At 60.6% G+C, this 54133-nt stretch carries 67 protein-coding genes and 1 pseudogene (2 of these 68 only partly in view); 52 read left to right on the forward strand and 16 right to left on the reverse strand.

Annotation, left to right across the window (positions count from 1 at the left end):
* Together F7R26_RS39415 and F7R26_RS39420 are read left to right on the forward strand one after the other, a co-directional pair.
* Window positions 1–393, forward strand: the final stretch of a protein-coding gene (locus tag F7R26_RS39415) for a DNA-binding protein (RefSeq protein ID WP_004635320.1). 546 nt of this gene lie to the left of the window's left edge; the window shows 393 of its 939 coding nt (coding positions 547–939); the start codon falls outside the window, past its left edge; it ends in the stop codon at window positions 391–393.
* Window positions 394–422: 29 nt separating this feature from the next.
* Complete coding sequence (locus tag F7R26_RS39420; RefSeq protein ID WP_241754863.1) at window positions 423–1160, forward strand: site-specific integrase; 738 nt, start codon at window positions 423–425, stop codon at window positions 1158–1160.
* Here the strand turns inward: F7R26_RS39420 and F7R26_RS39425 are convergent.
* From F7R26_RS39425 to F7R26_RS39435, 3 genes are all read right to left on the reverse strand, one after another.
* Window positions 1151–1594, reverse strand: coding sequence for a calcium-binding protein (locus tag F7R26_RS39425; RefSeq protein ID WP_223277442.1), 444 nt, complete (start codon window positions 1592–1594; stop codon window positions 1151–1153). The genes F7R26_RS39420 and F7R26_RS39425 overlap by 10 nt on opposite strands.
* Window positions 1595–1729: 135 nt before the next feature.
* Window positions 1730–5056 carry a DEAD/DEAH box helicase gene (locus F7R26_RS39430; protein WP_008646539.1) on the reverse strand — a complete coding sequence of 1109 codons (3327 nt, stop codon included), beginning with the start codon at window positions 5054–5056 and terminating at the stop codon, window positions 1730–1732.
* A gap of 39 nt (window positions 5057–5095) precedes the next feature.
* Window positions 5096–6271 (reverse strand): tyrosine-type recombinase/integrase, encoded by a 1176-nt coding sequence (locus F7R26_RS39435; RefSeq protein WP_008646544.1) that lies wholly within the window; start codon window positions 6269–6271, stop codon window positions 5096–5098.
* A gap of 175 nt (window positions 6272–6446) precedes the next feature.
* Here F7R26_RS39435 and F7R26_RS39440 point away from each other — a divergent pair.
* Window positions 6447–6857: pseudogene (locus F7R26_RS39440) on the forward strand (DNA-binding protein); the annotation flags it as partial.
* A gap of 26 nt (window positions 6858–6883) precedes the next feature.
* Here the strand turns inward: F7R26_RS39440 and F7R26_RS39445 are convergent.
* From F7R26_RS39445 to merT, 8 genes are all read right to left on the reverse strand, one after another.
* Window positions 6884–9850 carry a Tn3 family transposase gene (locus tag F7R26_RS39445; RefSeq protein ID WP_001138070.1) on the reverse strand — a complete coding sequence of 989 codons (2967 nt, stop codon included), beginning with the start codon at window positions 9848–9850 and terminating at the stop codon, window positions 6884–6886.
* Between the two features lie 2 nt (window positions 9851–9852).
* Window positions 9853–10422 carry a recombinase family protein gene (locus F7R26_RS39450; protein ID WP_027982055.1) on the reverse strand — a complete coding sequence of 190 codons (570 nt, stop codon included), beginning with the start codon at window positions 10420–10422 and terminating at the stop codon, window positions 9853–9855.
* Window positions 10328–11329 carry a DUF3330 domain-containing protein gene (locus F7R26_RS39455; RefSeq protein ID WP_008652068.1) on the reverse strand — a complete coding sequence of 334 codons (1002 nt, stop codon included), beginning with the start codon at window positions 11327–11329 and terminating at the stop codon, window positions 10328–10330. Before F7R26_RS39455 ends, F7R26_RS39450 begins: the two co-directional genes overlap by 95 nt.
* On the reverse strand, window positions 11326–11562 hold the full coding sequence (merE, locus tag F7R26_RS39460) for a broad-spectrum mercury transporter MerE (RefSeq protein ID WP_003132004.1): 237 nt from the start codon (window positions 11560–11562) through the stop codon (window positions 11326–11328). The genes F7R26_RS39455 and merE overlap by 4 nt, the downstream gene beginning before the upstream one ends.
* Window positions 11559–11924, reverse strand: coding sequence for a mercury resistance co-regulator MerD (gene merD, locus F7R26_RS39465; protein ID WP_000995360.1), 366 nt, complete (start codon window positions 11922–11924; stop codon window positions 11559–11561). The genes merE and merD overlap by 4 nt, the downstream gene beginning before the upstream one ends.
* A 17-nt stretch (window positions 11925–11941) precedes the next feature.
* Window positions 11942–13627: a mercury(II) reductase gene (gene merA / locus F7R26_RS39470; RefSeq protein ID WP_011514825.1), complete on the reverse strand. Its 1686-nt coding sequence runs from the start codon at window positions 13625–13627 to the stop codon at window positions 11942–11944.
* A gap of 71 nt (window positions 13628–13698) precedes the next feature.
* Window positions 13699–13974 (reverse strand): mercury resistance system periplasmic binding protein MerP, encoded by a 276-nt coding sequence (gene merP / locus F7R26_RS39475; protein WP_003131987.1) that lies wholly within the window; start codon window positions 13972–13974, stop codon window positions 13699–13701.
* A gap of 12 nt (window positions 13975–13986) precedes the next feature.
* A complete protein-coding gene (merT, locus tag F7R26_RS39480) occupies window positions 13987–14337 on the reverse strand; it encodes a mercuric ion transporter MerT (protein WP_006224622.1) in 351 nt (116 codons plus the stop codon).
* A 71-nt stretch (window positions 14338–14408) separates the two neighbouring features.
* Between merT and F7R26_RS39485 the strand changes: the two genes are divergently transcribed.
* Window positions 14409–14843: a mercury resistance transcriptional regulator MerR gene (locus tag F7R26_RS39485; protein WP_003131969.1), complete on the forward strand. Its 435-nt coding sequence runs from the start codon at window positions 14409–14411 to the stop codon at window positions 14841–14843.
* Window positions 14844–14886: 43 nt separating this feature from the next.
* On the forward strand, window positions 14887–16140 hold the full coding sequence (locus F7R26_RS39490) for an acyltransferase family protein (protein ID WP_170301897.1): 1254 nt from the start codon (window positions 14887–14889) through the stop codon (window positions 16138–16140).
* A gap of 164 nt (window positions 16141–16304) precedes the next feature.
* Here F7R26_RS39490 and F7R26_RS39495 read toward each other — a convergent pair whose 3' ends face one another.
* On the reverse strand, window positions 16305–16661 hold the full coding sequence (locus F7R26_RS39495; protein WP_150986896.1) for a hypothetical protein: 357 nt from the start codon (window positions 16659–16661) through the stop codon (window positions 16305–16307).
* Window positions 16662–16853: 192 nt separating this feature from the next.
* Here F7R26_RS39495 and F7R26_RS39500 point away from each other — a divergent pair, with 192 nt between their 5' ends.
* Window positions 16854–18020, forward strand: coding sequence for a PIN domain-containing protein (locus F7R26_RS39500; RefSeq protein WP_150986897.1), 1167 nt, complete (start codon window positions 16854–16856; stop codon window positions 18018–18020).
* Between the two features lie 122 nt (window positions 18021–18142).
* Here the strand turns inward: F7R26_RS39500 and F7R26_RS39505 are convergent, their stop codons facing one another.
* On the reverse strand, window positions 18143–18775 hold the full coding sequence (locus F7R26_RS39505; RefSeq protein ID WP_150986898.1) for an ATP-dependent DNA ligase: 633 nt from the start codon (window positions 18773–18775) through the stop codon (window positions 18143–18145).
* A gap of 4 nt (window positions 18776–18779) precedes the next feature.
* Complete coding sequence (locus F7R26_RS39510; protein ID WP_150986899.1) at window positions 18780–19004, reverse strand: DUF2188 domain-containing protein; 225 nt, start codon at window positions 19002–19004, stop codon at window positions 18780–18782.
* Between the two features lie 402 nt (window positions 19005–19406).
* Here F7R26_RS39510 and F7R26_RS39515 point away from each other — a divergent pair, with 402 nt between their 5' ends.
* The 26 genes from F7R26_RS39515 to F7R26_RS39640 all read left to right on the forward strand — a co-directional run bounded on the left by F7R26_RS39515 (window position 19407) and on the right by F7R26_RS39640 (window position 35676).
* Window positions 19407–19640 carry a hypothetical protein gene (locus tag F7R26_RS39515; protein WP_150986900.1) on the forward strand — a complete coding sequence of 78 codons (234 nt, stop codon included), beginning with the start codon at window positions 19407–19409 and terminating at the stop codon, window positions 19638–19640.
* A gap of 329 nt (window positions 19641–19969) precedes the next feature.
* Window positions 19970–20995, forward strand: a complete 1026-nt coding sequence (locus F7R26_RS39520; RefSeq protein WP_150986902.1) for a nucleotidyl transferase AbiEii/AbiGii toxin family protein — start codon at window positions 19970–19972, stop codon at window positions 20993–20995.
* Between the two features lie 129 nt (window positions 20996–21124).
* A complete protein-coding gene (locus F7R26_RS39525; RefSeq protein ID WP_150986903.1) occupies window positions 21125–21316 on the forward strand; it encodes a hypothetical protein in 192 nt (63 codons plus the stop codon).
* Between the two features lie 19 nt (window positions 21317–21335).
* Window positions 21336–21593 carry a hypothetical protein gene (locus F7R26_RS39530; protein ID WP_150986904.1) on the forward strand — a complete coding sequence of 86 codons (258 nt, stop codon included), beginning with the start codon at window positions 21336–21338 and terminating at the stop codon, window positions 21591–21593.
* A 45-nt stretch (window positions 21594–21638) separates the two neighbouring features.
* Entirely contained in the window at window positions 21639–21881 is a 243-nt protein-coding gene (locus F7R26_RS39535) for a hypothetical protein (RefSeq protein ID WP_150986905.1), read from the forward strand.
* Window positions 21882–22067: 186 nt separating this feature from the next.
* The gene (locus F7R26_RS39540; protein WP_150986906.1) at window positions 22068–22352 is read left to right on the forward strand and encodes a hypothetical protein; all 285 of its coding nucleotides are present in this window, start codon (window positions 22068–22070) and stop codon (window positions 22350–22352) included.
* A 326-nt stretch (window positions 22353–22678) separates the two neighbouring features.
* Window positions 22679–22942 (forward strand): hypothetical protein, encoded by a 264-nt coding sequence (locus F7R26_RS39545; RefSeq protein ID WP_150986907.1) that lies wholly within the window; start codon window positions 22679–22681, stop codon window positions 22940–22942.
* A 130-nt stretch (window positions 22943–23072) separates the two neighbouring features.
* The gene (locus F7R26_RS39550) at window positions 23073–23375 is read left to right on the forward strand and encodes a hypothetical protein (RefSeq protein WP_150986908.1); all 303 of its coding nucleotides are present in this window, start codon (window positions 23073–23075) and stop codon (window positions 23373–23375) included.
* Between the two features lie 51 nt (window positions 23376–23426).
* The gene (locus tag F7R26_RS39555; RefSeq protein WP_150986909.1) at window positions 23427–23729 is read left to right on the forward strand and encodes a hypothetical protein; all 303 of its coding nucleotides are present in this window, start codon (window positions 23427–23429) and stop codon (window positions 23727–23729) included.
* Window positions 23730–23783: 54 nt separating this feature from the next.
* The gene (locus tag F7R26_RS39560) at window positions 23784–24023 is read left to right on the forward strand and encodes a hypothetical protein (protein WP_150986910.1); all 240 of its coding nucleotides are present in this window, start codon (window positions 23784–23786) and stop codon (window positions 24021–24023) included.
* Window positions 24024–24089: 66 nt separating this feature from the next.
* The gene (locus F7R26_RS39565; RefSeq protein WP_150986911.1) at window positions 24090–24314 is read left to right on the forward strand and encodes a hypothetical protein; all 225 of its coding nucleotides are present in this window, start codon (window positions 24090–24092) and stop codon (window positions 24312–24314) included.
* A gap of 147 nt (window positions 24315–24461) precedes the next feature.
* Window positions 24462–24623: a hypothetical protein gene (locus tag F7R26_RS39570; RefSeq protein WP_170301898.1), complete on the forward strand. Its 162-nt coding sequence runs from the start codon at window positions 24462–24464 to the stop codon at window positions 24621–24623.
* 144 nt (window positions 24624–24767) lie between these two features.
* Window positions 24768–24986 (forward strand): hypothetical protein, encoded by a 219-nt coding sequence (locus tag F7R26_RS39575; protein ID WP_150986912.1) that lies wholly within the window; start codon window positions 24768–24770, stop codon window positions 24984–24986.
* Window positions 24987–25046: 60 nt separating this feature from the next.
* A complete protein-coding gene (locus F7R26_RS39580) occupies window positions 25047–25310 on the forward strand; it encodes a hypothetical protein (RefSeq protein WP_150986913.1) in 264 nt (87 codons plus the stop codon).
* A gap of 160 nt (window positions 25311–25470) precedes the next feature.
* Window positions 25471–25662, forward strand: a complete 192-nt coding sequence (locus F7R26_RS39585; protein WP_150986914.1) for a hypothetical protein — start codon at window positions 25471–25473, stop codon at window positions 25660–25662.
* Window positions 25662–26848 (forward strand): IS3-like element ISRme13 family transposase gene (locus tag F7R26_RS39590; protein ID WP_085960481.1). Its coding sequence is split into 2 segments (ribosomal slippage): window positions 25662–25917 and window positions 25917–26848, totalling 1188 coding nucleotides; the frame shifts between segments, so codons are not numbered across the junction. The genes F7R26_RS39585 and F7R26_RS39590 overlap by 1 nt, the downstream gene beginning before the upstream one ends.
* Window positions 26849–26959: 111 nt before the next feature.
* The gene (locus F7R26_RS39595; protein ID WP_150986915.1) at window positions 26960–27412 is read left to right on the forward strand and encodes a hypothetical protein; all 453 of its coding nucleotides are present in this window, start codon (window positions 26960–26962) and stop codon (window positions 27410–27412) included.
* A 19-nt stretch (window positions 27413–27431) separates the two neighbouring features.
* A complete protein-coding gene (locus tag F7R26_RS39600) occupies window positions 27432–28028 on the forward strand; it encodes a hypothetical protein (protein WP_150986916.1) in 597 nt (198 codons plus the stop codon).
* Entirely contained in the window at window positions 28025–29008 is a 984-nt protein-coding gene (locus tag F7R26_RS39605; RefSeq protein WP_150986917.1) for a DUF4238 domain-containing protein, read from the forward strand. Before F7R26_RS39600 ends, F7R26_RS39605 begins: the two co-directional genes overlap by 4 nt.
* 42 nt (window positions 29009–29050) lie before the next feature.
* Window positions 29051–29293 carry a hypothetical protein gene (locus F7R26_RS39610; protein ID WP_150986918.1) on the forward strand — a complete coding sequence of 81 codons (243 nt, stop codon included), beginning with the start codon at window positions 29051–29053 and terminating at the stop codon, window positions 29291–29293.
* On the forward strand, window positions 29290–30003 hold the full coding sequence (locus F7R26_RS39615) for a DUF7673 family protein (protein ID WP_241754861.1): 714 nt from the start codon (window positions 29290–29292) through the stop codon (window positions 30001–30003). Before F7R26_RS39610 ends, F7R26_RS39615 begins: the two co-directional genes overlap by 4 nt.
* A gap of 67 nt (window positions 30004–30070) precedes the next feature.
* On the forward strand, window positions 30071–31786 hold the full coding sequence (locus F7R26_RS39620) for a phage integrase family protein (RefSeq protein ID WP_241754862.1): 1716 nt from the start codon (window positions 30071–30073) through the stop codon (window positions 31784–31786).
* A 156-nt stretch (window positions 31787–31942) separates the two neighbouring features.
* Entirely contained in the window at window positions 31943–32737 is a 795-nt protein-coding gene (locus F7R26_RS39625) for a DUF5677 domain-containing protein (RefSeq protein ID WP_150986919.1), read from the forward strand.
* Between the two features lie 484 nt (window positions 32738–33221).
* Window positions 33222–33548 carry a hypothetical protein gene (locus F7R26_RS39630; protein ID WP_150986920.1) on the forward strand — a complete coding sequence of 109 codons (327 nt, stop codon included), beginning with the start codon at window positions 33222–33224 and terminating at the stop codon, window positions 33546–33548.
* Window positions 33549–33795: 247 nt separating this feature from the next.
* Entirely contained in the window at window positions 33796–34863 is a 1068-nt protein-coding gene (locus F7R26_RS39635; RefSeq protein WP_150986921.1) for a hypothetical protein, read from the forward strand.
* A 144-nt stretch (window positions 34864–35007) separates the two neighbouring features.
* Entirely contained in the window at window positions 35008–35676 is a 669-nt protein-coding gene (locus F7R26_RS39640; RefSeq protein ID WP_150986922.1) for a hypothetical protein, read from the forward strand.
* 54 nt (window positions 35677–35730) lie between these two features.
* On the opposite strand, the gene traI is transcribed toward F7R26_RS39640, so the two are convergent.
* A complete protein-coding gene (traI, locus tag F7R26_RS39645) occupies window positions 35731–37890 on the reverse strand; it encodes a TraI/MobA(P) family conjugative relaxase (protein ID WP_150986923.1) in 2160 nt (719 codons plus the stop codon).
* Complete coding sequence (locus tag F7R26_RS39650; RefSeq protein ID WP_150986924.1) at window positions 37887–38204, reverse strand: plasmid mobilization protein; 318 nt, start codon at window positions 38202–38204, stop codon at window positions 37887–37889. Before F7R26_RS39650 ends, traI begins: the two co-directional genes overlap by 4 nt.
* 359 nt (window positions 38205–38563) lie before the next feature.
* On the opposite strand from F7R26_RS39650, the gene F7R26_RS39655 reads away from it, so the two are divergent.
* The 20 genes from F7R26_RS39655 to pilN form a co-directional block, all read left to right on the forward strand.
* The gene (locus tag F7R26_RS39655; protein ID WP_150986925.1) at window positions 38564–39430 is read left to right on the forward strand and encodes a hypothetical protein; all 867 of its coding nucleotides are present in this window, start codon (window positions 38564–38566) and stop codon (window positions 39428–39430) included.
* A gap of 23 nt (window positions 39431–39453) precedes the next feature.
* On the forward strand, window positions 39454–40320 hold the full coding sequence (locus F7R26_RS39660) for a SprT-like domain-containing protein (RefSeq protein ID WP_150986926.1): 867 nt from the start codon (window positions 39454–39456) through the stop codon (window positions 40318–40320).
* Window positions 40321–40572: 252 nt separating this feature from the next.
* Window positions 40573–41013, forward strand: a complete 441-nt coding sequence (locus F7R26_RS39665; RefSeq protein WP_150986927.1) for a hypothetical protein — start codon at window positions 40573–40575, stop codon at window positions 41011–41013.
* Window positions 41014–41342: 329 nt separating this feature from the next.
* The gene (locus F7R26_RS39670) at window positions 41343–43091 is read left to right on the forward strand and encodes a DUF6884 domain-containing protein (protein WP_150986928.1); all 1749 of its coding nucleotides are present in this window, start codon (window positions 41343–41345) and stop codon (window positions 43089–43091) included.
* A 60-nt stretch (window positions 43092–43151) separates the two neighbouring features.
* A complete protein-coding gene (locus tag F7R26_RS39675) occupies window positions 43152–43562 on the forward strand; it encodes a hypothetical protein (protein ID WP_150986929.1) in 411 nt (136 codons plus the stop codon).
* A gap of 66 nt (window positions 43563–43628) precedes the next feature.
* Window positions 43629–44225, forward strand: a complete 597-nt coding sequence (locus F7R26_RS39680; protein ID WP_150986930.1) for a thermonuclease family protein — start codon at window positions 43629–43631, stop codon at window positions 44223–44225.
* 3 nt (window positions 44226–44228) lie between these two features.
* Window positions 44229–44516 (forward strand): hypothetical protein, encoded by a 288-nt coding sequence (locus F7R26_RS39685; RefSeq protein WP_150986931.1) that lies wholly within the window; start codon window positions 44229–44231, stop codon window positions 44514–44516.
* Window positions 44517–44564: 48 nt separating this feature from the next.
* Window positions 44565–44702 carry a hypothetical protein gene (locus tag F7R26_RS39690; protein ID WP_170301899.1) on the forward strand — a complete coding sequence of 46 codons (138 nt, stop codon included), beginning with the start codon at window positions 44565–44567 and terminating at the stop codon, window positions 44700–44702.
* A gap of 68 nt (window positions 44703–44770) precedes the next feature.
* Window positions 44771–45097, forward strand: coding sequence for a hypothetical protein (locus tag F7R26_RS39695; protein ID WP_150986932.1), 327 nt, complete (start codon window positions 44771–44773; stop codon window positions 45095–45097).
* 24 nt (window positions 45098–45121) lie between these two features.
* Complete coding sequence (locus F7R26_RS39700; RefSeq protein ID WP_170301900.1) at window positions 45122–45322, forward strand: DUF3717 domain-containing protein; 201 nt, start codon at window positions 45122–45124, stop codon at window positions 45320–45322.
* Window positions 45323–45369: 47 nt separating this feature from the next.
* Window positions 45370–46131 (forward strand): P-loop NTPase family protein, encoded by a 762-nt coding sequence (locus F7R26_RS39705; protein WP_150986934.1) that lies wholly within the window; start codon window positions 45370–45372, stop codon window positions 46129–46131.
* A 30-nt stretch (window positions 46132–46161) separates the two neighbouring features.
* Window positions 46162–46737, forward strand: coding sequence for a hypothetical protein (locus F7R26_RS39710; RefSeq protein ID WP_150986935.1), 576 nt, complete (start codon window positions 46162–46164; stop codon window positions 46735–46737).
* A complete protein-coding gene (locus F7R26_RS39715; RefSeq protein ID WP_150986936.1) occupies window positions 46734–47426 on the forward strand; it encodes a P-loop NTPase family protein in 693 nt (230 codons plus the stop codon). Before F7R26_RS39710 ends, F7R26_RS39715 begins: the two co-directional genes overlap by 4 nt.
* Window position 47427: 1 nt before the next feature.
* The gene (locus F7R26_RS39720) at window positions 47428–48066 is read left to right on the forward strand and encodes a hypothetical protein (protein ID WP_150986937.1); all 639 of its coding nucleotides are present in this window, start codon (window positions 47428–47430) and stop codon (window positions 48064–48066) included.
* Window positions 48067–48085: 19 nt separating this feature from the next.
* Complete coding sequence (locus tag F7R26_RS39725; RefSeq protein ID WP_150986938.1) at window positions 48086–48964, forward strand: hypothetical protein; 879 nt, start codon at window positions 48086–48088, stop codon at window positions 48962–48964.
* A 62-nt stretch (window positions 48965–49026) separates the two neighbouring features.
* Entirely contained in the window at window positions 49027–49326 is a 300-nt protein-coding gene (locus F7R26_RS39730; protein ID WP_170301901.1) for a hypothetical protein, read from the forward strand.
* 1349 nt (window positions 49327–50675) lie between these two features.
* A complete protein-coding gene (locus F7R26_RS39740; protein ID WP_150986940.1) occupies window positions 50676–51032 on the forward strand; it encodes a helix-turn-helix domain-containing protein in 357 nt (118 codons plus the stop codon).
* A 259-nt stretch (window positions 51033–51291) separates the two neighbouring features.
* Window positions 51292–52476, forward strand: a complete 1185-nt coding sequence (locus F7R26_RS39745; RefSeq protein ID WP_150986941.1) for a hypothetical protein — start codon at window positions 51292–51294, stop codon at window positions 52474–52476.
* Between the two features lie 142 nt (window positions 52477–52618).
* Window positions 52619–53014, forward strand: coding sequence for a TcpQ domain-containing protein (locus F7R26_RS39750; protein ID WP_170301903.1), 396 nt, complete (start codon window positions 52619–52621; stop codon window positions 53012–53014).
* A 2-nt stretch (window positions 53015–53016) separates the two neighbouring features.
* Window positions 53017–54133, forward strand: the 5' portion of a protein-coding gene (pilN, locus tag F7R26_RS39755; protein WP_150986943.1) for a PilN family type IVB pilus formation outer membrane protein. It continues 566 nt past the right edge of the window; 1117 of the gene's 1683 nt are visible here — the first part of the coding sequence; the start codon lies at window positions 53017–53019; its stop codon lies beyond the right edge, outside the window.

Here is a 54133-nt window from a genome sequence, read left to right on the forward strand (position 1 = left end):
ACGGCGGGCGAGCGCACCCACACCGAGGCGATCGCCACCACCCAGGCGCGCTACGAGGCGCTGTCGAAGCAGCTCCTGCAGGAAACCGCGCACCAGCGCGACGCGGTGCGGGCCGAGCGCGCGCAACTGGCCTCCCAACTCAAATTCGCCGAGCGGCGCATCGCCGCGCTGGAAGACGAGCGCGCACGACTCGACGCCGACCTGGCCAGCGAGCGGGCCGCGCGCCAGACCGCCGCGGGCGAGGCGAGCGCACTCAAGGCCGTCACCGCCAGCCAGCGCGCCCAGCTCGACGAGCTGCTGCGTGCGACCCTGGCCGCGGCGCCACCAGCGGCCAAGACGCGCGTGCCCAGATCGACGGGCAAGGCGGCCGCCAAGCGGACCGCCCAGTCATGAAGCCGGCCGACTGGATCGATACGGGCGCGGTGCCGCCGCGCCCACTGCCGGCCACCGTCGCGGCGGCCCTCGCCTACCTGGCGGAGGCACTCGGGCACCCGGTCTACGCGCACTGGACGCTGGCGCGCGTCAAGCGCCGCTATGGCTCGCTGGCCGACGCCAAGGCCGCGCAGCCGACCGTGCTCAAGCTGCTGCTGGCGCACGATGGGGCAGTCGAATACTGGGAGCGCGGGCGCCTGCGCACGGTGACGGCGGATCTGGCGCCCCGCCCGGAGACGGTCCTCGCGCGGCTGCTGCACACGCACCGGCGCCGCATCCGGTCCACCGCCGCCTTAGCGAGCGAAGCAACGGTGCCGACCGCCGCGGAAGCGAGGGGAGCTGTCGCGGCGAACCCGTGGCTGGCCGCTTACGGCCCTGCTGACCACGCGTGGCTCACGCGCGCCGGCCGCTTCGCCCAGCCGCACGCGGCGGCCAACACGCTCGGCGCCGCCGACGATGCACAGGCGCTGGCGCTCTTCCTGCGCGACCGAACCGGGCGCTCGCCCCACACGTTGCGCGCCTATGGCGCCGAACTGCGCCGCCTGATGCGCTGGTGCGGCGCGCACGAGCTTGGGCCGCTCTCGGACCTCACGCGCCAGCGGTTGCTCGGCTACCGGCACGCGCTGCAGCACGGGGAGACCGGCAGGGAGGACGCCGCGCCGCCCTTGTCAGAAGCGACCCGCACGCGCGCGCTGGCGGTGGTGGCAAGCCTCTACGGCTACTGGTAGGCTATTTCTGCCCATCCCCCGAAAAGTGCAAATCTTCCGCCAGCCCCTGACCAGGCAAGGGCTGGCAGGGTGCGACTTGACCTGATAACGGCCCGAGCGCCCTGTAAGTTGCGCTCGGGGATTATGCCGGGGGATGTCAGATCGTGCGGGGGGCAGAAGCTGCAACCTTGGTCGTGCCAGTAGTGCCAGTCAGAGACGGCAAGGTGCGTGCTCTGGTCGGCGCGGACGGGAACAAGCTGGGCAAGGGGCACGACGAGTTCACGCTGGTTGTAAAGTGCGTGCACGAAGATGGCAACGCGGCACAACTGATCATGCGCGAGTCTGAAGACGGAGACTCTGTCACCTGAGCGCAGCGGGGAGGCCACCATCGCCTGACGTACCCGCGCTTCGAATGGAAAGCTCAGACTGTCCTCGAGATGGCAGTACCACGCCATCGCGCATTCTTCTTCGGTGTACGCGGTCGACCACGATCTCCATCGAGATGCGCTGTTCGTGTTGGTTGTCGCCCGTTTTTGCCATTGGGGTTCGTGCTGGTCAGACCTCGACTATGCGTCGCGGCAAGGCCATTTTTATGTTCCCGTCCTGGTGCGGGATCGGGGCTTCGCCGCCGGTGCCACAACAGGTGGTGCGGCCGGGATCGGCTCAAAGAGCGCCTCGATGTCGTCGGCGGAGAACTTGACGGCGCCGGCGCCATCTTCCGACAGGATCGCGTTGGCAAGCGCCGCCTTCTGCTCCTGCATCGCGACGATTTTCTCCTCAACACTGCCGGCGGTGATCAGCTTGTAAACAAACACAGGCTTGTCCTGCCCGAGACGGTGAGCGCGGTCGGTCGCCTGATTTTCTACGGCGGGATTCCACCAGGGATCGTAGTGAATGACGGTGTCGGCCGCCGTCAGGTTCAGGCCAACGCCACCGGCCTTCAGGCTGATCAGGAAAAGCGGCACCTCACCTTGCTTGAAGCGCTTGACTGGTGTGACGCGATCGGTGGCATCCCCGGTCAGCATGACGTATGGAATCCCAGCTTTTTCCAGCGCCGCCGCAATGAGGTCGAGCATGCTGGTGAACTGCGAGAACAGCAGGATGCGACGGCCTTCCTCGATTAGTTCGGGCAGCATGTCGAGTAGCAGATCAAGCTTGGCCGATTCCTTGATCCGGGCCGCCTGGCTGATTTTGACGAGCCGCGGATCGCAGCAGACCTGGCGCAGCTTGAGCAACGCCTCCAGCACGATGATGTGGCTGCGCGCGAGGCCTTTTGCTGCGACGGCCGCACGGACCTTTTCCTGCATGGCCGCGCGCACCGTCTCGTACAGGTCACGCTGCGCGCCTTCGAGCTCGACCGTGCGCACTATCATCGTCTTCGGGGGCAACTCGGCGGCGACCTCATCCTTGCGCCGACGCAGCATGAACGGTCGGATGCGTCGCGCGAGCAGTTCACGTCGAACAGCATCGCCGCCTTTCTCGATGGGCGTGCGCCAGCGGCGGGTGAAGTCCTGACGGGTACCGAGGAAGCCAGGCAGCAGGAAGTCAAACTGGGCCCACAGTTCGCCGAGATGGTTCTCGAGCGGCGTGCCTGTCAGGCAAAGGCGGTGTCTTGCACGCAGTTCGCGGATGGTTGCGGCGGATTTGGTGGCGGCATTCTTGACGTACTGCGCCTCGTCTAGGATCAGCAGGTGAAAGTCGTGCTTGGCAAGAACTTCCTCGTCACGCCACAGCAAGGCGTAGGTGGTCAGGATGAGATCGTGCTTGCCGATCTGGTCAAAGCGCTCGTGGCGTTGGGGCCCGTGCAGATCCAGGACGCGCAGCTTCGGCGTGAAGCGCTGCGCTTCCTCGCACCAGTTGTGCATGAGGGTCGTTGGCACGACGATCAGCGCAGGCCGGTCCAGCCTGCCACGTTCCTTTTCGGTGAGGATGTGCGCAAGTGCCTGGATGGTCTTGCCGAGGCCCATATCGTCGGCGAGCACGCCGGACAGCCCGTGTTCGCGCAGGAACTGCATCCAGGCAAGACCCTGACGCTGGTAGGTACGGAGTTCGGCCTTCAGGCCACGCGGTACCGGCACGTCTGTCACCCCAGGACCCGCCATCAAGCGCTGCGCGAGCTGCCGGATCGATGCGTCGCCGTCAAACTGCCAGCGCCCGGTCTGATCCAGCGCATGGAGCCGGGCCGCATCCCACTCGGAAATGCGCATGCCGGTGCCGAGCGAGTCGAACAGGTCGATCAGCACGCGCACGACTGGTTTAAGCCGGTCGGCACGCAGGCGAAGCCGCTCGTTGCGGTCGGTTTTCATGTCGATCGCTTCGTCGTCCGCGATGGTATCGAGCCTGCCCGACAGCCAGCGCTCATCGCGACGAAAGAGGTCTGCTAGCAGCGGCTCCAGGCGCACCGTGCGACCATTGACTGTGATGCCCATCTCGACGTCAAACCAGCCGTCGCCGGTCTGACGCAGGCTGCCGTCAATCGCTTCGATTTCGATCACGTTGTGCCGAAACTCGTCGCTCATGACGACGCGCCAGCCGCTTGCCTGTAGTGCGGGTAGCACCAGCTTCATGAGATCCGGCCAGTCGTCGACATCTTCGGGGCCGAGGATGCCATCTGGAAACGGTTTGTAACCATATGCACGGTTGGCCGGAATTTTTCTGAAGCCCGCCTTTTGCAACTCGGTCTGACGTTTCCGCTCGAGATTGGCGTCTCTTTTGATCTGGATGACCTCGCTGCCAGCAGTGCGAACGAGGGTGGTGCTGCTATTTGCAGGGATGCTGTGACCTGCGTAATCAAAACTGACCGTCGCAAAATCCAGTGGCGACACTGACCAGGTCGGCAAGGTGTCGAGAGTCAGTACGGGCGTCGCTACGGTGTCGATCACCTGCACGGACGACGCGTCGGGCGCGGGCGGCATGGGTAGGTCGGGGGCGACTTCACGCAACACATTGCCAACGAGCGCCGCCTCGTCCAGCGTGATGGCCGGCATCGACAGGAAATCCGTGACCTGTTCCGCCGGCCACGGCATGGCGAGTATGCCAGCTTCGCCAGAATGCGCGTCCACATACCAGCAGGGCTGGGTGGTCGTCAGCAACAGGGTGGCGGGTGGCTCGGCCTGCAAGACTGGCCGCACGCGCGTGTCGGGTTGCGCTTGCCAGGTCATCTTTGCGCCGCGCTCTGATCCGCAGTGCACCGGGCAGTGTGATCCGGGGTAGTGGGCGCCTGCGGGAACAAAGGAAGTAAATGCACGCCCGGTGGCGATGAGCTTTTCCAGGATGGCGGCGCCGGTTGCGCCCTGCAGAGCAAAACCACCGGTATAGGCGGCATGCGAGCGGCCCAGCCACAATCCGCGCAGGATCGACAGATCCTCCTCGGAAACAAATTTCGGCGGTTCGACCAGCGCTTTCTCGACGTTCTGCCACCGATCGTCGACCGAGCGAATCGTACCGTCGGCCCCCACGCGGGCCTTGTAGAGGGAAATCTCGCAGCCGCGATACGATTGCCCGATCACATAGGCCAGGGCATGCGTGGCCTTGGCTGGTTTTTTCTTGGCAGCGGGATTGGCTGCCGTGCGTCGAGCGCGAAAATTTTCCAGCCAGGTCACCAGTTCCGCGCGCACGCCGGCGGCCGATGGCTTCGGCTGGTGCGCAAGGCCGGCGATCAACAGCGCTGCCACGTGCTTGCAGTCAACGCCGACCGGACACGTGCATTCTCCCTCCACCCACATGTCTTCGTCGATGTCGTGGAAATACGCACGCACGTCATACGGGCGCGTACGGGTGCCTTGCACCAGTCCCGCCAAGGTATCCTCGTCGATCCAGCGCAACTCCGAGACAGCGCTCGCATAGGAGCGAGCCTTGGACACCGTGTAGGAGTCCAGCCATTCCGCAATTTGGCGGGGATCGTAGGAGACAGACATCGGTTGAGGGATTCAGAGGTTGACAACGCGGGGAGCATTCTACGCGGGGAGGCTCCCGGCCGGTACGGCAGCGGCTTCCGGTTCTGACCCCGCCTGAGTGGTCTGGGCATGCCGGCGGTCATCTTCGGCGTGCAAGTAGATCCCGGTCGTCTCGATCGAGGCGTGGCGAAGGTTCTTCTGGATAAAGCGGATATCAGTGCCGGCGTCGGCCTGATGCGAAGCCGCCGAGTGCCGCAGCCAGTGCGTCGAGGCCCGGCGCAGTGTGGCCGCGCCGATCGGATCGGTTGGCTCGAGGGTGTCGGCGGCCCGGCGGAACACTTCCTTGGCAATCAGGTAGATGGCCGTCGGCGTCAGGTGCCGCTTGGCGTCGCCGGCGATGCTCATGACGGCCGGCGTGCTTTCGGCCGGCAAGGGCATGGGTGCCAGATCATGGAATGCGCGGTAGCGTGCGAAGTCGGCCATGAGGGTGTCGGAGACTGGTACCTCGCCCTCGGCGCCACCCTTGCCGATGACGTGCAGCCACCAGCGGCCGCGACGCTGGAAGAAGTCCGCCGCCTGTGCGTTGGCGGCTTCGCTTGCCCGCAATGCGGTGTGGTACAGCAGCCGGATCAGCCATCGGCTGCGTTCGTAGTGCTGGCGCTCGCGCGCGGAGGCCTGCGGCCAGGTCTCCATCGATTCCAGCACAACCTGCCAAAGCGCGTGATCGAGGTAACGTTCAATGCGGCGGGTCCGTGCCGGCATTGCCGAGGACGAGCGCCGCAGTGCAAGCGGATTGCCGGCAAGGTATCCGGCGGCCACCAGGTAATTGAGCAGCCCGCAAAGGATACCGAGGGCCTGGCGCCGGCTGCGCTCGGAAAGCGGCCCGTCGAACAGCCGCCGCGTGCCCCCGCGCCGTGGCAGGACGGGATCGACCCAGTTTGCGGACGGTGCGGCAAGAAATTGCTCGTAAATCAGGAAATCTTCGCGCGTAAGGCTCGACAGCGGCTTGCCCAGCGTGCGCGTCGCCCAGACGAGCAGCCGCACCACTTCCTTGCGGTAGCTGCGCAGCGTGTGCGGCGAGCTGGCGTACTCGGCAAGCCACAGGCGGACGGCCTCAAGGTCGGTATCGGCCGTGATCTGTCGGTTAGCGCCGCGCGCGCGATTCGTGCCGTCGTGGCCGTCCAGTGCGGCCGGCAGCATGAGGGGGACAACAGGCTCGGTGGCGGGCAGGTTCATGGACTGACGCGATTTTTCGGCAGGGTCTCGCATCGTACACCTGGGATGCTTACGATTATCGGTCTTATCGTAAATTTCTAGAAGACATCGTTATATATATAATGTGATACCATCATATACATGAAGATTTTAGTTCAAAACCCAGCTCCCGGAGCACTTTTCAGGTTTAGTTCCAATGAGCCGCATCAGCAATACCCGCTTTCGCACCCGTGAAGCCGCCGCGCGGCTCGTTGCTGCCGGCCGACGCCCACATGAACTCACCGTCGACCTGATCTACGCGGAAATCCGCCAGGGCAGCCGGACGACGATCAACGACGAACTCAAGCTCTGGAAGGATGAGCAGGCGCGCGTCGACGCCTTGAGCGCCGCACTCCCGCCCGCCGTTGCCAATGCGATGCTGTCCCTCTGGGCGCTCGCCATCGAGCACGGTGAGCAGGTCTTCGCACAGCGGGGCGAAGAGCTGGAGTCCGAAGCGGCGGCCGCCACCGCGCGCGCTGAGTCCCTGGCAACCGTCAACCTGGGGCTTGAAGCCGAAGTGAAGACGCTGCGTAGCCAGCTCGAGGACCAGCAGGCCCGGTTGGGGTCGCCTCAGAAAACGGAAAATAAAGCACGCTAAGCCGGTTGCAGCGGTCGTAGCGGCCTGAACTTGCCCGCGCCGATCTTGGCGCTGCTGCGCCAGAGGTAATCGCCGGTGAGGTTGATGTGCTCCCAACCGAGCGGCGACAGGTACTGCAACAGCGCGTCATCAACGGCATGGCCGTTGCCACGCAGCGCGTGCGCAGCCCGTTCCAGATAGACCGTGTTCCACAACACGACGGCAGCCGTTACCAGATTGAGGCCGCTAGCCCGGTAGCGCTGCTGCTCGAAACTGCGGTCGCGGATTTCACCCAGGCGGTTGAAAAACACTGCCCTGGCCAGCGCATTGCGCGCCTCGCCCTTGTTCAGGCCGGCATGCACGCGGCGGCGCAGTTCCACGCTTTGCAGCCAGTCCAGGATGAACAGCGTGCGCTCGATGCGGCCCAGCTCGCGGAGCGCCACGGCCAGGCCGTTCTGGCGTGGGTAGCTGCCGAGCTTTCGGAGCATCAGGGAGGCCGTCACCGTGCCCTGCTTGATCGAGGTGGCCAGCCGCAGGATTTCGTCCCAATGGGCGCGGACGTGCTTGATGTTGAGCGTGCCGCCGATCATGGGTTTCAGCGCGTCATAGGCGGCGTCGCCCTTCGGGATGTAGAGCTTGGTGTCGCCCAGGTCGCGGATGCGCGGCGCGAAGCGGAAGCCCAGGAGGTGCATCAGGGCGAAGACGTGATCGGTGAAGCCCGCCGTGTCGGTGTAATGCTCCTCGATCCGCAAGTCGGACTCGTGGTACAGCAGGCCGTCGAGCACGTAGGTCGAATCGCGCACGCCGACGTTCACGACCTTGGTGTGAAATGGCGCGTACTGGTCAGAAATGTGGGTGTAGAACGTCCGCCCTGGGCTGCTCCCGTATTTCGGGTTGATGTGGCCGGTGCTCTCGGCCTTGCTGCCGGTGCGGAAGTTCTGGCCGTCCGACGATGAGGTGGTGCCGTCGCCCCAGTGCTCGGCGAAGGGATGGCGGAACTGTGCGTTGACCAGATCGGCCAGCGCCGCCCCGTAGGTTTCGTCGCGGATGTGCCAGGCTTGCAGCCAAGCCAGCTTGGCGTAGGTCGTGCCGGGGCAAGACTCCGCCATCTTGGTCAGGCCCAGGTTGATCGCGTCGGCGAGGATCGTGGTCAGCAACAGGTTCTTGTCTTTGGCCGGGTCGCCCGATTTCAGATGCGCGAAATGCCGAGTGAAGCCCGTCCATTCGTCCACCTCCAGCAGCAGTTCGGTGATCTTGACGTGCGGCAGGATCATTGCCGTCTGGTCGATCAGCGCTTGGGCGGTGTCGGGTACCGCCGCGTCGAGCGGCGTGATCTTCAAGCCTGACTCGGTGATGATGGCGTCCGGCAGCTCGTTGGCCGTCGCCATACGGTTGACGGTGGCAAGCTGTGTTTCCAGCAGCGTCAGCCGGTCGTTCAGGTACCGGTTGCAGTCGGTGGCCACGGCCAGCGGCAATTCGCTGGCCTGCTTGAGGCTGGCGAATTTCGCGGGCGGCACCAGGTAGTCCTCGAAGTCCTTGAACTGGCGCGACCCCTGCACCCAGATGTCGCCGGAACGCAACGCGTTCTTCATCTCCGACAGCGCGCACAGTTCGTAGTAGCGCCGGTCGATGCCGGTGTCGGTCATGACCAGCTTCTGCCAGCGCGGCTTGATGAACTCGGTCGGCGCGTCGGCGGGCACCTTGCGGGCGTTGTCGCTGTTCATGCCGCGCAGCACCTCGATGGCGTCGAGCACGTCCTTCGCGGCGGGAGCGGCCCGCAGCTTGAGCACGGCAAGGAATTCCGGCGCGTAGCGGCGCAGCGTGGCGTAGCTTTCGCCGATGCGGTGCAGGAAATCGAAGTCCTCGGGCTGCGCAAGCTTCTGCGCTTCGGTGACGCTCTCGGCGAAGGCATCCCAGGACATGACGGCCTCGATGGCGGCGAACGGATCGCGGCCCGCCTGCTTGGCCTCGATCAGCGCCTGGCCGATGCGGCCGAACAGCCGCACCTTGGCGTTGATCGCCTTGCCGGACGCCTGGAATTGCTGCTGATGCTTGTTCTTGGCGGCGTTGAACAGCTTGCCCAGGATGCGGTCGTGCAGGTCGATGATTTCGTCGGTGACGGTGGCCATGCCCTCGATGGCAAGCGCCACCAGGGTGGCATAGCGTCGCTGCGCCTCGAACTTGGCCAGGTCGGCGGGCGTCATCTGGCCACCCTCACGGGCGATCTTGAGCAGGCGGTTCTGGTGCACCGACCGCTCGATGCCAGAAGGCAGGTCGAGCGCCTGCCACGCTTTGAGGCGTTCGATGTGTTCCAGCATGTGCCGCGAATTCGGTTTGACGGGCGATTGGCGCAGCCAGGCCAGCCAGGTCGTTTTGCCGTTGTCCCGACGCTTGAGCAGATCGTCGAGGCGGCGGCGATGCGCGTCCGACAGCGGTTCGGCCAAGGCATCGTAGATGCGCCGGTTGGCGCGGGTGATTGCTTCGGCGCTCGCCCGCTCGACGGCGTTGAGGGCAGGCAGAATGACCGACTGCTGCCGCAGGTGCTCGATCAAGGTGCTGGCCAGCACGATGCCCTTGTCGGTCTGCAAGGCCATCTCGGTCAGCAACTGGACGGCCTGCCGGTAGTGGCCCATGGTAAAGGGCTGGAAGCCGAACACCGTTTGCAGTTCGACCAGGTGCTCGCGCCGGGTCTGCTCCCGCTGCCCGTATTCGTCCCAGCTTTCGACGCTGACCTTGAGCTGGTCGGCGACCAGTTTCAACAAGGGCGGAAACGGCGGCTCATCGACGCCCAGGATGACACCAGGAAAGCGCAGGTAACAGAGCTGCACGGCGAAGCCCAGCCGGTTGGCCGGGCCGCGCCGCTGCCGGATGATGGAGAGGTCGGTTTCGCTGAACGTGTAGTGACGGATCAACTCATCCTTGGTGTCCGGCAACGCCAGCAGGCTTTCGCGCTCGGCGGCGGACAGGATTGAACGACGTGGCATATTTACTGATCCGTTCTCAAGTATTGATACAGGGTTTCGCGACTGATTCCGAATTCACGAGCCAGCTTGGTCTTTTGCTCGCCAGCCTCGACACGTTGGCGCAGTTCGGCAATACGCTCAGACGACAGGGATTTCTTCCTGCCACGGTAGGCCCCGCGCTGCTTGGCGAGCGCGATGCCCTCGCGCTGCCGCTCGCGGATCAAGGCGCGTTCGAACTCGGCGAACGCGCCCATTACCGACAGCATCAGGTTCGCCATCGGCGAGTCCTCGCCGGTGAAGGTCAAATGCTCCTTAAGGAACTCGATGCGTACGCCGCGCTGGGTGAGGCCCTGCACCAGGCGGCGCAGGTCGTCGAGGTTGCGCGCCAGACGATCCATGCTGTGCACCACGACCGTGTCGCCTTCGCGCACGAAGGCGAGCAGCCGTTCCAGTTCGGGCCGCCGTGTGTCCTTGCCCGACGCCTTGTCGGTGAACACTTTATCCACCTGGATCTGTTCGAGCTGCCGTTCTGGGTTCTGGTCGAAGCTGCTGACGCGGACGTAACCGATGCGCTTGCGCTTCGAAGCGTTGATAACACTCCAACCCGCAGAAGTGCTCGACGTATTCCGCGCCTTCCGGGGTGAAGGCGGCATCGAGCGGGATTTCCTTGCAGCACACGCAGCAACTGGTGGTGGTCGAGTCACTTGCATTCATGGTGGCACCCCTCCATTGACTGACGAAGACGGCGAATGCCGCCGCCGGCATTGGCTTCGCGAACAGGAAGCCTTGTCCTGTGTCGCAGTCCGCTTGTCGCAATAGATCAAGACTCGCCGATGTTTCCACGCCTTCAGCCACCACATCCATGCCCAGCCCGTGCGCAAGCTGAATCACGGTGTGCACGATGGTTTGGTCGCGGCGGTCGTTGGCGAGCCCGGCGACAAACGATTGGTCGATCTTGAGCGTGCTGATTGGGCAGCACTTCAGATGTTGCAGACAGGAATACCCCGTCCCGAAGTCATCGGCGGCGAAGCGCACACCGATCTGCCGCAAGGCGTCCAGGGCGGGGAAGATCGCCGGATCACCAAACGCGACCGATTCGGTCAGCTCGATTTCGAGATACTCGGCGGGCAACTCGGCATCAGCCAGCACGCCCTTTACCCACCCGTCGAAGTCCGGTCCCACTTGGCTCGCCGAAACATTGACGGCCAGCCGGAACGGTCGCCATGCCAGCATTCGCCAGTCACGCATCTGGCGGCAGGCTTCGCCCAGCACCCAAGCGCCGATTTCAGGCATCAGGCCGGACGATTCGACCACGGGCAGGAACTGGCCCGGTGGCAATAGTCCAAGCGTCGGATGACGCCAGCGCAACAGGGCTTCCGCGCCGACAATCCCACCACTGCGCAGATCGACGACGGGCTGGTAGTGCAGTTCAAGCTGCCCGCGCTCGACCGCTTGGGCCAGTTCCGGCGTCGTCCATCCATCCGGCCGGAAAGCGCTCATTCTCTTTCCCTGAATGCCCGCAACGCCCGCGACAGGGACAGAAGGAACAGGCCGGTCAAACCGAGCGCCGCGATGACCCAATGCTCGCCGAGGAAAGCACCGGCGGTTGTGCCGGCCAGCACGACAGCGAGGATGGGCAGGTGGCAGGGGCAAGTCAGCACAGCCAGTCCGCCCCACAGGTAGCCGGTGATCGGTTTGTGCGTCTCGGACGGCAAGCGCTCGGGGTTGTTCATGGCAGACTCTCCGCGTGCTGTGCCGGCTCGGTCGGCAGGGTGGCCAACTGCACTTCCAGATCGGCCAACGCTTCGCGCCGACGCTCGACGAACTGACGCAGCAGGGCAAGCTGCGCGGCCGCTTCGTCGCCGTCCGCCGCATCCAGCGCCCGGCACAGCCGCGCCAGCGCGTCGAGGCCGATGCCCGCCTCGAAGGCCGCCCGCACGAAGCACAGCCGTTGCAAGGCGGCGTCATCGAACAAGCCGTAGCCGCCTGGTGTGCACGCCACCGGGCGCAGCAATCCGCGCAGCAGGTAGTCGCGCACGATATGCACGCTCACCCCGGCATCAAGAGCCAGCCGGGACACCGTGTAGGCGTTCATTGAACACCTCCTTTTTCTCACCCGGCGCAGCAGGAAAGCTGCTTCACATCCTTGTTGAAGGTCTGCGCCGCGAGCTTCAACCCCTCGACCATCGTCAGGTAGGGGAACAACTGGTCGGCCAGTTCCTGCACCGTCATGCGGTTGCGAATGGCCAGAGCCGCCGTCTGGATCAGTTCACCCGCTTCCGGCGCGACCGCTTGTACGCCGATCAGCCGATGGCTGCCTTCCTCGATAACCAACTTGATGAAGCCGCGTGTGTCGAAGTTGGCGAGCGCACGCGGCACGTTGTCCAAGGTCAAGGTGCGGCTGTCGGTCTCGATCCCGTCGTGGTGGGCTTCCGCCTCGCTGTAGCCCACGGTCGCCACTTGCGGATCGGTGAACACCACGGCCGGCATTGCGGTCAGGTCGAGCGCCGCATCGCCGCCGGTCATGTTGATCGCGGCACGGGTGCCGGCCGCTGCCGCCACATAGACGAACTGCGGCTGGTCGGTGCAGTCGCCGGCCGCGTAGATGTTCGGGTTGCTCGTGCGCATGCCTTGGTCGATGACGATGGCACCTTGCGCATTGACAGTGACCCCCGCTGCGTCCAGCGCGAGGCTGCGCGTGTTCGGTGTCCGACCGGTGGCAACCAGCAGTTTGTCGGCGCGCAATTCACCGTGCGTGGTGGTCAGCACGAATTCACCGTCCATATGGGCGACCTGGCTGGCTTGCGTGTGCTCCAGCACCTCGATGCCCTCGGCACGGAAAGCGGCTGTCACCGCCTCGCCGATGGCCGGGTCTTCACGGAAGAACAAGGTATTGCGCGCCAGGACCGTGACCTTGCTGCCCAGCCGGGCAAAGGCTTGCGCCAGCTCCAGCGCCACCACCGACGAGCCGATTACGGCAAGGCGTTCGGGAATGGTGTCGCTCGCCAGGGCCTCGGTGGAAGTCCAGTAGGGTGACTCTTTCAAGCCCGGAATCGGCGGGACCGCCGGGCTGGCACCCGCGGCGACCAGGCAGCGGTCGAACATCACGACGCGCTCGCCACCCTCGTTCAAACGGACGGTAAGGCTCTGGTCGTCCTTGAAGCGCGCCTCACCGTGCACAACGGTGATGGCCGGATTACCGCCCAGGATGCCTTCGTACTTGGCGTGCCGCAGTTCGTCGACGCGGGCCTGCTGCTGGGCCAGCAGCTTACTGCGGTCAATCGTAGGCACAGTTGCCGCAATACCGCCATCGAACGGGCTTTCCCGGCGCAGATGGGCGATGTGGGCGGCGCGGATCATGATCTTGGACGGCACACAGCCGACATTGACGCAGGTGCCGCCGATGGTGCCGCGCTCGATCAGCGTGACCTGCGCGCCTTGCTCGACGGCCTTCAGCGCCGCCGCCATCGCGGCTCCACCGCTGCCAATGACCGCTACCTGCACCGGGGGCTCGTTGCCACTGTGCTTTTCGGCGGCGGCCATCCATCCCCGCACCTTGTCGAGCAGTCCGACGCGGTTGTCCGCCAGTGGCGCATCGGCTAGCGTTGCCTTGTAGCCCAGTCCGGCCACGGCGGCAGTCAGCGCGTCCGGCGATGTGCCCGGCACGATGGCGAGTTGCGCTGTGCCCTTCGGATAGGACACCAGCGCCGACTGCACGCCTGGCACTTTTTCCAGCGCTTCCTTGACGTGCGCCGCGCACGAGTCGCAAGTCATGCCGGTGATTTTTAGATGGGTCATGCAACAGATCCTTTATCGTTTGTGGCGCCAGACAATGACGTCCGTTGTGCTGCGGTGCCGTTTTCAGTGACTCACTGCTTGACGCTGGACGGATAGCCCGCGTCTGCGGTTGCCTTGGTCAGCTTCTGCACGCTGGTCTTGGCATCGTCGAAGGTGACGACCGCTTGGCGTGTCTCGAAAGTCACGTCAACTTTGCTGACGCCTTCGACCTTGGAAATCGCCTTCTTGACAGTGATCGGGCAGGCGGAGCAGGTCATGCCCGGTACGGACAGCGTGACGGTCTGGGTGGCGGCCCAGACGGGGGCAACAACGGCGGCGAGGGCGAGGGAGGCAAACAGTTTCTTCATGGTGAACTCCGATCAGTAGAAAAATGGCATGACGTAGGGAAATCCGAGCGCGACCAGAACCAGCGCGGCCACGATCCAGAAAATGAGCTTGTAAGTAGCTCGCACTTGGGGAATCGCGCAGACCTCACCCGGTTTGCAGGCCGCTGCCTGCCGGTAGATGCGCCGCCAGGCGAAGAACAACGCCACCAGCGCCACGCCGATAAAGATGGGGCGATAGGGATCCAACACCGCCAAGTTGCCGATCCAAGCGCCGCTGAACCCCAAGGCGATCAGAACCAACGGCCCGAGGCAGCAAGCCGAGGCGAGGATGGCGGCAAGCCCTCCAGTGAAGAGCGCGCCGCGCCCGGTTTTTGGTTCAGACATGCGCTTGTCCTTTCGAATTGAAATTGGATAGCGTAACCTTACTTCCGTACTCATGTACGGAGTCAAGCGATATGGAAAACAATTTGGAGAACCTGACCATTGGCGTTTTCGCCAAGGCGGCCGGGGTCAATGTGGAGACCATCCGTTTCTATCAGCGCAAGGGCTTGTTGCTGGAGCCTGACAAGCCCTATGGCAGCATCCGCCGCTATGGCGAGGCGGATGTAACGCGGGTGCGCTTCGTGAAATCAGCCCAGCGGCTGGGCTTCAGCCTGGATGAGATCGCCGAGCTGCTGCGGCTGGAGGATGGCACCCATTGCGAGGAAGCCAGCAGTCTGGCCGAGCACAAGCTCAAGGACGTGCGCGAGAAAATGGCTGACCTGGCGCGCATGGAGGCCGTGCTGTCTGAGTTGGTGTGCGCCTGCCATGCGCGAAGGGGGAACGTTTCCTGCCCGCTGATCGCGTCACTACAGGGTGGAGCAAGCTTGGCAGGTTCGGCTATGCCTTAGCGTGCTTTATTTTCCGTTTTCTGAGACGACCCCCAATACACCGATGCCGGGGATCTACGCATTGATCCCTTGCCTTGGCGCGGCCCTGGTCATCGCATTTGGTGAGCGTGCCAGCAGGGTAGGGAAGCTGCTGACGAATCGTGCAGTGGTCTACGCCGGGAAGCTCTCGTACACGCTCTACCTTTGGCATTGGCCGGTTCTGTTTGCACTGCGCAGATTCCACTTGACGTCCGACGCTTGGACGCTCGTTGGTATTCTCTTTTGCGCGGGGCTGGCCATGGCTACTCACCATTGGATTGAGGAGCCTATACGCCGGCGGAACTGGACGAACCGAAAGACGGCGCTGGTGCTGTTTGTAGCGCCTGTATGCGCGCTTGGGTGCCTGCTGCCGATCGCGAAAGCAACGGACAATTTCGCGGCGTTCTACCCGAAGGACCTTCGCGCCAGCTACGAGCAAACGGGGCACTCAGTGTTCCAAGGCAAGCGCGCTGACGCCTGCTGGAACAAAGTCGAGTTGACTGACCCGTCAACATGCTGGCTCGGACAGGCTGCTGCTTCCCCCACGGCGATCTACTGGGGAGATTCGCATGCGTACCATCTCGTCCCTTTCATCGACCAGCTAGGCAAAGAGTTCGGGCTCTCAATTCATGACGTCACGCTCTCCATGTGCCCGCCGATCGGACGAGGTCCCGCTCGAGCCGGCAATCCGGCCTTCCAGGCGCATCGAGAGGAGTGCCTGCGGCACAACGAAGCAGTCTTCAGCTACGTGCTTGCTCATCCGGAAATCAACCATGTCATCATGGCGGCCGTCTGGCAAGGCTATGTGGGTGTCCAAGGCGCTACGGAACCCAATACCCATGGGTTCCTGCCAGGCGATACGTACTTCCATGACACGGTTGCCAAACTGCTTGCCGCTGGGAAGCGCGTGGTTCTGCTGGACGATGTACCGATCGTGCCGGCTGAGCTTGAGAACTGCATCTCGAATCGGCTATATGGGGTAGGGGCGGACAGCGATTGCACCTATGCGGAATCGCGCGCACGCGAGGACCACAAGGTAGCCGAAAAGCTGCTGGCAGACCTGAAGCAGCAGTTTCCGAGCATTTCGATCGTCCACACCTACGATGTCCCTTGTGACGGCGGCAGGTGCCAGTTGCAGTTGTTCGGTGTCGCCCTATACCGTCACAACGACACCGGCCACCTCGGGCAAGGCGGAAGCGAGATCTACTATCGCGCATACCGGGCGAAGCACTCCGGAGAGTTGGAGGACATTTTTGGCGAGCGTGGCACGACGAAATAATTTCATCAAATCGCCGACGCCGATCAGCTGGCCAGCGGTCCTGCAGCTGCTCGCGCCACTTGGTTGAGATCCCTTGAATCCCTTACGCTGTCTTAGGTTTCAACGAGGATGAAGGCTGTGACGTACCTTCAAACATTTTGATGGATACCGGCAGCGATTCGCATTCACTCGCCCTCATAGGCAGCGCGCCATATGGCCTCTGCCAGTCCTCGCCAGCCCATGCTTTCAGCCGCCCTTTGCACGGGGGGAGAACGGAATACTTTCTCGAAGATGGCGGGCTCTGGCAACGCTCGTGGGCGTTCGAGCAGAGTGCGCAATTCGTGCCGCGCCTCTTCAACAGCGTCACCTGCCGCCCTGCCGGCAGCATTTTCCCAGCCACTGAATCCGCCAGAGCCTTCGGCGAGTTCGTCCAGGGCGTCCAGCAGGCGCTGGGCGGCTTGACCAACGGTAGGAAAGGGGAAAGGCTCGGCGCCGTCCCGTGCGGGAAACTGGCAGCCGGCGGAGTGTTTGCTGTTGCCCATGGTCCACTTTTTCGATGACTGTATAAATATACAGTATCGATGAATGGCGCCGATGGCGCCACCTAGAGATCGCGCGGCGGGGCGCGATATCCGCCGCCCCCATCAGGGCCCCCTTGGCCAAGCGCGACCCCGATGCTCCTAAACACCAGTACATGCGAGAATTGACGTATTCCACACTCGACGCTGTCGCTCATGGACCAGAGCATTCACGACCAGATCCTAGCCGGTGAAATCACCGCACTGACTATCGACACGTCGGTCTTTGAGAAGAATGGCCTCGCGCTTGAAAGCGGGCTACTTGCCCAACTGGTCCAATTTCAGGGAAGCGACATCGCCCTCGTCATCCCGAACACTGTGGCAAACGAGGTGAAGCGACACCTAGCCCGTAACGCCGCTGACGCGACTAAAGCCTTACGGAATGCACTGCAATCCGTCGCGAGGCATCAGGCGGTGAGCACGGCGCATCAGACACAGCTAGACGCGCTCATCGGCGACGCCATAAAGAATGACGAACAGCGTGCCCGAAGCAGGTTCGATGAGTGGGCTGAACGTGTTGGCGTAGAGGTGATTGATGAGGCAGACTTCGCGTCGATTGGTGAGGTAATGCGCCGCTACGAGCAGGGCGAGCCGCCGTTTGCCGAAACGGGAGACAAGAAGCACGAATTTCCGGATGCGGTGGCGCTGTCGACGCTTGAAGGCTGGGCGGAAGAAAAGGACACACGGATATTGGCGGTGGCTCAGGACAAGGACTGGCAGCGTTACGGCGCCCAATCGGTTCGCGTCGTGGTAGTCGATGACCTGGCCGATGCGCTCGCCGCCATGCAGCGCTGGACGGAGGTTGCCGACCCCTCAGTCCGGTTGGCCGCTCAGTTTGCTGCCGGCGATGCGATCGGATTACGGGCAGCGGTCCTGGAGGCGGCACGACATCAGGTTGACCAGTTCAGTTTTGATGTGGAGGCGGATTCCCAGTTCTCCGTCGAGGAAGATGATGTCGAGACTTCCGTTGAGGATGTCAGTCTCGATATTCCAGACGCGACGGGCGCCACGCTGGATACGGTATCTCACAGTGAAGGTCAGGCTGTAATTAGGGTATGTGGGACCGCCACCGTCTCGGTAACTGTGAGCTTCAGCTTTCAGAAGTGGGATGGCGTGGACCGTGAGTACATGGACATGGGCACCGCGGAATTGACCGAAACTGCCGAAGTCGAGTTCGCTGCTCTTGTCACCGTTGACACCAACGAGGGATTGACGATCGACGACGTCGAGATCCTACCCACGGCTCACAATCTGTATTTCAATGACATCGAGCCGGACTGGATGAATGATCCGGACAACTACGACACCTACGAACAAGAGTGAGGCGACAACTATGCTGCGGGCTTCCGGCTCTTCATGCTCGCGCTGTCTGTAGATCTTGTACCTGAGGCGAAGTCCGGCTAATTCGCGCATCTTTTCACTACAGCTCAGCTAATTCCGGTTCCTCACACTTCGCGCCGAAAACGCCCCGGTGGCGTCGCACCTGGCCGCTTTATCTTGAACCAATCTGAATGGCCGTCGCCGCCCACGTAGGGACTGCCGACGCGCTTGGCCACCACCCCCTCCATTTGAAGCGCCAGGACGGCCTGGTAGAGCCATTCGCCATCGTCCACGTCTTCAACGTACAGCAGGCCCTCCTTAATGGGCTCGAGCAGCTTGCGAAGTCTCAACTTGCGAGTCTCGAAGGGTAGGCCGCGAAGGTCTTTGCCACGAAGGGCCAATAAGTCGAAAACGCAATAAACCGCCAGCGGATCACCCGCAGCCAAGCCGCGCCGTTTGGCGCGAGCATGTAACTTGGCAAAGTCAGACCGCCCCACTTCGTCCAGCACGGCGATTTCGCCGTCTAGTATGGTAGCTGGCGGTAGCCTCGCCAAGATTGGAAGCACCTCGGGAAACCACCTGGTGCAGTCAGTGCCGTGACGCGTCTTGAGCGCTGGCACAGTGGTCGAGGCCAGCATCCGGTACCCATCGAACTTGAATTCATAGCGCCAGTCACCACGGGTCGGCAAGGCCAGCGCCTTGCGCGCCAGCATGGGTGTGACCTCGGCCAGCTGCAGCGCCCCTTCGCGGGAGGCCATGGCGTTAGCCCGGCACGTTGCGCGGGTCGTTCCTGTAGCTGTTCCGCATACGGATCTGACTGTCGCGTCCGAGCACCAGCAACTCGCACTTCTCGCGCCTGGCCAATTCGATGCCCGCGGCGACTACCTCGGCCTGGTCGGAGTGGTGCGAGCCCGCGCCCGTCGCCCCTTCGAGTTTTACGTCCCGGTCGTCGTGGTGGGATAAGACATGAACATTTGCGGTGGTCATGACTCTCTGCCTCCTGTGGTTCTCTTCCAGTGTTGGCTGGAGTACGGGTCCTGCGCCATCGGAATGTGTCCGACACGAGTGCCGCGCCAATACTTTTTTTATAGTATTGTTTCGCATGTGATAAATGGACAGACGACTATGCAGCCTCATACCGTTCTCAACCTTAGCCTCCACCCGTCAGACCACGAGCATTTGCTCAATGCGGCCAACGCCGCAGGCTACTCTGTGGATGAGTATGCGCGCTTAGTGCTGCATAGGGCCAGTACCGCAACTCTCGAACTTGTCCAGCAACCCCAACAGGGGGCGAATCGTTCACCCGATGAACAAGCAACGGTCGAGCCGTCTGTGCGAAATCTGCACGACCTGCTATCCTTGGTGCACAAGTACACTTGAATTGAATCTATGGCTGCACAGAAGGATAACGGCGAAGTCCTGCGCGAACTGATTGAGCAGGCCCAACTTACGCAGGAAGAGGCACTTACGCTTGTCAACGAAGGGCAGGCTTTTCCTATTGCCCTGTCCACCTGGAAGTCATACCTCGCAGCGCAAGATAGCCGCCGGCGGCGCAATTGTCCTGAGGTGGTGATTCGGCACGCTGAGCGGGTTCTTAGTGCCTCTGGCGCCACAACCGAATAAGTGCCATTTCGGTCATTTCCAACGTTGGAAATAGGGCTATCGCAGAACTCTGTCCGCGGCCCTCGCTCCAAGAGGTACCTGGCTTCGATTAGACAAACTAGGTCGGCTTTGCCATACTCTGAATAGAGTGAAAATCATGGTCACGTTAGCTCAATACCCTCAACTGCGAATGCTGGTCTGGAATCGTCCCGGTACAACCCGCGTGGATGATCGGGAAGCGTTCGCCCTCTATGAGGCTAATTGGCGACATGTGGATCAACAGCACATGACCCGTCCTGAGCGCGACCTTGTTCGCCGGCTGACCAATCAATTCGGAAACGGGGTCCTTCTTGTATAACCGAGAACATCACCAGCGGATCGCTAAACTGCTGTCCCAACTCGACGGTTCATTTTTGCGAGAATGCGATACTTATTTTGGTGGCGGTACGGCCATTGTTCTTTCTCCGGGGGCCGATGAGTATCGCGAATCGGTCGACGTAGACTTTATGGTCGGTTCCTCCGAGGGTTATCGGAAGCTTCGAGAAGCCATCCGCGAGAAGGAAGGGCTCCAAGGCGTTGCCGCGCAGGGTCAAAGAATTGAATTGCTACGCGACGTGCGGACCGACCAATATGGCGTCCGGACGTTCGCAGTGATCGATGGCGTTCCTCTCAAGATCGAGTTCGTTCATGAGGGGCGTATCAAGGTCGTCGGGGCACCAAGCCCATTGATGGGCGTGCCGGTCCTCTCGCGGGAAGACATGTATGCGGAGAAATTGCTCGCAAACGACGACCGCCAGGGCGACATCCAGAGCATGTATCGGGACATCATCGACCTGGGCATGATGGTGGAGAAGTGGGGAAGCATCCCCACTGCAGCTGTCGAGAAGGCTATGGGTGCCTATGGGAAAGCCATCATTTCCTCATTCGCGAAAGCCACAGAGAAGCTCTCGAGCGATCGACCATTGATGCTGGAATGCCTCTCCAGTATGAAAATGGCGGATGACCTCGCGGATCGCATCCCCGCGTTGCTTCAGGCCGAGCTCCTGCGCCTCCAACCGGAGCGGGAGCGGATTGCTCCGCCGCCGCCGGCGGACGAGATCATTGCCGCGTCACCCGACCTTCAGCAGTTTCTGGCCACCACGAGCCGGAGTGTCCAGCATGGCAATTACGAATCCGGCCAATATGCGGGTCGCATCCTGTGGGGCAATGACAAGTGCTGCGTCCAGGATCTCGGACGCAACACCGTCGTTATCCACCCCACAGAGCATTGGCATGCTTCCCCGCCAGTTGGCACCTATGTCAAGGTGAAATACCAACACACCATTGCCGATTGGAAGGCAGTCGACCGGGACTCGGACCGCTCCCACACTCGCTAGGTTTCCAACGTCAGAAAGCCGCCCGCTAGGAATTGACAGAAGTGCACAAGTGCACCTAACATTGCCATTGCGCGGGAATGCGCGCGAGGAGGCACAGGCCTCCCGCTGTCAATACCACCTAGGATGCAAATGACCAAAGAACAACAGGCCGCCTACGATACGCTCCTGAAAGGGTTGCAGCAGAAGCTCCTGAGCGTATCGAGGGCTCTGGACGACACCCCCTACGAAAGCCCCAAATACGATGAGCTCACCGCGAGTTTGACCAGAATCACCGAAAGCCTCGCGAAGCTCGATGACGTGGGCAATACCCTTCGAGGCTAACTGCACCGCGGATTGCGCGATGGATATCCAATTGCACGGGGGTGGCCGTTGGGCTATGTCAGGACCTCAGCAACGATGGTCGGGCGACGACCAGATGCAAACGGCCGTATTCGCGGGACAGGAAATGATCGCAGTCGCCGACGATTTCGGCGGATATCGACTCACCTACTTGGCCTATGAGGCACGGGGCTTCCTGACTATTGATGGCGCGAAGGAAAGTGCCTCGGAGTTTGCGAGTCGCGTTCTGGCGCGAATGGCCTCGATGATTGCTCCATAGACGTTGGTGTCAAGGCCCTCAAGGGCCAACAGAAAAGAGAGTGCCATGCACCTACAACTCGTGATTAGCCCGTCGCACTTCGTTGACCGCTACGATCGTCGGGTTCTTACCGACGCGGGCCAGCCAGGTATGGACGGCAAGGAAGGGGCCGGATCGACGACTGAGGTATATCGAAACCGGGTTGCAGCGGCGATTTACGCCAACTGCGACCACTTGGACAATGCCCAACTGGATGAGATTGTCGCCTGGCTGCAAATCTACAAGCAAAGGAATGGGGGAGCCGAGTGAAATGAATGCGCGGAGAGATGGCTGGACTTTCAATTTCGCGCGCACCGGGTACGTGTGCATGAGCAGTTGGCAAACGAGTTGATCACTTGTGCCCGACAAGGCTACGACCGACAGAAAGCATCCTCGGTGGATGCGATGTAACGCCCCACAGGGTCAACAGGGCCAAGAGGCTCAGAAAGGAGAAAAGTGGACAAACCGAACAATGAATTTACTATTTCCGAGGGTTGCGAATATCTGACGGTCAAGGCTGAAAAAGCTACACATATCATTCCCGTGCTTGAGGTGAAGGGAATCCGGGCGGAGCGTGCAGCAGGCTCCCATATCTACTGGTGGCAGCTCGTTATCGACACCTCTCAGGGTAGAGTCGTTCTAAAGGCGTTCGGCGGCAGCAGAGCAGACGCAGACGAGAAAGGCAGAGAGGAAGTGGACAAGGCGGCCAAGGAATTGGCTGACCGTCTGTATGCCAGATAGGGCCCGAAGCGATTCTAAGGATTGATAGCGCGCCGTCGTGGGGTAGCAGAGAGCGCCCCACAAAGGCGCAGCAAGAGGATGCATCCCAATTGAAGAGGCAACTCGGTTGCCTGGAATCACCAGGCAGGGCGAGAAATGTAAAAGCCATGAAGCGAATTGTTGAAGATCAGGGCCGAACAAGGATCAAGCGGGTGCCACTTGCTGAGCGCAACGCAGGGCAGTCCTGGTGGCGCCGATGGCTCTTGGCTCTGGCTGAGAGCTTAGCTTTGTCTGGTAAGTCTCACTAATCGGAAAAGGAAAACGCCCCAACGGAGCCGAGGAGCCATATGACAACCAATCCGATCAAGAGCGCCACACTATTACTTCCGCCGCGCAGCGGCATGTCCTATGCCGTGTTGAGGCCCACGCTGCGGCAGTTGCTCGAGCCAGCGCAACGGCAGCTGAACACCTTGGCCACCGGGCACCCGAGCGGCTGGATCACGCCGCAGGCCACGGGACTGGGCTTCGCCCAATCGCGCCGGCCCGCCGGCGTGTCGATGGTGCCGACGGCTCCGCTGTGCGCCGTGGCCGCTGCGGTCGCGCAGTTGTAGACAGAACACCGAAACCCGCTCTCGGCGGGTGTTTTTTGTCCGCTTGTCCATGCCGACAACTGGCATTGAAGGAAAACGCCCATCGTGGGTAGCGAGAGAGCATGCCCTCAGTGGCAAAGGAGAAAGGCCGATGGACGGATTCCAGAAAGAGGTGCGCATGTACCCGCGCACGCCTGACGAGGTGGCCCGCGAAGCCGAGGCAGCACGGGCTCGCGAGAGCGGCCTCCTGTATGCCGGTGCGGAGGGACTGGATACGCTCAAGGCCCACATGCGCACGCTGTACCGTGAGCGCAAGGAAGGCACGGGAGAGGGTTACGGGCACGAGTTCTTTCGGGGAATGTTGCACGGCTTGGCCCTGGCCGATGCCATGGACGCGCAGGTGAGCGTGGGTATCCACGATTTCATCAAGGTTTGGGGCTACATCACAGATTGACCAGTTGAAGGATAACGCGCCATCAGGGGTAATCCGACCATAGGAAATGGTATGGAAGATTCAGTTTCAGTACTGCGTCAGGCTCTTCTATTCGCTGCGCTCGTTACGGTCGGGCTCCCGCTGATCGTGATGGGGCTTGTACGAATTTGGGAAGGGCCAAAGCTGGTCAAGCGCCACGCCATGATCGCCGGGCAATTGCGCCAGGTTGAACTGCGCAAGCGTGATTTGGACCGCGCCATGGTGGGCCGCTCTGTGCAGGTTCGCCTTTACGACGAATACGGCGAGCCTATATGGGCCGAAGGCCTGGGCTGGCACGTGAGGCGACTGCAAAAAGGCTCGCTAGGCATGGCCTGAAACCTCGAACAGAAAACGCCCCTTAGAGGGGCACAGGCGGCCAAGGAGGGCCAAATGCCGACTGACGAAGATATTTGGGCCATCACCACCGGCGACGCTCTGGAGGCGCTGGACACATTGCACATGGAGGACGACGGTGTCGTGGCCTTCACCAAAGGACGTCGCTACCGTGTTATCAAGGTTATTCCGCTGCGTGAGCCGGCTGCAGCCGTTGTGATTGATGACACGGGACGCGAAAACAAGATCGAACCGGACTTCCTGGCCAACTTCCGACACGTCCGCGTAACAAGGTGAGCACCGTTAGCGGTAGCTGGCATCGAGTGAAAACGCCCGGCACGGGAATTTGGAGAGGAACAATCCATGAAACGAGTCACGATCAAACAAGCTGCAGAAGCCGCCCCACTCATATTGGCGCTGGCCCTAGTGTTGGCCGCCTTTGTCGTGTTGGCCATCAATTTTGAGAGGGAGCCATTCAGAGCATGGGGTGGAGCGATGGGCTTGGGTGGCGCTGGTATGTTGTGCTTTCTCTATTTCGTCAGCCGACAGCCCGGAGGAGCCGAGTCAATGAACGCCGGCCAGGATTAGCAAAAACGCCCCGGGTGGGCAGCAGAGAAAACGCCCCCAGGGGACACCACCGGCCCCGCCAGCAGGTGCAATTCGGGCCGCGTGCGGCTACTATAGGAGCCCGCCCGCGAATCGTTCGGGGCGATGATCGTGAATGGAGTATCTGTCATGGGTGGTTATGTAGAAGAAGAACCCACGAGCCCTGAAGACCATGCGTGGAACGAGGCCAAAATCAAACTTGGGCTCGCGGGCGTTCCTGATGATGAGCTCGGTGAGGACGCGGTAGCGACCGTGACCGACTTGGCCAAGCAGTACCTTCCGAAGCGCTGAAACCAAAGAAGGCCGCCCCCGGGCGGCTTTTTCGTATCCCGTCTCCTTGCCGATAACTGGCAGTGAAGGAAAACGCCCCCTGCAGGGCATCCAGGCGCGTCCCATGCGCCCCGCGCCGGCAGCCGCAACGAAGGAAATCAAACGATGACGAGCCGTTCACCGATCCTCACCAACAGGGATCATAAGAACCTGGACGAGTTCTTGGGCCATGCGCTCGAAGACTTCAAGGCCGGCGTGATTACCAAGAATCAAGCCATCGGCGGTCTGGTCCAGATGATCGCGGCAGTAGACCAAGGCAATCTTGGAGAAGCAAGAAATTGGGTCGAGCAGGGCCGCAAGCTGCTGCCCGAGTGTGCCAAGTAGGGAAAACGCCCCGAGCAGGGGTGGTGGCAGCAAAGAAGACCTAAAAACGGAAGCAAGTAAATGAATCTGACTCCCCAACAGCACCAAGAGCATATTGAAAAGCTGAAACGTTATCGGGACGATTGGCAGACTGTGGCGGCCAGCGCTGCCGCTGAACGAGATCGGCTGCTCGATCTGGCTAGCCGAGGCGCCAGTCTAGGCCATGACGTAGAAGCGGACATTCTGCAACGAGCCGCCGAGCAAAAAGACGCGCTGGCGCGAAAGGCACATGAAGCCCAGATCTACATGGAGTCCCAGTTGGGCCATGCGCAAGCCGGCCTCTGACATATCACGCGATCAAGAGCCGCCTCCGGGTGGCTTTTTTGCCACCCGTCTCCATGCCGATAACTGTTATTATCGGCATGACGTTTCAGGTGGCAAAAAGGGTCGGTACAGATTTGCATCAGACCCGATACGAACAAAAACAAGCACTTAGGAGAAGTCGATGGCGTGGGTAAAGGCAAACGGCTGGCGGTTGTTCGTGGCAATGTGGATGGTCTGGGCAACCTGGACGCTGCACGCCGTTTCGGTGGACGCCGCCGACGCGGAAAGCGCCGTGCGCCACCTGCGACCGGTGAGCTTGCCCCCGCAAAACGAATCCCTTGCTGAGGTTAAACTGAAGCAAGGAGAGATGTGATGACAAGCAAGACAAAGCGGGCGCAGTACACGCTGGAATTCAAGCTGGAAGCGGTACGGCTGGTGAAGAGCGGGCAGAGCATGGCAGTGGTTAGCGCGACCCTGGGCATCAGAGCGCAGACGCTGCATAACTGGGTCAAGGCGGAGCGGGAAGGCAAGCTGACTGGTGCGGGTATGAAGCCGGTCAGCCCGGAGCAGATGGAGCTGGCCCGGCTTCGGGCGGAGGTGGCGCGCTTGAAGATGGAGCGCGATATTTTAAAAAAAGCCGCAGCATACTTTGCGAAGGAGTCGGTGTGAGGTATGCGTTCATCGAGCGAAACCGACGTTACTGGCCGGTCTCGGTCCTGTGTGAGCTGTTAGGGGTCAGCCCCAGCGGCTATCACCAGCGCAAGCAACGCACAGTAAGCACCGACAGGCCAGATAGAGGCCGACTCAGTGACGATGCCTTGTTGGCCCACATCAAGGCGATTCACGCCGGGGTCAAGGGGGAGTACGGCTGGCCGCGCATGTGGAAGGAACTGCTGGCGCGTGGGGTGCGGGTGGGCAAGGAGCGTGTTCGCAAGCTGATGGCGCTGCACGGCATCCGTGCCCGCCACAAGCGCAAGTACATCGCGACAACCAACTCGAACCACGATTTGCCGGTGGCCCCCAATCTGCTGCAACGCGACTTTAGCCCAGCAGCACCCAATCAAGTCTGGACGAGCGACATAACCTATGTGGCGACCGCCGAAGGCTGGCTCTACCTGGTGGTCATCATCGACCTGTTCAGCCGGCAGGTGGTTGGCTGGTCGATGCAACCACACATGAAGGCCGAATTGGTCACGGACGCGCTGCGCATGGCCTGGTTCCGGCGCCGCCCGGAAGCCGGTGTGATTGTGCACACCGACCGGGGAAGCCAGTATTGCAGCCATCTGTTTCAAGACGCCCTGAAGGCGTATGGCATGCGCTCGTCAATGAGCCGCAGGGGCGATTGCTGGGACAACGCGCCGACTGAGAGTCTGTGGGGGTCGTTGAAGGTCGCTCGCCTGCACGGTCGCCAGTTCGCTACCCGCCGCGCCGCAATGGACGAGGTAATTGACTGGCTTGGCTTTTATAATGCCAGCCGACTCCACTCGACGCTGGGCTACGTCAGCCCCATGACGTTCGAGAAAAACTGGTCCGCAGCTCAGCAACACCGGGCTGCCTAATTCCCTCGGTTATGGGATTCGTGGAACAGGGGCAAGGTCACGGATGTGCAGGACATCGCCGACCGGGTGGAGCGTATCGCCGCCGTGTTGCGCGCGCGTTAGGAGGCCTCCATGCCTTACTGGCTGCAGATCGTCGTCGGCATCGCGGTGCCGGCGATTGCACTATTCTCAGCGCTCATCACCTACCAACAATGGCGGGTCGGGCAGCGCACCTTAACGCATCACCTGTTCGATCGGCGCTGGCGCGTCTATACGGCGACGCATGACGTCCTGGTGGCCCATCTGACGGGAGACGACGAAGACCAGAACCAGGCTGGCAGCGAGTTCGCGCGGCGCAAGGTGGACGCGCTCTTTTTGTTCCCGCCGACTGTGGTGGCGTTTGTGCAGGAGACGCACGAGGCGGTCTTCGCCCTGCGCGCCTCTGAGCGTGCTTTGAAAAAATCGCAGAACAAAGACGAGGCCCTGGCTGCCCAGGTCGACTGCCGGGAAAAGACAAGCGTGCTGCGAGCGCTGCACGTCCGCTTGCCCGGAGTCTTTCGCGCTAGCCTCGATCTGACCAAATGACAAAGCAGGAGAATCGCTCTTGAACTGGGACCTGTTCAGCGCCCCCGCATTCTGGCCATTGGCCACCAGCGCACTGGGCGCCGGTGTTGTCGCCGCACTCACCAATCAAGGCATTGTCTGGCTCAAAGAGGCCCGGCGCACCAAGGCCGAACACGCGCGCGAGCAGCGCCATGCCGCCCTGACCGTCGCGGTGGCGCTGGAGTGCTACGCGCTGGAATGCGCGCAGTGCATTTCCGACGCACTTGATGCCGAGGCTGAGGCAGGTCGAACTTATTCCTCCGACCCGCTGCGGGGCATCTCTATGCCAGCCTTGACGCTGCCTGCCGATACGAACTGGCGTTGGATTACTGCCGAACTCGCGGCGCGGGTATTGGGGCTTCCCCTCCAGGTTGACTACAGCCGCGCGTATATCCGCGGCAACAGCGAGTATGGCGATCCGTTTGGCAGCGTGGCGGAGATCCGCACGCAGGCGGCGCGGCGTGGCACCGAGGCGTGGCGGCTAGCCGAGCGGTTGCGTCAGGGGGTCCGCTTACCAGCCTCGACGCTCGACACCGATCCATGGGATTTCCGCGCGACGTTGGCGGAAGCATTGCCGAAGACCAAGGATGCCCCATGACTGCCGATACCGCGATGGGCGCCCAGGCTCGCAAGCATCATTACATCCCACAGTGCTACCTCAAGGGCTTTGCCCGCAACCGTAGCAAGAACTCGCAGCTGTATGTGGTCGATGCGAAGACGAAACGTGCCTTCCTGACCACCCCGCAGAACGTCGCGGCTGAACGGGATTTCAACCGAATCGATGTGGAGGGTGAAGACCCGAACGTGGTCGAATCTGGCTACGCCACCTTCGAATCGAAGCTCGCGCCGGCGCTGGTACGCTTGGACGCACAAGGAACCCTGCAGGACGAGCAAGACCGAGCGCTAGTGCTCGAGCTGATTGCATTGATGGCTGTGCGCAATCCGCTTCGCCGGGAGGCGTCGCGCCGGTTTCACGAAGATGTCACGCGCCGGATGATGGATCTCGTCGTGGCGGACAAGCGCCGGTTTGAGTCGCAAGTGCGGCGGGCAACTGAGGCGGGTTTTGTGAAGCAGAATGGTGTGAGCTACGAGGAATTCCGGGATTTTGTCCGCGAGGGGCGCTACGCCATCGAAGTGTCCACGACGGGGCACGTCCAAACCGAGCTGCAATCGCTGACTACGGTCTACGACCTGTTGCATCGGCGCAGCTGGGTACTGATCAAGGCGGCCCCTGACACTGGGGGGTTCGTGGCGTCGGATCATCCGGTCACGCTGTGCTGGGATGACCCGAAGATGGAGGGTGGCATCTACCCGCCGGGATTCGGGCTGTCGGGTACAACCGTCATATGTCCGCTCACCAAGCACTGGGCAATCCAAGGCCGCCTTGACGGTCGGGCCGGCTCCATCGAGATACCGGCCCACGGCGTGGCCGCATTGAATACGAGGACAATCGGATATGCAGGCCGGCAAATCTATGCGGAAAGCGATCGCTTTCGGTTTATCGACGGGGACGGCATGTTGCGCCATGGGAGTGAACTACTGTCGGCAATGGGCACGTTGGCAGCGCCGCCGACGTGAAACGTGCGTTCGCCCTCAGATCAGATCTAGGAGGACCAGGCTATGACACGAAAATTCGCCCCCGTCGAAGCGCTCGCCGCCGGCGAGTATGTCGCGCGGACCAAGGACACGGATATGTTGCGCGTGGTGATGAACGGGCATCAGCCTGTTCATCCGGAAGCCCGCTGCATCAGCGACGGAAAGTGGTGCACCTTTTACCGCGACGGGGCGGAAGTATGGAGCTGCAACGCTTTGTATGCTGCCGCGCATTTCCTCACCGAACCGATTACGGAGAGCCAATCATGACAGATCCTCGCCCCGCGCGACGGGCCATCACCAATCATGTGCCGGTGCACCTGGTGGAAGCGTTCCACCAGGCGGTGGACGAGTTCTTTGCGCAGGCGCGCAGCGGCAGTACCGCTGGCCAGCGCGCCGCCGAGGTGCGCGCGCAGGATCACGATCGGGGCCTCGATTCCCTGGTGCAATTGCTGGAGTTGACCGACGCCGACACGGATCAGGCCGGCATTGTGGCGCGCTTCCTCGCTGGCCTCTACAACGGCCACGACTTCCCGTTCGACTTGACGGACCTTCGTCGGCTAGACGACGACCTCTTCGAGCATTGCCTTGCCGTGCTTCGGCTGGACAACCGGGCGAAGGCGGAAGTGCACAAATATTTCCCCGACGGCGAAGCCCGATTCCAACGGATGATTGCCGACTGGAATCTCAACAATCTGCCACCGCCCGAACCCGCGCCGGTTGAGGGGGAGCGGTACCAGGTCAAGTACGAAACACACGGTAATGCCCCCGGCTACCGGGATTTCACCCTGTACGTGTCCTTCACGGATGATCCCGATCGGCAGCGCCCGGTTGCGCTCTGCTTCTCCGCGCAAGACAGCGAGGAGATCGGTCGGGCCATTGTTGGCATTCACCGAGACGCATGGCGCGACACCGATGGGCCGATCGACAAGCGCGAAGGAGAGAACCGCCCTCTGTGGATTGACCGTGATACCTACTGACATCGCACCGGAGGCTACTGCGCCCACGCGAGCGCAGTATGCCGCCCTGCGGGCTTGGCTGCAGGGCATGCCAGTGGAATTCATCGCAGGCCGCTGGCTGGCCACCGATCCGGACGACGTGCTCGAGCCGCGCGCGGCGCTCGCTCTGTTGCACAGCCTCCGTGACGCTCTGGTACAACGCGCACGCCAACATGGCAGGGACGACCTAGCGGAGGCCGCAAGTCTGCCTGGGCGTTCTGGCAAGGGCATGGATCGCGCTATTGAGGCTGTCCGAGAGCTTGAAAAGCTCGCCAAGCCTGCCCCGCAACCTGAGCATGGGGTTGGCCTCTGGCTCGCCGCCCCTTTGGCCCGCCGACTGCAGGCGGCCAACATCCTCACCCTCGGGGAACTCACTGCACTGTGCAATCAGCGCGGGAGCGCTTGGTGGCGGCGCGTGCCGCGAGTGGGGCCGTTGGCAGCCGCGCGCGTAGTAAGAGTGCTGGAGCGGTACAGCGCAAGTTTGGGGCCGCTTAGCGCCCATGTCACAGGCATACCGCCGGCGGGGCCGTTGGCACCTACTCAATTAGGAGTGGATGGTGGCACCGCACTTCCCCTCGAGGCGATGCGATTGCCACGCGAGCTCGATGGCTCCAAGGGGCTCAATCGCGCACCGCTCGATCGCTGCATGATTGGTGCGCGTGATGATTATCAGGCAATCCAGACCTGGCTTTCGCTGTGGCCTACGGAATCGCAAACCTATCGCGCCTATCGCAAAGAGGCAGAGAGATTTCTTGGCTGGATCATCATTGAGCGGGGAAGAGCCTTCGCCGACGCGCTCACTGATGACTGCATTGCCTACCGCGCCTTTCTGGCCGATCCGCAGCCCGCAGCACGCTGGTGCGGGCCCCGCGCGGCACGAGAGATCCAGGTGGCCGGCACATCGATGCATAACCCGGCGTGGCGTCCTTTTCTGGGGCCGTTGGCGCCTCGCAGCCGAGCCTTCAGCGAAACGGTGCTCAATTCCCTCTGCGCGTGGCTCGTGGACCGGCGCTATCTCGCCGCAAATCCTTGGGCCGGCGTGCCACTACAGCGCGTGGCCAAGCCTTCTATGCACGTCGAGAAGGCCATCGCCATGCCTGTCTGGGAGGTGATGAGCTCGTGGTTAGATGCCGAGGCGTTCGCCAGCGCGCGCGGTCGCCTACTGCGTGCTGCCGTACTTCTTCTTCGTGAGACGGGCATGCGCTGCGACGAAGCTGCAAGAGCAGTGCGGATGAACCTCGTCCCGTTAGCTAACACGTCCCAAGGCGGAAAGCTGCAAGCGGTTTGGGGAGAACTAAACATCGTGGGCAAGGGCGGTCGTGAGCGCTTCGTGCCAATCAGTCAGCGACTCCGCGGTGCCTTAGAAGAGCACTGGGCAGACCTGGCGAACGCCGATAGCCCGCTATCCGATGATCACTTGATTGCGCCGCTGGTCGTGCCTAATACCCCACGAGCTCGAGCCAAAGCTAACGAGGGTCGGCAGGGCTATAGTGCACGAGGCCTGCGCCAGCTGATCGAGGAAACGTCAGACCGGTTTCTGTCACACATCAGCAGCGAAAGCCCGGAGTTGCTCGCGGAAATGACGCGGATTTATCCGCATGCATTCAGGCATGCCTTCGGCGCACACGGCCTCGCCGCCGGCATGGGCATCAATGTCGTGCAGGGGTATCTAGGGCATGCCTCCATTGCGACCACGACGCTGTACAGCACGGCGGACCGCGATCGTAGGCTTTACGACGTAGAGAAATTCTACCGGACCACGTAGAAGCAGCGACCGCCGGCTGCGCGTCCCTCACTCAATTTCCAACGTTGGAAATACTGTTTCGATGACAATAGCCATGCTGAAATAGAGCGCTACGCGCAGTGTGGAAACAAGAACCCTTGACAGTAAATCGTTGTGTCACCAGAAGGAGAGTGAGTCATGATCCCGAACGGGGCTTTCGAGCAAGAGGGTTTCGCTGGCGACGGCGGTGCTAGCCTTCGACTTGGCCAACGCGAAAGGTACGAAGAGCTGTTTGCATTCGCCGACGAATGCTCGCGTCTCACGATGAAAGTAGCAGCCCTCTTGCCGGACGCGACGACGAAGCGGCAATTTGTCGTCAGCCTATTTTTTGCTCGGTGCACATCGCATTACCAAGCCGCTATGAACCTCGCGGAAGGCGGCATGACCGTTGAGTCCCTCGTACTTTCACGAGGGCTTGTCGAGACCTTTTTCGTCCTGGCCGCAATAGCCGAAGATGCCGTGACGCCAGAGGAGTTGGTCGGCCACGACAACGCGTCGCGCGTAAAGCACGCGAATGCACTGCTCAACTCAAGCAAGTATCCGAACGTTGCGCCGTTCAAAGAAACACTAACGGAGTTCGTTACTCAGAACGCTGGGGTCTCAGCGATTGACATGCGCGAGTTCGCGAGGAGGGGAGAGGCGCTTGCAGTCTATGACGGGCTTTATCGTCACCTGTCCCACCACGCTGCTCATCCCTCGCTTTCAGCAGTGGATGTCTACATCGCCGACGGTGAAAGTGGCCGCCCTACGGCAAGATATCAGCCCATTCTAGGCTACACCCCCCGAGCAGTATTGAGCGCGTGTGCCGGCATTCTCCTAGCGTGCTTTGCATGCGACCGGACCGGCGTGCGAACGCCTGATACGAATGCCGCTGGCGCGCGACTGTGGACTGCCTACGAGCAGTTGTACGCTCTATTTCAGCCGTGGGAATAGCTTGCCATGCGGTGCGGGACTTGGCATCGGCAGCGCGAATGGGGAAGAGGGACTTCGCCATGGAACGCCTCTCTACAGTCCGAAGCCGGCATGCAGGCATACTTACTGTGGGGCACCTCTGGTGGACCTGGTGGCAAGTGCGCGGCATGGTAGCGGCCAACAGGCCGGCTCCCGCTTGCACACCGGAGGCCGGTCTAGACCAAAGCAGCTTAGAGAATATTCCCTTGGCAGTGCTTATGAAGAAGTGGTAAGGAGCATGTCCCAGCACAGCCTAGCGAATAGCTCGCTGTGGACGATAGGGACAGCCTGCGCGAACTATTCCGCAATCAGGGAGCGCTGGCGATTCTTGCCGCTGATCCACGCCGGCGCATGCCCCCTCCAATCAAGCTTCGCTCCAAGCTTCCGATAAAACGAAGAAGAGCTCTCCTGCGCTATGCTACGCAATAGGAAGCTCGACCAGTCATCACACGGAGATAGCGAAAGAATGAAGCGACTACTTGGAAGCGCCCTGATCATCGTCGGCGTGCTTGCCGGATGCGGCAACAATAGCGGAAGTGAATACCTGGGCAAGTGGGTCAATGTAAAGAGTGAAAAGCGCTCCCTTGAAATTGAGCGCAACGGCGATAGCTTTATGGTCCGCAACACGGGGCCGAGTTTCATAGACGGAAAGCCGGAGACCAAGAATATTCCGGCCACCTACGCAAACGGTGTTTTGAAAGTGTCTATGGGAATGGGCGATATCACGCTTGCCATTGACAAGGCATCAGGTAATCTTACCGATGGCAGTGTGGAATACAAGAAGACAAACTAGTCCGTTTGATTGCGGCGCCGACCGCGCATTCGCCGGCGGCGCCAATTGCATGCGTTTCTCCAAGCTCTTGCGACCAGTCCCAGATCACCCTTGACATGGTGCACATGTGCACCATATGATGATCGCACGTTCAGCGCTAAGAGCTTTCCAACGTTGGAAATAGGGAAGGGAAGGCGAGGACTGTCGCTCTGCGGGTTTTCGTGAGAGCATATCTACTTTATTTAAATCATACAAAAGGAAGCCATTTATGAAAGCAACCCGTTCGATGCTGCCCGCCTTTCTGGCAACGCTCGTGCTCGCCGCGTGCGGCGGTGGAGGTGGCGATGGCAATTCCGCGCCGCCGGAGCAAGCTTTGCCGCCTCCGCCGACTGCTCCCGTGACTGTGGGCGAGACAACGCTCGCAGCGGGTCTCCTGACGGCCAGCGGATTTGGCAACATCGTAAACGGCGTGGAGCAAAAGGGCATCTCCAAGACAGCTGCGACCAAGGCATCGAGCAACGTTTTCGACATCCGCGCCGCCGTCGCCGTCGGCCCCAGCGCCAACAGCACACCCACGAGCGCTTTCGACACGATCGACACGGCTGCATACTGGGCACTCACATCCTCGGGCTGGACCAACGCCACCACCAGCTACCAAGCGACCTTCTCGTCCGACGAGGTGGCAACGGTCTCGTTCGGCAGCATCTCCAGTGCTCCTTTCACCTGGTCGGTGAAGCTCAACCTCAAGGATGTGGGCGGCGGCCAGGTGACGGACTATCTCGTCAATGCCGCGGGCGCACCGCTGACCGCCTCCATGGTGGCCGCCGCGCTTCCCGCCGGCGTAAAGGCAGCGTATCCCTCGTTCGCGCCCTCGACGGCGACAGTCATCGCGTCGATGTTCGGCGAGCTCGACCCGCTGCTGGTATCCGAAGCGGACCTGCTCACGCGCAGCTTCTGCGAAGACAGTGCTGATGCCAGCGCACGCGTGCAATACCAGCTTGCCGCGTCGGGCGTGCTGAAGGTCTTTGACGCCAAGGCCGCCGGGTGCGGTGCCGGCGCCACGGCGCTGCCCGACGGCAAATGGGAAACCCAGACGCTGTACGGCAAGACGGTCTATCTGCTGTCGTTCCCGACCGTAGCGCACTACGAGTCCTTCAACGCCTACGTTCCCGCCAGCGCCTTTGCGGCGGGTGCGCGCAAGGCCATCGTTGCCGGCAGCGGTTCGGAGCGCTGGAAGTCGGGCTTCTTCATCCCGAAGGACGTGGCCATCCAGTCGAAGCGCGCGTTCCTGAGCGTCGGCGCTCTGGACGCAATCCGCACTGCCGTGTCCCTGTAACGCACCTCTCCGGCGCTGGGCCTGACCCGCCCTGGCGTCTTTGTCCCGCCCGGCCTAATGGCCGGGTTTTTTTATAGATGGATAAAACCAAGTCCATTACTTAGGATGGCTGCCGTCGGCGCCGCTAACCTCTACGGAGAAAAAGTGAAGAAGTATTTTCGTTGGCTCACCACAATTCAGTGGACGTTCCTGACCACCACGATTGGGCTTATGTGCATTGCTGCTCAGTTTCATCGTCGCGTTGACTATCCCTGGGTCCAGGCGCTGCGCGCCGCCGAGGCGGCAGCACTCGGAAGCGCTGACGCGCCTCCCTTGTTGGAGCACTTTGTTTCAGGATTTGCCTACACCCTGATTGCGTTTTGCGGCGTCCAGTTACTGGGACTTGTGTACCGGGAAGCTGGCGAACTCGTGGACAACTGGTCGAAGGGGCTTCGAGCGTGCGCCATCCTCGTGCTCATCATGGCGGTGTACTTCATTGTTGAACCCAAGAACCGCTTCTCGCCGGTTCACTACCTGGTCGCAATCTTGGTCGGTGGCTGGCTTGGGCTATTCATCCGCGCTCCGCGCCGGACAATGGAACAAGCGATGCGAAGGCCGTTGCACTCGGTGTTCTACGTTGCTGCGACCATCTGGATACTGCTCAATCTCTCATGGGAAGTGCGGCAGTTGCTTACGGCCACAACGAGCCTGTCCCAGTCTTGCCTGCAGTTGCTCTGCAGCTTGCTTGGCCTGGGGGGCGGGCTCCTTGTCGTGCGTGTCGTCGGCTTCAAGTCGGTCGACGTGGCGCATAGCGCCGGCGCCGCGCGCGCCTGAGTCTCCCCGACGCAGCTCAAACAAGAGGGCCGACGATCGTCGGCCTTTTTTTGCCTATCGACCGCGCCCTTGCGTCGGCTTACTCGAAATGCCGGCCTTGCCGTCTCGGTAGGTCACAGTGACGGTGCCCCCGGTTTCAGGCACGGTACGGAAGGCGGTCTTGTCGTGAATGACGTATTCATGACGACCAACCTCCTGCGCGATGTGCGTTGCCGTCTGAAACACCACCTTGCCCTTATAGCGCCCAGCTTGTGAACTTACGTGTGCAATCTTCGCGTTGCTGTCCAGTGCACGCACTTCGTCCTCAATGGCCACTACCGGACGTTCGCCGTGCTTGCCGACAGCGTGCATCTTTCTTACTGCTGAGAGCTCATCTCGATAGCTTCGCTGCAGAGCTTGCAGCTCGAGGTTTGCTATCCGGATATTCAGTTGCGTAGCCAAGCGTACCGCCCGCCTTTTGAACTCGGCATCACCGCCGGTGAGGCGCACCCCCCCTGGCCATTTGGTGTCCGCGTACTGCAAAGACATGAGCAATGCGTCGTCCGACACGTCCCTCCGACCATAGGTGACTCGTGAGCCCTCATCGTCAAATGCTTTGCCGCCATCGTTGAAGCTGTATAGCACCCGTCCGTTGTTGGAGACCTTCCAAATGAGGTTCTGCATCGTCCGTGCATAGGGGTCAGTCCGGTGTGGCTCGGCGGGACGAATGGCGTTCTCTTCCTGCTCGTCTTCGGGACGCCCTTCGGCTGGGGCATCGGGATCGCCCACTATGCCCTTTCGCCGATCACGCCCCTCCTGGTACACCATGCCGCGCAGAGCACTGATGGCGGCCTCGTCACCCTGCTGCGCCAGATTCTCCACCCACGCCCGCCAACTAGGTAAGGCGGGGAGGAGGGCGCGCCTCTGCTCCCGCTCCCGCTTAATGGATTCCTTCAATTGGGCGCGCGTCCGCTCCGTTGTCATCTTCAGCAGCATGTAAGCCTGCTGCTTCTGTGGCTGGTTCAACGTTCGGCTTCCCTGAATCTCCTTCCGCCCGGCCTTGTAACGCGCATCGAGTTCGACTAGCCGCCGCTTGTCCTCAGCGTACAGGGGGGCAAGAGCCAGCGTGGCGCGAGCCCGCATTTCTTTCGCACGGACTTGCTCGGCGGCAAACCTGGCTCGAAGGTCGTCGCGAAGAGCCTTCCGCTCCAAGCGCCGCTGCAACCGCTTCTCAGGATCTCGCTTGTAGGTCCGCTCTGGTGCCGGCGTCCGCGCTTGGTCGCCGGCTGGTTCAAACTGGCCGAACCTCGCCTCGAGCTCCGCGCGCTTTAGGAACCGAAACGCTTTCGATGCGGCCACGACTACAGGCTGGCCTCCGCGCGACTGCGCTGCCCCGGTCGTATCTGCGACAACCATACCGCCACCGCCCGCGTCTCGAAGTTCAAGACCATGCTGCAGGAGCACTCTGTGAACATCTTGCCAACTGGTCGTCTTATTGTCCTTCAAGACACGCCGCAGCGGGTCGGCTGGAACTCGCGCGCACCACTCTTGAAGCGATTCGTCCCCTGACCAGGTCCCCACTGCTTCGGCCTTACCCTGAACGCGAGCAATATCGTCCTCCACATAGGACGCATCCTCAACGACGAGCTTCCTTCCGCCCACATCCACGACCTTGAACAGTCCCGAGTCGTGATGCCACCCAAAGCGGATCTCAACCTCTCGCGCTGCTCGATGGAGGGTCTTATGATCAAAGCCCAACGGCACAGCCTTGAACGTTTGCGGGTTCACCCGATTCACCTCCACATGGACATGAATGTTGTCGGTATTCGCATGCACCGCGGCGATGTACTGGTGATCAGCCATGCCCAGAGCGCCAAGCGTGTGACGCACCGCCTCAAAGATGTCCTCCGTCTTCGGCTTCTCGTGCTCAGGCCAGGAGAGGATGTAGTGGTACACCGGGTTCTTTGCGCGGGCATTCTTATTGGCTACCGCATACATTTCGGCTGGGGCTGTGGCCAGGCTTGTGACGTTGCCAATTTCCACGGCAATCGTCTTCTCGACTTCATCTCCAAGCTCATCTAGCACTGATTCTTGCGTGATGTACTGGGTCAACCGGTCCCAGCTCGTCGTGGTCGGCGGTGCTGCCTGGTTCTGGATTCCCTCGGTGATGTACTTGCTCAGATCTTTGAACGACGAGCGCCCGTCCCTGCGATTCTTCGGAACCTTGACGATCATCGCCGTGCCCCTTCGCTCCAGACACGCTGGATCGCCTGCACAACCTCATCGAGTGCACGCTGCAGATGCTCTTCGTGAATATCGTCGGCCACTTCGTGCAGAGCCTTCAATCCGGCGGCAATCTCCCGAAGCAAATTGATAGCGTCAACATCGGCGCGACCTCGAGTTTGCCGCTTTAAGCCGGCGGCAAGCAGATACTCAGAGAGCGGCATGGAGCATTCTTCCGCCTTTATGAGAAGCGCTGCCTTCTCGTCCTTTGTGACGCGCAGTTTGCAGATCTCGGTTTTGGGGTTGTCTACCTTTGCGAATGCCATAGCAATTTCCAACGTCAGAAATACGGGTCTCGGGGCGGAGCCCTGAGCAGGCCGCAGAAGGCCGAATCCGCGACGGGCGCCGCAGGCGACCTAGCGGATTCGGCCGGTGGGGTCACAACACTTGTGTTGTGGCCACATCTGCCATCCTGTCCTGTTGTTCTGGGGTTATTTTTCTATGTTTCCGTCTATGGATTTATCCATAGACCTGACTAGGGTTTCGGCATGCCGATGCCCACAGAGTGTATGCCATCTGCTACTATAAAGAAATCACGAAAAGGCATAGTTTCCTGACGCGTGCCGGGTGAATTCCCGGCTGTCCGCGTGCAACGACGCTCGCCACAGTCCAGACCGCAAAGCAGATGACAAAGCTTGAAACTCATGAACTCGAAAGCGTAGAGCGGGCGCGGAAACTCCTGCTCGCGAAGTTCTTTGATAGCGCGGCTACGGACAAGCTGCGGAAGAAGGAAGCTGTTCGCCAACTGCTGGGAACGATCATCGCTGTACGAGAAGCTGGGATGTCATTTGACGAGATCGCGACCATCTTCAGTGAAGCGGGGCTCGTTCTCAATGCCAACACGTTGCGCTTGTACTTCTATCAATTGAAGGCGCAGGCCGACATTGCCGCGCACGAAAAGGCCCACGCCGACCAGGTCGCGCGCACCCGATCTCAGCTGGAGAGCGACGACCGGCAGCGCTTTAGCCAGGATGCGCTGACCGAGGCGCAAGCCGTGGCGAAACGTAAGCGCTCCCCGCACTTCCCCGAACCGCCCCCAGAGGTGCCGCCGGCGGCGGCGCCTTCTGCGATGAAGCCGCAGAAGGCGGAAAAGCAAAAGCCCGCGCGACCCCTTATGGGGGTCGCGCCGCCGCCCCCAACGCATGCGTTGGGGGCGGCGATTTCTAGGGCGGGGGAGGGGTCCATTGAGCCGCCGGCGGAGCCGAGTAAGCCCGTGCCCGCCGAAGCGCCTCCCGTTGCACCGAGAACAGAAGGCATCGGCCCGACGATCGAAGAGGCTCAGCAGGCCGGCGCTAGCATCCAAGGCGTGAGGCCAGATCTCCGCGAGAACGTTGTCCTTCACCAAGGGCGTCTGTACTACGAGAGCGGAGAAGCGTTTGACGCGACGCTTTCCAAGGCTCAGGCGTACTTGATTCGCCAGACGGGCAAGATCATCGCGCCCACGGTCATGACGTCCACGAAGGACTTCGTGACGATGCCGACCAAACTCTGAAACGCTTTTTCCAACGTCAGAAAATGACCTTTGACAGTGAATTGGATTGTACAATCCAAACCGGATTGACGACCTCGGACGGCATCCTGACCGGCCAGATCCGCGTAGCGGCAACACCAGAGATGTACGGGCCGCTGGAAAAGCTGTACGACGTATTCAACGAAAAACTCTTCGGCGGCGCCTTGCCGGGATGCCTTCTCACGCTGCAGCGCGAGCGCAGAAACTCTTACGGGTACTTTTCACGAAAGCGCTGGGTGAGCAGAGCAGGGACGTTCGCGGATGAGATCGCACTCAACCCAAACCACTTTGCCGTCACGCCGCTGCTCGAAGCACTGCAGACCCTGTGCCACGAAATGGTCCACCAGATGCAGAGTCTCTATGGCAAACCTGGCCGGCGCGGCTACCACAACAAAGAGTTTGCTCGAATGATGGCGGAGGTCGGCCTTCAGGCGTCCAACACCGGCAAGCCTGGTGGAAAGGAGACGGGCGAGTCGATGTCGGACTATCCCATTGCCGGCGGAAAGTTCCTGCAGGTAGTCGAGGATCTCTTAGCGTCGGGATTCACAATCGCATGGATGGACCGCTTTCCTCCGGTCGCTATCGTTCAACTAGCCGCAGCGAACACTGCCGCGCCGGCGGATCTCGGCGACGCCGCATCAGAAGCACTAACGTTGGCCAGCCTTCCGCTTTCAGCCGACACGCTTGCCAAACTCTCCGTCCAGGCTGACCCCAGTCAGCCTCCCAGCGCCCCAACCAGGACAAAGTACACCTGCGCGTGCATGACAAACATATGGGGCAAGCGGGGGATTCTTGCAACGTGTGGCGTCTGTGGCAGCCAGTTCCTTCCTGCGAAGCCAACGGTCGCCGACCGCGAAGACGACAAGCCGTAGGCCGCCGGCGGGCGGCTGCAGGGAAACCTAATTCGCTAGATTTCGAGTCCTTACGAATCAATGGGTTGCCAACGTATAACGTAGCCGGGGACGCCAACGCGGGGCCAAAATAACTAGACTGAGCGGGATTCCCAGCGCGAATTCGTTAGACTGAGCCACCTGACCGTTTCCAGGCGCGGGAGGCCGCTTCCGGCCTCACTGCCTTCGTCCAGTGCATGTCAAAATAGCGCATCACCATCAACGCCAAACAATATGAGAACAGCCTCGGTCGCTCTTTCAATGCTTTTGACGGCGTCGCCACTTCTGCCAAGTGGAGCCTCAGCGACTCCAAAGGATGAGTACGGGTTGCAAGAGCGCTGTGGGAGCCGCGCCGAAGAATGGTTCAAGAAAGAGTATGGCGGCGGCATAGTCAACACCAAAGATGGCCGAGCGATAGCTTCGTACAGGAATCACTACAACACCCGATTGAACAAATGCTTCGTGGTCCTTAACTATCAAGACCTTCCTTATAAGAACAAGAAGTCCAAACCTTCGAGGCAGATTGGTCTATTTGACTTGAACGAGAAGAAGGACTATGGAAGTTTCTTCAAGTTCAGTGACAGCGAACTCCTCTTTGAATGTGTCGTCGCTGACAAGATATGCAAGTCCCAGTCCGAGTGGGAGGCACTCATTGCCCCGTTCATGGACGACTGATCGTTAGGCGTCGCTGCTGAGTCCTCCCGTTGATAATCGCTCGAGGCTCGACTGAGCATTGTCCGAGGAGCTTTAGATGAACAGCGCTCGTTTGGGTCGAAAGCGGCCGTCCATCGTCACCGTTGAGCATCACGCGCCTGCATCGGCTGCGCAGCAATCCAGTTAGTTCCGGATTTCCGGTCCAGCAAAGGCGCACGTAGTCCAGCTAATTTCGGTTACCTACAGCGGCGTTCGAGGCCAGCAGGCAAAATCAAGCTCGGGATATTGCAATGGCAGTTTAACTGCCATATAATACTACACATATAGCAATGTTTTTTAGGGTTGGTTCGATGCACCTGAACGTGACACACACGAACGAAACGCTGGGCCTCTTGGCAATGCTCGGCGTTCCGGCTGCGGCCAGGCAATTGACGCTGTTTTGCGATGAAGCGCATGAGCCTATCCCTGGTCGGTCCAAGCTGACCCGTCGCGCCACGCTGGATCTTTTCGCCCTCACGGCCAGCGCCTCTACAAAGGCTATTGCCTCCCTCGCGGCGAAGGTGGCGAGATTCGCTTCCGGCATGTCACGAGCTCGAGATTTCGGCGCCGCTGGTCATGCTGGTCATGCTGGGCATGCCGTGGGCGTGGACGTGGGCCAACTGTCCCGCAAAGCGATGGGCGAGCTCGCGGAGATGGTCGCTACGAAGCGTACCCCTGTGTTTGTGGACTCGGGCGCCTACAGCATGTTTCGTCGGCAGCAGGCTGATCTGGCCGCCGGCAAGAAAGTCGTCGCGCTCGACTTCGGCCAGATCCTCGCTCGCTATGAGCAACTGGCCGAACTGATCCACGAGAAAAACGAAGCAGAAGAGCAATTGCCGGCACCCCTCGTCTCTCTGCCTGACGTGATCGGCGACCAGCACGGTTCGCTCGATCTTCTGAAACATCACTCGGCCTGGATAAAGGCTACCGCGCAATTCAATGTCCTGCGTCTCCTTGTACCGATCCCCCGAGGCGACAGCTACACGCTCTCGCACTACTACGACGCGGCGGTATTGGCTGCGGGCACCGACAACTTCGTCGTCGGTATCCCGACGGTTGCGAATCCTTGGTCCCCTGCAGAAGTGACTGCCTTCTTGCTCGATCGCAAGCCACAGGCAATTCACTTCCTCGGCTCGTTGCATGACAGCCGGCTGACGAAATGGCTCAAGGCAATCGTCAATGCCGGCATGAGCGACGCGATAGAAGTCTCCGCTGACGCGAATCCGCTCCGTAGCATGGTCCTGCCGCGCGACGGCACCAAGCTCGCGCCGGGTGAGCGGTGTGATCGGATCATCGACGGACTCAGCGCGCGCGCTCGCGCTACGGAACTCTCGAATGTCTTCGCACAATACGGTGGCCGGGATCAGATGCGCGAGGCGCTGGGCGGCGCAGATTTCGAGCGTCAACAGCGATTGCTGGGCCTGATCTCGGATCTGTCAGGCACACCGCAGGAAATTGTGCGGCGCGACTTCGGGTTGGCAGATGGCCCGATCGAAGGCGATCGGAAGGTGGAGCACGGCACAGAGTACGTTCTGCGAAATGGCCGCTGGCGGACCAACGCAGAGCAGTCGCAATCCGCGCCCTCAAGCACGAAAATCGTTGGCAGCGAGCGCCTGTTGCTCGTTGCGTGCTCAGCAGCGAAGAGGCAAGGGCGATATCCAGCGGCGGCCCTCTATACCGGCGCGCTTTACGGCGTGCTCAACAAGTGGATTCCTGCCGGGCATGCGCGGCCCGATGTGCACATCCTTTCGGCCAAGCATGGACTCGTGAACGGCGCCACGGAGCTCGAGACCTATGACCAGCGCATGACGCCGCAACGCGCTAAGGAACTGGCCGCTCAGGGCCTGGATCTGTCGCAATTCAATGGGAAGCGCTACCGCGAGGTCTTCATCGCCGGCGGTGCTGACTATCGCGAGGTGGCTCGTGCATACGTCCAGCAGCTCCAGGACGCGGGAGTCATTGCCGCCGACGCCTCACTCGAATCAACGAAGGGCGGCATCGGTGAAATCCGCGGGCAACTTGGCGCCTACCTGCGTTCGTGCACTTTCGATTCCCTCTGACCAACCCACGCCCCGATTGCGCCTTACGCGTCATCGTCAACTACACAGGACAAGAGCAACATGATCAACGTCAACCTCCAAGCCATCACCGCACAAATGATTCAGGCGTCCATCAGGGATGCCGATCTCGATGCGGCCCTGCAGCCGCTCATGGCCGTCGCCGGCATCCTCCACGGAGACGTAGCGGCGGCACACTTTGCCTCAGTTATGGATTCCGACAACTCGCAGTGGCAGGAGGGCACTTTTGAACAACGGGAGGCTTTCATTCGTAGCTGGATGGATCACGAAGCTGCTGCATTGCGTCGCCAAACGCGTGCTGGTTTCGTTGAACTCGCGGCACGCACCTATGACGACGGTACAACTGTCGTGGTCGACCAGGAGGAACCGGAGATCCGCCTCGCTGTTGAACCCCCCGGCGCTCAACGCGCTTGGGTCAAGGCGTGGGTATGGGTGGATCAGCAAGCCTCATAACAGCCAACCGCGAGCGCCATAGAGCGCTCTACGTCCCTTCTCTTCCTCCCTGACTCATCTAAAACCATGACATCACTATTGCGCTACGTGCTTGCCATCATCTTTGCCGTCTTCTTTGTTTCGGCTTCCGCTGCCGACTTCTCAGGGAAAGTGGTAGCCGTCCTGGATGGAGACACCATCGACGTTCTCGTGGACAAGACACCCATCCGCGTCCGCCTGGCTGGCATCGATGCCCCAGAGAAATCGCAACCCTTTGGCTCGCGCTCAAAAATTGCCCTGTCGAATCTTGTCTACGCAAAGCAGGTCCTCGTTCAGGACCAGGGGCCGGACCGCTACGGAAGACGCATTGGCTTCGTATGGGTGGATGTCCACGTGACCGCAGAGTGGATGCCGGAGGGCACCAAGATCCCGGCCTACTGGAATGGCTCGCACTGGAACGACTGGATCACACCGCAGTTCACTGCGGAGGGTATCGCGATGGTGGCGGCGGTGATGCCCGACGTCGTCTTCTATGACAAGGCGAGCGGCAGGGTCTCCGTGGTCGATGATCCGGGCGAGGGAGATGTGGGGGTCTTCGAGGTCAAGCCAGTCGACACTTTCGTGGACGGCAAGCAGATCCCTACATACGAGATCGAAAACTGGTGCTGGGAACTCTCGGAGTAAGGAATGAACACGCTGTTCAAGAATGAGGAAGCGCCCGAACGGTCCACAGATGCAAAAGCGGAGGCCTTCGCAGAGCGAATCAACATTCTGATGGGAATTGATAGCTGCAGGTGGTGCCGGATGTCGCGTGCTTACTTCGCGATCGTGCCCGTCCATATGACCCTTGTTGCCCGAATGATCAGGCAGTTGTTTGAACAAGCCGGGTGCGCACGGGTTACGTATTCCCGCGAGGCTGGCTCGCTCGAGGCCGGTATCGACGGTCTCCAGGTCAGCGGCTACCTGGTTGCGTAGCAGATGGCCAACACTAATCGAATCGAAAACTAACCAAGGAGATACCCGATGTTCATTGCTCGTTACCGCGACACCAAACGTGAAGTTGAAACGCTCGGCACGTTGGAAGAGGCGCTGATGTGGTTGCAGACACGCGCTTTGCCGGGTCTGTTCGAAGTTGTCGGACCGCGTTCGTTGAACGCATGATAGGCGGGTCCACCAAGAGGGGCCATAATGTGCGCTACGCTGGATATCGCACTATCTTTGCCCCTTTTATGGAATCAACCGAAATCACCATCAACGAACACGGGTTCTATCAGTTCCCGATTCGAGACATTCGTCGGCTGTTTGTTGTGCTCGTCGCACTGGAGCGAACTGGCTTGACCAGCACGGTCGCCCTCGAAGATCTCACGGGGCACCATAGGCACACCATCGCTGGTGATCTGCAGAGGCTTCGCACTGAGCTGTACGTGGATATCTCCGTGACGGACGGACTATCTGAGAAGCGCCGCCCTGTAAAGCTCTACGAACTCGTCGGCTGGGGCCCGATACTGAATCGCGAAGGCGTGGTCGCCGCGGCGCAAGCCACAGAGGTGCTCTAGGCCACGATGACTTGGAGAGTCACTATGAAAGTTGGCATTGTTTCGATCGAGGCGGCGATCAATAGGAGCCGCAACGCGGGGGGGATTACCGGCGTCACGCTGTCTGCTGATGTGCGCGCCCTAGCGGAGGTTTGGGGCACCATGATCTATTACGGCATGACCGAGATTGACCTGGACAGCATTACCATTCACGCTCGCGAAGCGTTGGCACGTTGGACCGATTAAAATCGGCAAAAAGTAATTTTTTTAATTTACTAAAGGAAGTTTCATACATGGCTAAAGAAACCAAAAAAAGCACCGGCTGCCCGGTATTCATCTGCCACGGCGACAAGGGCGGCGTGGGCAAGTCGATGGAATGCGCGGTGATCTGCGATTGGCTGGACAAGTCCGGAATTGAATTCGCGCTGGTCGACGGCGACACGAGAAATCCGGACGTTGCCCGCATGTTCAAATCGGTTGCCCCGGTCGCTCAACTGAACCTGCGCACGCATGACGGCTGGATGGATCTCACGGACTTCATGTCCGAACATAGCCATCGCGTGATCGTCATCTCGATGCCGGCTGGCATCGGTGAAGAGCTTAGCAAGGAGGGCGCCTCCTTCGTGAACACGATCCGCCTGCTGGAACGACCGATGCACCTGTTCTGGGTCATCAACCGCTTGCCGGACAGCGTGAACCTGCTCTCCGAGGCAGAGAAGACCCTCGGCGGCGATCTCGCAGGCAGGTATGTCGTGAAGAACCTCTACTTCGGTCCCGCCGAGAAGTTCACGCGTTGGGATACCAGCACGACCCGTTCGAACTTCGAGCAGGCCGGTGGCGTCACACTGAAGCTGCCCGAGCTCCACGAGCGCACCGTGGACAAGCTGTACGCCGACAACGACGCGATCATGCCCTTTTCTCGGGCGGTGCAGCCCGTAGGACAGCACAAGGAAAGCGTCCACGGCTTTACCGCCAGCGAGAACATGGAACTGGTGCACTGGGTCACCACTAACCACAACACGCTCGAGTCCATTCGTCATCGTCTGGGCCTGTAACTTTTCTGACGTTGGAAAAAGGAGGGGTAGATGGCCAAGTTCAATTTCCGCCGGGGTGAGGCCGTCATCCACTATTCATTGGTGGGCCCGCACCGGGGATATTGGGGTCGCAAGGTCGGAGCGTTCCGAGTGCTCGCGACCAGCCCCTCCAGCCTGGATTCAGGTGCCTGCATCTCTGAGAGCGATCTAGGGCACACAATCTTCCCAGCCCCTAACGAGCATGGCGTCTACGATGAGCGCCATGCCAAGCAGTTTGCCTATCGCAGCACCAGTGGTAGAGATCACGCTGTCGCATACGTTCTGCATATCGGGCCGGATCGCTGGGCCTACTCGTTTAGCCTCACCATCGCTACCGGCGGATACTGCGGCTTCTCGAGTGGCATCTCTGACGATCACAGCGAGAGCACCGAAGAGTCGGCTACCCGTCTTGCCCTGACTCAGTTGATCGTCATGCTCCGCGACACGCTTGACAACGCCAGCGTCACAAATCCGGAGAGACGACGCAAAGCAGTCCGTTCGGCAATCATCGCCCTTCTTTCCCAGCTTTCGTTAGTCGACAGGACTGCTATACTTAAAGCAGTCAATGAAATATCGAAAGGCGGATGATGGATAAAGTTGTGTGGCTGGTAGCCGGCAATAAAGGAGGAGTGGGCAAGTCCGTCGTGGGAAAAGCACTCGCCGGCTGGCTTCGTAGCCAGCCCGTTCCAGTCATCGTTGTGGATGGGGACGAGCGAACGCCGGACGTGGCGCGCGCTTTCGAAGACTCGCTTCCTGTCACTGAACTTCGCTTGGACGACGAAAGCGGTTGGCGCGAGTACGCCGACTTCATTGGGTCAAATCGGCTCATTGGGCACATCGTTACCAATCTCCCCGACGGCGTGACAGACAAGGCCATGGGCTTCTTGGAACGCTTCCGAATCGTGGCTGAAGCCCACGGCTTCACCGTCAAGGTGCTGTTCGTCATGAACAACCTTCCCGACGGCCTGCATTTGCTGCCCGAGCTCCGGCTTGTCCTCCCCCGCCTCTTCCCCGTCAAGAACCTACATTTCGGGCCGCCCGAAAGCTTCGTTCATTTTGACCAAGCCTACGGCCTCGGATCTGCAGCAGACACCGTGCTTTTCCCTGGGCTGCACCCACGAATTATGAGCGTTGCCCGTGAATCAGGTCTCGCGTTCAGTGCGTTTGCGAATCAGCGAGGCAATACCCCTACCAACTTCACTTGGGCCAAGATCGCCGTCGCGAATTGGTATGCCGAGGCTTGTGAAGCGTTAGACGAAACCCTTTACGGAGAATGACATGAGCCAGTTGGACAAGGCGCTTACTGCCTTGATCGGACGCGATCCGACCACGGAGGAGATCGCCAAGTTCTACCAGATCAAGGAAGCTTGCGGCTTCTCGGAACATGACTCGGTGTGGTCGCTCATCCTCGCCTTTGGCCACTACGAAATCTTGTACAAGGACATCGCTGACAAGATCGGCGAACAGTCAATCAAGACTCTCGCGGACCACAAGCTAGCTCTCGATTCGACAGCGGCCGCCGCAGAACGTGCAATCAAAAGCAACCTGGTGGACTCCGTTCGGGAGACCACAAGCAAGCTCCTGGCCGAGGCGCAGAAGACTGGCACCGCTCTTGCCGCGATTCAAGCTAAGAAGGGGCTGCTCATTGGCGCTGTTACCAGCCTGGGTGTTGCGACGGTGCTTCTGTTGTGCGCCGGCTTTCTAGGCTACTCGATTGGCTCCAAATCAGCCGGGCCAGCCGCTGCCTGGCTGCAAACGGCGGACGGCGCGGCTGCTCAACGTTTCGCGCAGATGAACGCAGTGAGAACAATGCTCGATTGCCCCGCCCCTTATCAAACGCACAGAGAAGGCTCGGCCACCTATTGCGTGCCTTTTGACCCCCAAGCCAAGAAGACTTGGGGCTGGCGTATCAACTAACCTTTAGAAAGGGAAAATAATGAATCTCATCCCCGAGGGAGCAATCGCAACACTCGTTGCGGTTGACCGCACCCAATCCGATCATCAGATTCCGAGCACGATGGGGGTCTACTCGTATGAGGCGTCCGACCATGACGCCGAACTCTGGACCTTGGAGGATCTTGAGCGCGACGGCGACGGCTCGCTACGGCTCGACGCAGAAGGCAGCAAGATCTCCATCTATGGCCCGTCCGTCGACAACATGCACAACGCCAACAACATCGCCTCGATGCTCGGCTGGAAAACGTGCCAGCTATTCGGCAAGGATGCAGCCTCGGAACAGGCGGTCCTCCGCCAGCTCGTGAACGTCGATGTCCTGAATGCACCTCCGACGTCCGCCGCTGAGATCCCTCCGCCAGCCGCTCCGGTCCAGAGCCATCCCCCAAGCGTTCCGCCCGCGAGACGCACCTCGGCTAGTCGAGAGGATGCGTTTATCGATCTGCCGCCGGGGCTCGATTCGCCCGTGCCGCATGACGGTAACGCAGGAATTCCCCCAGCCATCGGCGGTCATGATGCCGGGCAACTGGCGGACATCACCCAGGTGGTCGAAGACTTGGCGGCAGCGGAGGCCGAGCGCGATCGGCTGGCCGATGAACTTCGCTCAGCCTCTAGCGAAAAAACTAGGTTGCAAGTCCTGGTGGAGAACCTGCAGAGAGAGAATCGAACGCTCAAAACCTCCGGCGCTCAGGTAGAGCCGGGCGCGACGAGCTCCGCACTGCTCAACGCCTTGATCCAGTGCGCAGAAGCGCAGTTGGCCGAGCGTTTAACGGCTGGCGCCCCTGGTGAAGAGCCGCTACTCGGCATCCTTCGTGCCCATGGCTTCGGTATCCGGCTCAACATCGTCCCAATGACGGCTTAGTAGAAAGGGGGCCGGCCCGGCCCCCTACTCCTCCGGGCTGCGATTTCCAACGTCAGAAATCCATGATGGGCGATCAGGAAGAGCCGGCGGCGAAATGCGCAATTCTCTACCGCCGATTGGCGCATGGGATTGCTGATGTATCCAACGCCGCCGGCGCGACGAGTGAGGCTGTAAGTCGCCTGAACGCTGTCGCCGCGCGGATGCGCGAACTTTGCCAGGAAGTTGAAAGGTTGCTAGAAACATGCGCGGAAGAAACGATCTCCGAGTCATCTCCCTTCTGGGGCAAGCTGAACGCGGTTCAGCGGGAATGCTCGCGCCTCGAGGGTATTCTGCGGGGTTGCGACGTTGCTCTCATGCGATAGCGTCCCTGCCCTCCTTTGTCCGGACTTGCATGCTGGCGCTGGGGGCTGCCGGCGTCGGCCTAGCCGCCTGGCACGGTTCCGTATTCCTACTTGCCCTTCTGCCGGCATTCGTCTTCTGCTGGGCAAATGCGCGCAGCAAACTCCAAGCATTTGTCATCGCCCTCGCCTACTACTTGGCAGCTGCACGTGGCCTGGTCGTGGGAGCCACAGAGTTTTTTTCGACAGCCGGCGGCGAGAAGGACTGGCGGATCGGGCTAGCAATATGGATCGTGCCGTCTCTTTTGATGGCCGCTGTCTGGTGCATTTGCTGGGGGCGGCATCAGCGCCCTCTTCGCGTGGCTATCGCGATCGCGTTGCTCGCCCTTCCCCCTGTTGGCCTTGTCGGATGGGCGAACCCTCTAACAGCAGCCGGCGCGCTCTACCCCGGCCTTGGATGGGCCGGGCTCGTATGCACACTTGGGGTCCTATGTTGCGTTGCGGTTGAACTCCGAACGAAGCGCACCGTCTTCTTGTTTGCGGCGCTTTGCGCACTCTCGGCTTTCCTCAATGCTACATATCGTGCGCCGCCCCCCTCCCCAGCTTACGTAGCTGTGAATACAGATTTCGGGCGTGGTGTTGCTGACGGAGACGATTACGGGCAAATGCGTTCTCTTCAATCCGCGGTGGCCAAGGTCTCCGCTAGCGCGGCACCTGATTCGATCCTGGTTCTGCCAGAATTGGTGGGAGGGGAGTGGGGAATGAACGAGCTCTGGTGGGCAGACATAGCCGCCGCTCTCAATAGGAGGAAGCAGACGGCTCTAGTAGGGGGCCGAAAAACAGTCGCGCCAGGTCGATATGAGAGTGGCATGTATGCCATCGGTGCGCATGACAATGCAAAGTATGTGGCACGAGTTCCGGTGCCAATCGGCATGTGGCGTCCTTGGGCCTCATCGTCGGCGCTCGGACAACCGTTTGGGAAAGGATCTGTCCGAATTGGGAGTCAGGTCGTCGGAGCCGCCATTTGTTACGAGCAGTTGCTTGTGCTTCCTCTGCTAGTAACGATGGCCGAAGATCCGACCGTGCTGGTCGGCACCTCTAATATATGGTGGGCTCGTCGGACGAGTATTCCCGACATACAAATGGAAGTTATGTCTGCATGGGCTCGCCTGCTCGGATTGCCCTTGATCTATGCCGCCAACAAATAGCAAAAGAACCCGGATTTTGATTTTTCCGGGCAGTCTCACTAATTTCGGTTCAAATTCGGGTAAACCAGTAGCAAATGGCGGGGACCTTGACACAGAGTGATGGCGGAAGCTATTCTTACCGTCACTATGTGAGGGTTGTTTACCCCAAGATACAAGGAAAGCCACATGCAAGCCCAGACTTATATTGCTGCTGCTTTCGCTCCCGCCCAACTTTCGCTTCTGAACGAAGCAGAATCTTTGATCGGAGCGGACGGCAAGCCAAGCCTGAAAGCAATCCGAACTCAGGTTTTCAAGAAGACCCAGGAACAACTGGCGGAGCTTCTTGGAGTAAGCGTGAGCACCTACGTCTCTTGGGAAAAGAAACGGCGGGAGCCCTCAGGCGCGGCAAAGACGCTGATTCAGATGGCTTTTGCCAAGCCCAAGATGGTGGAACTGATTCTGAACGAAATGCGCGACGCAGAGCAAGGGGCCCGTGTGGGCAATGCCAGCTCTGCCGCGGAGATGACGAGTATGGCGATGTAGGCCAAAAAGACAAAAGCCCAAGGCGGCAACCTCGGGCTCTTGAAAGAAGCGACTTAGTAATCGGGCGATCCACTAGGTCAGGTGTGACGGGCTAGGGTCACAAGGCACAACTCGCGCCTTTGATTCGATTCTACTCCCTTCACCCTGGCGTTTGCAAGCGCAACCTCTACGGTGATGAGATGCATCCATATAGCAGTATTTCCAAGCCCTTTTCCATGGGCTTCGCAGGGCACTTCTCCTTCAACGAAGCGTTGATGGCATGAGAAATCGCCTCCTGCAAATTACCCGCAGCGTCATCGCATACCTGCCTGAGCTCAAGCCCTACACCGGTTCTGTCGTGGGGTGCCTGCTCATGCAGCAAATGGACTTCTGGTTCAATCAGAAGCCAGACGGCTTCTATAAGTTCCTCAGCCCTGCTAGCGAGCATCCGGACTACCGCGATGGTGATAGCTGGACCGAAGAGCTTGCGATCAGTGAAGCAGAGTTCCGTACCGCTGCCGACAAGATCTGCCACCGCTGGCCCTCCAAGTCCGCATTCGACGCGGCGGACGACAAGTTCCAGGGCAAGTTCTATTGCTCCGTCTACGACCGCCGGCGGCAATTGACAACCTACTTTCGCAACCATCCTCTGGTGGATGCGTGCCTGGACGAACTCGCAGAACGCAATGTCACGCGCGTGAGCTCGAATGAATCGCTGACCAGGCGTTACGAAATCAGCCGGGAACGCGGCTCAGACCGTCAATTCACCCGGCAAAATGGCCCTCAGGCCCCCGTTTTCCCTGTAAATCAAGAACCCTCAGCCACAGGAAGTGAAGAGATCCAACTTCCTGTAAATCAAGATTCTTCATTTACAGGAAACGCACATGATCTGGTTACAGCAGACTCGCCTCCTGAAGCTACTGGAACCGAGCCTGAACCGGTTCCAGTAGGCGAAGAATCCCCATCTGAGGAGATGTCAAAGCCCGAGTTCCAGCAAGCGCAGAAAACGTCGCTGCCGAATGAAACAAAGAAAACGGGTTCAAAGACTTCCAAACAACTACAACCCGAAAACCGTGGTTGTAGTTCTTCTGACGGACTTGTTTTTCCCGAAAGCCTGACGCAAACGGAGCGCATTGCTGTCGAAAGCATGCTTAGCGGATGCCCGCTGGCTTATCGCCAGGACGTGCTGGACGAAATTGCTGGCTACAAGCGCGCTGGAACGATCCGCTCGTCTGTTATCGCGTTGACCAGGCAGTTGATCGAAGCCGTGAAAGCGGGCTCGTTCAGTCTGAACGTGGGGGCAGCCGTCAAGGACGCCCGAGAGTCGGCTGCTGGAATGGCGCGGCGTTTCGCTGCTGCGACATCCATGCAGATAGACCCATCCACGCTCAGCATGGACACCATCAATAAGCTGCCTCCGGCCCTGCGCGCTAAAACGCTTGCATCGATCGGGAGGGCAGAGTGAATTCGGTCCGGCTTTTCCAACGTTGGAAAAAATGCCGGACCGCTAACGGCGCGTAAGCCTGCGAACATCGTTGCGTTGATGATATTTTAATATCATAATTGAACGGTGGGCGCGAAGCGCCTTGAACATGAGAGGGCACCTGATGAGGCATCTAATCTTAGGGCTGGCGCTTCTTCCTTTGACCGCGACCGCTGGCCTGGTTGTGGAAGACGAAGGAGAAAAGCCAGCCGTCGTTGTGGCAGCACCTGCGCCGGCGCAAGTGATAATCCCGGTCGAAATCTGGAAGGGTGAGCAGGGGAGTACCCTGAGCGACTCCCTTCAGCAATGGGCCAACCGGGCGAAGTGGGTCGTCATCTGGGATGCCTTCAAAGGCGCCGAGAAAGTCGACTACGGCCTGCCGGCGCCTGTAACGTTCCAGGGCACCTTCGATAGCGCGGTCGCGCAGTGGATTCGTAGGTATGAACGAGCGGACATCCCGCTTGTTGTAGACATTCAGCCGGATCAACGAGTGGTGTATATCACTGTCAGGAAGAAATAGTCATGCGCAAAATCCTTATCATCGCGCTGAGTGCAATATATATGTCTGGTTGCACATCAGTAGACAACTTCCGCACGATCAATCGCGATCTTCTTCAGCGCCAGGTTGACGCGCAAGCGCAAATGGCCGCCATGAAAAATGCTGGGACTGAGCGGCCCCGTGAGACCGTGCGTTACTTGAGCGACCAGTTCGTCAGCCTCACGCCGATCCTGCAGAAGGTGAACAACGCGGCCCCTTCGTCGCCACTACTGCGTTGCCGCATTTCGATAGAGACGGTTGCGCCGATCAGCATGCTCGAGTTCGCGCAAACGATCACGCGCAAGTGCAAGGTAAACGTTCGAGTCACGCCCGACGCGCTAGCGGCGGTCCAGAACCCCTTGGCCAACGAGGGGACCGCTGCGGCTACAAACACGCCTATGGCTCCGCCAATGCAGCCGCAGCCCATGGGCGCGCAGACCGGTTTGGGGAATGCAGGGCAGATCGGCCTGCTTGATCTCAACTACCACGGTGAGTTGTCCGGCCTCATGGATACAGTTACGTCGCGCTGGGGTGTGTCCTGGAAGGTCGAGGACGGCAAGATCAAGATCTACAACGTAGATACGCGCGTGTTCCTGCTTTCTGCGTTCAACTCTGACACCACACTGAAATCGGACGTGCAAAGCGGAACTACGATGGTAAACGGCACGTCTGCCGCCGGTGCTGGTGCATCGGGATCGGGCGGTGCGGGCACAAGCACCGCCGGTGGCATTGGGGGCTCCACCGGCTCCCAACAAAGCACGACCGTGACTCTGAAAATGGAGTTGTGGAAGGACATCATGGAGACCGTCAAGGGCATGAAGTCACCGAAGGGAACTGTCGTGGGCGCGCCATCCACCGGCACCATCACAGTCACCGACAACGAGGATGTTCTGAGCAGGATGGAGCGCTATGTAACACCGCTCAACGCTCGCCTTGAGAAGCAGGTGGTGTTCGATGTGGATCTTGTCTCGGTGGAAACCAACGACACCGATGCGCTCGGCCTTAGCTTCAATGCGCTCTTCCAAACTCTGAATCAGAAGTATGGCTTCTCGCTGGCGAGCTCGTTCTCGGCACCGACTGCGGCAGCCAGTGGAACATTCT

Origin of the sequence: Cupriavidus basilensis (genome assembly GCF_008801925.2) — a bacterium.
Lineage (GTDB): Bacteria > Pseudomonadota > Gammaproteobacteria > Burkholderiales > Burkholderiaceae > Cupriavidus > Cupriavidus basilensis.

Coding starts and splice junctions, on each gene's coding strand:
- F7R26_RS39705 (WP_150986934.1), top strand. CDS start 45,370: ATGGCTAAAGAAACCAAAAAAAGCACCGGCTGCCCGGTATTCATCTGC.
- F7R26_RS39510 (WP_150986899.1), bottom strand. CDS start 19,004: ATGACCACCGCAAATGTTCATGTCTTATCCCACCACGACGACCGGGAC.
- F7R26_RS39425 (WP_223277442.1), bottom strand. CDS start 1,594: ATGGCGTGGTACTGCCATCTCGAGGACAGTCTGAGCTTTCCATTCGAA.
- F7R26_RS39560 (WP_150986910.1), top strand. CDS start 23,784: ATGCCGACTGACGAAGATATTTGGGCCATCACCACCGGCGACGCTCTG.
- traI (WP_150986923.1), bottom strand. CDS start 37,890: ATGATCGTCAAGGTTCCGAAGAATCGCAGGGACGGGCGCTCGTCGTTC.
- merP (WP_003131987.1), bottom strand. CDS start 13,974: ATGAAGAAACTGTTTGCCTCCCTCGCCCTCGCCGCCGTTGTTGCCCCC.
- F7R26_RS39545 (WP_150986907.1), top strand. CDS start 22,679: ATGACAACCAATCCGATCAAGAGCGCCACACTATTACTTCCGCCGCGC.
- F7R26_RS39740 (WP_150986940.1), top strand. CDS start 50,676: ATGCAAGCCCAGACTTATATTGCTGCTGCTTTCGCTCCCGCCCAACTT.
- F7R26_RS39680 (WP_150986930.1), top strand. CDS start 43,629: ATGACATCACTATTGCGCTACGTGCTTGCCATCATCTTTGCCGTCTTC.
- F7R26_RS39725 (WP_150986938.1), top strand. CDS start 48,086: ATGAATCTCATCCCCGAGGGAGCAATCGCAACACTCGTTGCGGTTGAC.
- F7R26_RS39505 (WP_150986898.1), bottom strand. CDS start 18,775: ATGGCCTCCCGCGAAGGGGCGCTGCAGCTGGCCGAGGTCACACCCATG.
- F7R26_RS39535 (WP_150986905.1), top strand. CDS start 21,639: ATGCACCTACAACTCGTGATTAGCCCGTCGCACTTCGTTGACCGCTAC.
- F7R26_RS39745 (WP_150986941.1), top strand. CDS start 51,292: ATGAGAAATCGCCTCCTGCAAATTACCCGCAGCGTCATCGCATACCTG.
- F7R26_RS39730 (WP_170301901.1), top strand. CDS start 49,027: ATGATGGGCGATCAGGAAGAGCCGGCGGCGAAATGCGCAATTCTCTAC.
- F7R26_RS39445 (WP_001138070.1), bottom strand. CDS start 9,850: ATGCCACGTCGTTCAATCCTGTCCGCCGCCGAGCGCGAAAGCCTGCTG.
- F7R26_RS39455 (WP_008652068.1), bottom strand. CDS start 11,329: ATGAGCGCTTTCCGGCCGGATGGATGGACGACGCCGGAACTGGCCCAA.
- F7R26_RS39585 (WP_150986914.1), top strand. CDS start 25,471: ATGGCGTGGGTAAAGGCAAACGGCTGGCGGTTGTTCGTGGCAATGTGG.
- F7R26_RS39650 (WP_150986924.1), bottom strand. CDS start 38,204: ATGGCATTCGCAAAGGTAGACAACCCCAAAACCGAGATCTGCAAACTG.
- merT (WP_006224622.1), bottom strand. CDS start 14,337: ATGTCTGAACCAAAAACCGGGCGCGGCGCGCTCTTCACTGGAGGGCTT.
- F7R26_RS39620 (WP_241754862.1), top strand. CDS start 30,071: ATGCCAGTGGAATTCATCGCAGGCCGCTGGCTGGCCACCGATCCGGAC.
- F7R26_RS39710 (WP_150986935.1), top strand. CDS start 46,162: ATGGCCAAGTTCAATTTCCGCCGGGGTGAGGCCGTCATCCACTATTCA.
- merD (WP_000995360.1), bottom strand. CDS start 11,924: ATGAACGCCTACACGGTGTCCCGGCTGGCTCTTGATGCCGGGGTGAGC.
- F7R26_RS39675 (WP_150986929.1), top strand. CDS start 43,152: ATGATCAACGTCAACCTCCAAGCCATCACCGCACAAATGATTCAGGCG.
- F7R26_RS39750 (WP_170301903.1), top strand. CDS start 52,619: ATGAGGCATCTAATCTTAGGGCTGGCGCTTCTTCCTTTGACCGCGACC.
- F7R26_RS39530 (WP_150986904.1), top strand. CDS start 21,336: ATGGATATCCAATTGCACGGGGGTGGCCGTTGGGCTATGTCAGGACCT.
- F7R26_RS39435 (WP_008646544.1), bottom strand. CDS start 6,271: ATGAACCTGCCCGCCACCGAGCCTGTTGTCCCCCTCATGCTGCCGGCC.
- F7R26_RS39570 (WP_170301898.1), top strand. CDS start 24,462: ATGGGTGGTTATGTAGAAGAAGAACCCACGAGCCCTGAAGACCATGCG.
- F7R26_RS39690 (WP_170301899.1), top strand. CDS start 44,565: ATGTTCATTGCTCGTTACCGCGACACCAAACGTGAAGTTGAAACGCTC.
- merE (WP_003132004.1), bottom strand. CDS start 11,562: ATGAACAACCCCGAGCGCTTGCCGTCCGAGACGCACAAACCGATCACC.
- F7R26_RS39670 (WP_150986928.1), top strand. CDS start 41,343: ATGCACCTGAACGTGACACACACGAACGAAACGCTGGGCCTCTTGGCA.
- F7R26_RS39700 (WP_170301900.1), top strand. CDS start 45,122: ATGAAAGTTGGCATTGTTTCGATCGAGGCGGCGATCAATAGGAGCCGC.
- F7R26_RS39525 (WP_150986903.1), top strand. CDS start 21,125: ATGACCAAAGAACAACAGGCCGCCTACGATACGCTCCTGAAAGGGTTG.
- F7R26_RS39515 (WP_150986900.1), top strand. CDS start 19,407: ATGGCTGCACAGAAGGATAACGGCGAAGTCCTGCGCGAACTGATTGAG.
- F7R26_RS39575 (WP_150986912.1), top strand. CDS start 24,768: ATGACGAGCCGTTCACCGATCCTCACCAACAGGGATCATAAGAACCTG.
- F7R26_RS39695 (WP_150986932.1), top strand. CDS start 44,771: ATGGAATCAACCGAAATCACCATCAACGAACACGGGTTCTATCAGTTC.
- F7R26_RS39665 (WP_150986927.1), top strand. CDS start 40,573: ATGAGAACAGCCTCGGTCGCTCTTTCAATGCTTTTGACGGCGTCGCCA.
- F7R26_RS39580 (WP_150986913.1), top strand. CDS start 25,047: ATGAATCTGACTCCCCAACAGCACCAAGAGCATATTGAAAAGCTGAAA.
- F7R26_RS39550 (WP_150986908.1), top strand. CDS start 23,073: ATGGACGGATTCCAGAAAGAGGTGCGCATGTACCCGCGCACGCCTGAC.
- F7R26_RS39615 (WP_241754861.1), top strand. CDS start 29,290: ATGACAGATCCTCGCCCCGCGCGACGGGCCATCACCAATCATGTGCCG.
- F7R26_RS39685 (WP_150986931.1), top strand. CDS start 44,229: ATGAACACGCTGTTCAAGAATGAGGAAGCGCCCGAACGGTCCACAGAT.
- F7R26_RS39495 (WP_150986896.1), bottom strand. CDS start 16,661: ATGGGCAACAGCAAACACTCCGCCGGCTGCCAGTTTCCCGCACGGGAC.
- F7R26_RS39605 (WP_150986917.1), top strand. CDS start 28,025: ATGACTGCCGATACCGCGATGGGCGCCCAGGCTCGCAAGCATCATTAC.
- F7R26_RS39490 (WP_170301897.1), top strand. CDS start 14,887: ATGCCGGGGATCTACGCATTGATCCCTTGCCTTGGCGCGGCCCTGGTC.
- F7R26_RS39715 (WP_150986936.1), top strand. CDS start 46,734: ATGATGGATAAAGTTGTGTGGCTGGTAGCCGGCAATAAAGGAGGAGTG.
- F7R26_RS39595 (WP_150986915.1), top strand. CDS start 26,960: ATGCCTTACTGGCTGCAGATCGTCGTCGGCATCGCGGTGCCGGCGATT.
- merA (WP_011514825.1), bottom strand. CDS start 13,627: ATGACCCATCTAAAAATCACCGGCATGACTTGCGACTCGTGCGCGGCG.
- F7R26_RS39500 (WP_150986897.1), top strand. CDS start 16,854: ATGGACCAGAGCATTCACGACCAGATCCTAGCCGGTGAAATCACCGCA.
- F7R26_RS39565 (WP_150986911.1), top strand. CDS start 24,090: ATGAAACGAGTCACGATCAAACAAGCTGCAGAAGCCGCCCCACTCATA.
- F7R26_RS39660 (WP_150986926.1), top strand. CDS start 39,454: ATGACCTTTGACAGTGAATTGGATTGTACAATCCAAACCGGATTGACG.
- F7R26_RS39485 (WP_003131969.1), top strand. CDS start 14,409: ATGGAAAACAATTTGGAGAACCTGACCATTGGCGTTTTCGCCAAGGCG.
- F7R26_RS39720 (WP_150986937.1), top strand. CDS start 47,428: ATGAGCCAGTTGGACAAGGCGCTTACTGCCTTGATCGGACGCGATCCG.
- F7R26_RS39555 (WP_150986909.1), top strand. CDS start 23,427: ATGGAAGATTCAGTTTCAGTACTGCGTCAGGCTCTTCTATTCGCTGCG.
- F7R26_RS39430 (WP_008646539.1), bottom strand. CDS start 5,056: ATGTCTGTCTCCTACGATCCCCGCCAAATTGCGGAATGGCTGGACTCC.
- F7R26_RS39625 (WP_150986919.1), top strand. CDS start 31,943: ATGATCCCGAACGGGGCTTTCGAGCAAGAGGGTTTCGCTGGCGACGGC.
- F7R26_RS39635 (WP_150986921.1), top strand. CDS start 33,796: ATGAAAGCAACCCGTTCGATGCTGCCCGCCTTTCTGGCAACGCTCGTG.
- F7R26_RS39655 (WP_150986925.1), top strand. CDS start 38,564: ATGACAAAGCTTGAAACTCATGAACTCGAAAGCGTAGAGCGGGCGCGG.
- F7R26_RS39610 (WP_150986918.1), top strand. CDS start 29,051: ATGACACGAAAATTCGCCCCCGTCGAAGCGCTCGCCGCCGGCGAGTAT.
- F7R26_RS39630 (WP_150986920.1), top strand. CDS start 33,222: ATGAAGCGACTACTTGGAAGCGCCCTGATCATCGTCGGCGTGCTTGCC.